This is a genomic window from Suttonella sp. R2A3 (genome assembly GCF_021513215.1).
Taxonomy (GTDB): Bacteria; Pseudomonadota; Gammaproteobacteria; order Cardiobacteriales; family Cardiobacteriaceae; genus JAHUUI01.
In genome coordinates this window covers 289,809-347,479 of the sequence record NZ_CP090975.1, presented here as the reverse complement: position 1 = coordinate 347,479, position 57,671 = coordinate 289,809, and the positions used below count along the sequence as shown (strand labels likewise).

General features: G+C 47.6%; 50 protein-coding genes and 1 tRNA gene (2 of these 51 cut by a window edge). 37 read left to right on the top strand and 14 right to left on the bottom strand.

Annotated features, from left to right (window positions below; all coding sequences use genetic code 11):
* On the bottom strand, positions 1-357 hold the 5' end (the start) of the coding sequence (gene ggt, locus L0B52_RS01700) for a gamma-glutamyltransferase (RefSeq protein WP_235064811.1). It extends 1,380 nt beyond the left edge of the window; only the first 357 of its 1,737 coding nucleotides appear in the window; its start codon is at positions 355-357; its stop codon lies beyond the left edge, outside the window.
* Positions 358-637: 280 nt separating this feature from the next.
* On the opposite strand from ggt, the gene L0B52_RS01695 reads away from it, so the two are divergent.
* On the top strand, positions 638-1,273 hold the full coding sequence (locus tag L0B52_RS01695; RefSeq protein WP_235064810.1) for a cytochrome c: 636 nt from the start codon (positions 638-640) through the stop codon (positions 1,271-1,273).
* An 11-nt stretch (positions 1,274-1,284) separates the two neighbouring features.
* Positions 1,285-2,277: a c-type cytochrome gene (locus tag L0B52_RS01690; RefSeq protein ID WP_235064809.1), complete on the top strand. Its 993-nt coding sequence runs from the start codon at positions 1,285-1,287 to the stop codon at positions 2,275-2,277.
* Positions 2,278-2,339: 62 nt separating this feature from the next.
* Here the strand turns inward: L0B52_RS01690 and L0B52_RS01685 are convergent, their stop codons facing one another.
* A complete protein-coding gene (locus tag L0B52_RS01685) occupies positions 2,340-3,356 on the bottom strand; it encodes an XAC2610-related protein (protein ID WP_235064808.1) in 1,017 nt (338 codons plus the stop codon).
* A gap of 771 nt (positions 3,357-4,127) precedes the next feature.
* On the opposite strand from L0B52_RS01685, the gene L0B52_RS01680 reads away from it, so the two are divergent.
* The 14 genes from L0B52_RS01680 (at position 4,128) to tadA (ending at position 20,217) form a co-directional block, all read left to right on the top strand.
* Entirely contained in the window at positions 4,128-6,134 is a 2,007-nt protein-coding gene (locus tag L0B52_RS01680; protein WP_235064807.1) for a VWA domain-containing protein, read from the top strand.
* A complete protein-coding gene (locus L0B52_RS01675; RefSeq protein WP_235064806.1) occupies positions 6,131-6,661 on the top strand; it encodes a DUF2799 domain-containing protein in 531 nt (176 codons plus the stop codon). Before L0B52_RS01680 ends, L0B52_RS01675 begins: the two co-directional genes overlap by 4 nt.
* 72 nt (positions 6,662-6,733) lie before the next feature.
* A complete protein-coding gene (locus L0B52_RS01670; protein ID WP_235064805.1) occupies positions 6,734-8,125 on the top strand; it encodes a hypothetical protein in 1,392 nt (463 codons plus the stop codon).
* A gap of 259 nt (positions 8,126-8,384) precedes the next feature.
* Positions 8,385-8,461, top strand: a tRNA-Met gene (locus L0B52_RS01665).
* A gap of 66 nt (positions 8,462-8,527) precedes the next feature.
* Positions 8,528-9,007: a ribosome maturation factor RimP gene (gene rimP / locus L0B52_RS01660; protein WP_235064804.1), complete on the top strand. Its 480-nt coding sequence runs from the start codon at positions 8,528-8,530 to the stop codon at positions 9,005-9,007.
* Between the two features lie 10 nt (positions 9,008-9,017).
* Positions 9,018-10,508: a transcription termination factor NusA gene (nusA, locus tag L0B52_RS01655; RefSeq protein ID WP_235064803.1), complete on the top strand. Its 1,491-nt coding sequence runs from the start codon at positions 9,018-9,020 to the stop codon at positions 10,506-10,508.
* 15 nt (positions 10,509-10,523) lie between these two features.
* Entirely contained in the window at positions 10,524-13,136 is a 2,613-nt protein-coding gene (infB, locus tag L0B52_RS01650; RefSeq protein ID WP_235064802.1) for a translation initiation factor IF-2, read from the top strand.
* On the top strand, positions 13,136-13,519 hold the full coding sequence (gene rbfA / locus L0B52_RS01645) for a 30S ribosome-binding factor RbfA (protein ID WP_235064801.1): 384 nt from the start codon (positions 13,136-13,138) through the stop codon (positions 13,517-13,519). Before infB ends, rbfA begins: the two co-directional genes overlap by 1 nt.
* Positions 13,520-13,521: 2 nt before the next feature.
* Complete coding sequence (gene truB / locus L0B52_RS01640) at positions 13,522-14,439, top strand: tRNA pseudouridine(55) synthase TruB (protein WP_235064800.1); 918 nt, start codon at positions 13,522-13,524, stop codon at positions 14,437-14,439.
* A gap of 59 nt (positions 14,440-14,498) precedes the next feature.
* On the top strand, positions 14,499-15,548 hold the full coding sequence (gene queA / locus L0B52_RS01635) for a tRNA preQ1(34) S-adenosylmethionine ribosyltransferase-isomerase QueA (RefSeq protein WP_409202306.1): 1,050 nt from the start codon (positions 14,499-14,501) through the stop codon (positions 15,546-15,548).
* A 54-nt stretch (positions 15,549-15,602) separates the two neighbouring features.
* Entirely contained in the window at positions 15,603-16,253 is a 651-nt protein-coding gene (locus L0B52_RS01630; RefSeq protein ID WP_235064798.1) for an OmpA family protein, read from the top strand.
* A gap of 121 nt (positions 16,254-16,374) precedes the next feature.
* A complete protein-coding gene (locus tag L0B52_RS01625) occupies positions 16,375-18,819 on the top strand; it encodes a glycogen/starch/alpha-glucan phosphorylase (RefSeq protein WP_235064797.1) in 2,445 nt (814 codons plus the stop codon).
* Positions 18,798-19,760 (top strand): DUF58 domain-containing protein, encoded by a 963-nt coding sequence (locus L0B52_RS01620; RefSeq protein WP_235064796.1) that lies wholly within the window; start codon positions 18,798-18,800, stop codon positions 19,758-19,760. The genes L0B52_RS01625 and L0B52_RS01620 overlap by 22 nt, the downstream gene beginning before the upstream one ends.
* Positions 19,761-19,785: 25 nt before the next feature.
* The gene (gene tadA, locus L0B52_RS01615; RefSeq protein ID WP_235064795.1) at positions 19,786-20,217 is read left to right on the top strand and encodes a tRNA adenosine(34) deaminase TadA; all 432 of its coding nucleotides are present in this window, start codon (positions 19,786-19,788) and stop codon (positions 20,215-20,217) included.
* On the opposite strand, the gene xth is transcribed toward tadA, so the two are convergent.
* Positions 20,214-20,990 (bottom strand): exodeoxyribonuclease III, encoded by a 777-nt coding sequence (gene xth, locus L0B52_RS01610; RefSeq protein ID WP_235064794.1) that lies wholly within the window; start codon positions 20,988-20,990, stop codon positions 20,214-20,216. The two genes, tadA and xth, sit on opposite strands and share 4 nt — an antisense overlap.
* 79 nt (positions 20,991-21,069) lie before the next feature.
* Between xth and L0B52_RS01605 the strand changes: the two genes are divergently transcribed.
* The 11 genes from L0B52_RS01605 to L0B52_RS01555 all read left to right on the top strand — a co-directional run bounded on the left by L0B52_RS01605 (position 21,070) and on the right by L0B52_RS01555 (position 32,194).
* Positions 21,070-21,813 carry a 16S rRNA (uracil(1498)-N(3))-methyltransferase gene (locus L0B52_RS01605; RefSeq protein WP_235064793.1) on the top strand — a complete coding sequence of 248 codons (744 nt, stop codon included), beginning with the start codon at positions 21,070-21,072 and terminating at the stop codon, positions 21,811-21,813.
* On the top strand, positions 21,800-23,575 hold the full coding sequence (locus tag L0B52_RS01600) for an ATP-binding protein (RefSeq protein WP_235064792.1): 1,776 nt from the start codon (positions 21,800-21,802) through the stop codon (positions 23,573-23,575). Before L0B52_RS01605 ends, L0B52_RS01600 begins: the two co-directional genes overlap by 14 nt.
* A gap of 60 nt (positions 23,576-23,635) precedes the next feature.
* On the top strand, positions 23,636-25,099 hold the full coding sequence (locus L0B52_RS01595) for a sigma-54 dependent transcriptional regulator (RefSeq protein ID WP_235064791.1): 1,464 nt from the start codon (positions 23,636-23,638) through the stop codon (positions 25,097-25,099).
* A 73-nt stretch (positions 25,100-25,172) separates the two neighbouring features.
* On the top strand, positions 25,173-26,168 hold the full coding sequence (murB, locus tag L0B52_RS01590) for a UDP-N-acetylmuramate dehydrogenase (RefSeq protein WP_235064790.1): 996 nt from the start codon (positions 25,173-25,175) through the stop codon (positions 26,166-26,168).
* Complete coding sequence (locus tag L0B52_RS01585) at positions 26,161-26,811, top strand: HAD family phosphatase (RefSeq protein WP_235064789.1); 651 nt, start codon at positions 26,161-26,163, stop codon at positions 26,809-26,811. Before murB ends, L0B52_RS01585 begins: the two co-directional genes overlap by 8 nt.
* Positions 26,802-27,152 carry a gamma-butyrobetaine hydroxylase-like domain-containing protein gene (locus L0B52_RS01580; protein WP_235064788.1) on the top strand — a complete coding sequence of 117 codons (351 nt, stop codon included), beginning with the start codon at positions 26,802-26,804 and terminating at the stop codon, positions 27,150-27,152. The genes L0B52_RS01585 and L0B52_RS01580 overlap by 10 nt, the downstream gene beginning before the upstream one ends.
* A gap of 22 nt (positions 27,153-27,174) precedes the next feature.
* Positions 27,175-27,939: a bifunctional demethylmenaquinone methyltransferase/2-methoxy-6-polyprenyl-1,4-benzoquinol methylase UbiE gene (gene ubiE / locus L0B52_RS01575; RefSeq protein ID WP_235064787.1), complete on the top strand. Its 765-nt coding sequence runs from the start codon at positions 27,175-27,177 to the stop codon at positions 27,937-27,939.
* Positions 27,936-28,541, top strand: a complete 606-nt coding sequence (locus tag L0B52_RS01570) for an SCP2 domain-containing protein (protein ID WP_235064786.1) — start codon at positions 27,936-27,938, stop codon at positions 28,539-28,541. The genes ubiE and L0B52_RS01570 overlap by 4 nt, the downstream gene beginning before the upstream one ends.
* A complete protein-coding gene (gene ubiB / locus L0B52_RS01565; protein WP_235064785.1) occupies positions 28,541-30,154 on the top strand; it encodes a ubiquinone biosynthesis regulatory protein kinase UbiB in 1,614 nt (537 codons plus the stop codon). The genes L0B52_RS01570 and ubiB overlap by 1 nt, the downstream gene beginning before the upstream one ends.
* The gene (locus L0B52_RS01560) at positions 30,151-31,281 is read left to right on the top strand and encodes a MalY/PatB family protein (protein ID WP_235064784.1); all 1,131 of its coding nucleotides are present in this window, start codon (positions 30,151-30,153) and stop codon (positions 31,279-31,281) included. Before ubiB ends, L0B52_RS01560 begins: the two co-directional genes overlap by 4 nt.
* Entirely contained in the window at positions 31,274-32,194 is a 921-nt protein-coding gene (locus tag L0B52_RS01555; RefSeq protein ID WP_235064783.1) for an ABC transporter ATP-binding protein, read from the top strand. The genes L0B52_RS01560 and L0B52_RS01555 overlap by 8 nt, the downstream gene beginning before the upstream one ends.
* 10 nt (positions 32,195-32,204) lie before the next feature.
* On the opposite strand, the gene ppk1 is transcribed toward L0B52_RS01555, so the two are convergent.
* On the bottom strand, positions 32,205-34,352 hold the full coding sequence (gene ppk1 / locus L0B52_RS01550) for a polyphosphate kinase 1 (RefSeq protein ID WP_235064782.1): 2,148 nt from the start codon (positions 34,350-34,352) through the stop codon (positions 32,205-32,207).
* 342 nt (positions 34,353-34,694) lie between these two features.
* On the opposite strand from ppk1, the gene L0B52_RS01545 reads away from it, so the two are divergent.
* From L0B52_RS01545 to panD, 3 genes are all read left to right on the top strand, one after another.
* Positions 34,695-36,464, top strand: coding sequence for a SulP family inorganic anion transporter (locus tag L0B52_RS01545; protein ID WP_235064781.1), 1,770 nt, complete (start codon positions 34,695-34,697; stop codon positions 36,462-36,464).
* 137 nt (positions 36,465-36,601) lie between these two features.
* A complete protein-coding gene (locus L0B52_RS01540) occupies positions 36,602-37,072 on the top strand; it encodes a copper resistance protein NlpE (RefSeq protein WP_235064780.1) in 471 nt (156 codons plus the stop codon).
* 23 nt (positions 37,073-37,095) lie between these two features.
* Positions 37,096-37,479: an aspartate 1-decarboxylase gene (gene panD / locus L0B52_RS01535; RefSeq protein WP_235064779.1), complete on the top strand. Its 384-nt coding sequence runs from the start codon at positions 37,096-37,098 to the stop codon at positions 37,477-37,479.
* Here panD and L0B52_RS01530 read toward each other — a convergent pair.
* The 6 genes from L0B52_RS01530 to xerD all read right to left on the bottom strand — a co-directional run bounded on the left by L0B52_RS01530 (position 37,414) and on the right by xerD (position 44,543).
* The gene (locus L0B52_RS01530; protein WP_235064778.1) at positions 37,414-38,388 is read right to left on the bottom strand and encodes a hypothetical protein; all 975 of its coding nucleotides are present in this window, start codon (positions 38,386-38,388) and stop codon (positions 37,414-37,416) included. The genes panD and L0B52_RS01530 overlap by 66 nt on opposite strands.
* Positions 38,389-39,984, bottom strand: a complete 1,596-nt coding sequence (gene msrAB / locus L0B52_RS01525) for a bifunctional peptide-methionine (S)-S-oxide reductase MsrA/peptide-methionine (R)-S-oxide reductase MsrB (protein ID WP_235064777.1) — start codon at positions 39,982-39,984, stop codon at positions 38,389-38,391.
* A 180-nt stretch (positions 39,985-40,164) separates the two neighbouring features.
* Complete coding sequence (gene pckA / locus L0B52_RS01520; RefSeq protein ID WP_235064776.1) at positions 40,165-41,760, bottom strand: phosphoenolpyruvate carboxykinase (ATP); 1,596 nt, start codon at positions 41,758-41,760, stop codon at positions 40,165-40,167.
* 118 nt (positions 41,761-41,878) lie between these two features.
* Positions 41,879-42,844: a tRNA dihydrouridine(20/20a) synthase DusA gene (dusA, locus tag L0B52_RS01515; RefSeq protein ID WP_235064775.1), complete on the bottom strand. Its 966-nt coding sequence runs from the start codon at positions 42,842-42,844 to the stop codon at positions 41,879-41,881.
* The gene (locus L0B52_RS01510; protein WP_235064774.1) at positions 42,844-43,557 is read right to left on the bottom strand and encodes a thioredoxin fold domain-containing protein; all 714 of its coding nucleotides are present in this window, start codon (positions 43,555-43,557) and stop codon (positions 42,844-42,846) included. The genes dusA and L0B52_RS01510 overlap by 1 nt, the downstream gene beginning before the upstream one ends.
* A 95-nt stretch (positions 43,558-43,652) precedes the next feature.
* Positions 43,653-44,543, bottom strand: a complete 891-nt coding sequence (xerD, locus tag L0B52_RS01505) for a site-specific tyrosine recombinase XerD (RefSeq protein WP_235064773.1) — start codon at positions 44,541-44,543, stop codon at positions 43,653-43,655.
* Between the two features lie 38 nt (positions 44,544-44,581).
* Between xerD and L0B52_RS01500 the strand changes: the two genes are divergently transcribed.
* The 6 genes from L0B52_RS01500 to recF all read left to right on the top strand — a co-directional run bounded on the left by L0B52_RS01500 (position 44,582) and on the right by recF (position 51,202).
* On the top strand, positions 44,582-45,910 hold the full coding sequence (locus L0B52_RS01500; RefSeq protein WP_235064772.1) for a Gldg family protein: 1,329 nt from the start codon (positions 44,582-44,584) through the stop codon (positions 45,908-45,910).
* A complete protein-coding gene (locus tag L0B52_RS01495; RefSeq protein WP_235064771.1) occupies positions 45,886-46,332 on the top strand; it encodes a hypothetical protein in 447 nt (148 codons plus the stop codon). Before L0B52_RS01500 ends, L0B52_RS01495 begins: the two co-directional genes overlap by 25 nt.
* A complete protein-coding gene (gene mutM, locus L0B52_RS01490; RefSeq protein ID WP_235064770.1) occupies positions 46,325-47,149 on the top strand; it encodes a bifunctional DNA-formamidopyrimidine glycosylase/DNA-(apurinic or apyrimidinic site) lyase in 825 nt (274 codons plus the stop codon). Before L0B52_RS01495 ends, mutM begins: the two co-directional genes overlap by 8 nt.
* Before the next feature lie 146 nt (positions 47,150-47,295).
* On the top strand, positions 47,296-48,582 hold the full coding sequence (locus L0B52_RS01485; RefSeq protein ID WP_235064769.1) for an NCS2 family permease: 1,287 nt from the start codon (positions 47,296-47,298) through the stop codon (positions 48,580-48,582).
* A gap of 47 nt (positions 48,583-48,629) precedes the next feature.
* Positions 48,630-50,132, top strand: coding sequence for a YifB family Mg chelatase-like AAA ATPase (locus L0B52_RS01480; RefSeq protein WP_235064768.1), 1,503 nt, complete (start codon positions 48,630-48,632; stop codon positions 50,130-50,132).
* Positions 50,129-51,202, top strand: coding sequence for a DNA replication/repair protein RecF (gene recF / locus L0B52_RS01475; protein WP_235064767.1), 1,074 nt, complete (start codon positions 50,129-50,131; stop codon positions 51,200-51,202). The genes L0B52_RS01480 and recF overlap by 4 nt, the downstream gene beginning before the upstream one ends.
* Here recF and L0B52_RS01470 read toward each other — a convergent pair.
* Genes L0B52_RS01470 through rpiA form a run of 3 tightly spaced genes read right to left on the bottom strand, consistent with a single transcriptional unit; the run spans position 51,199 to position 53,627 of the window.
* Positions 51,199-52,050 (bottom strand): alpha/beta fold hydrolase, encoded by an 852-nt coding sequence (locus L0B52_RS01470; RefSeq protein WP_235064766.1) that lies wholly within the window; start codon positions 52,048-52,050, stop codon positions 51,199-51,201. The genes recF and L0B52_RS01470 overlap by 4 nt on opposite strands.
* Positions 52,051-52,971 carry an L-lactate dehydrogenase gene (locus L0B52_RS01465; RefSeq protein ID WP_235064765.1) on the bottom strand — a complete coding sequence of 307 codons (921 nt, stop codon included), beginning with the start codon at positions 52,969-52,971 and terminating at the stop codon, positions 52,051-52,053.
* Positions 52,971-53,627: a ribose-5-phosphate isomerase RpiA gene (rpiA, locus tag L0B52_RS01460; RefSeq protein WP_235064764.1), complete on the bottom strand. Its 657-nt coding sequence runs from the start codon at positions 53,625-53,627 to the stop codon at positions 52,971-52,973. Before rpiA ends, L0B52_RS01465 begins: the two co-directional genes overlap by 1 nt.
* Before the next feature lie 19 nt (positions 53,628-53,646).
* On the opposite strand from rpiA, the gene ilvA reads away from it, so the two are divergent.
* Positions 53,647-55,173 (top strand): threonine ammonia-lyase, biosynthetic, encoded by a 1,527-nt coding sequence (ilvA, locus tag L0B52_RS01455; RefSeq protein WP_235065420.1) that lies wholly within the window; start codon positions 53,647-53,649, stop codon positions 55,171-55,173.
* Between the two features lie 60 nt (positions 55,174-55,233).
* Here the strand turns inward: ilvA and uvrA are convergent, their stop codons facing one another.
* Positions 55,234-57,671: the 3' portion of an excinuclease ABC subunit UvrA gene (gene uvrA, locus L0B52_RS01450; protein ID WP_235064763.1), read on the bottom strand. The gene runs 379 nt beyond the window's last position; 2,438 of the gene's 2,817 nt are visible here — the last part of the coding sequence; the start codon falls outside the window, past its right edge — the gene reads right to left on this strand; its stop codon occupies positions 55,234-55,236.

Sequence of the window (57,671 nt, the reverse complement as noted above, 5' to 3'; positions counted from 1 at the left end):
ATTCGCCGGGGCTTTTTCCCGATAATCGATAGCCACGCCTTTATCGTCGTCGTTATCGAAATAGAGCATAAAGCCACCGCCACCAAGGTTACCAGCGCGCGGTAGGGTAACTGCCAGAGTGAAGCCGACAGCAACCGCTGCATCAACTGCGTTGCCGCCTTTCTCGAGAATTTGCACGCCAACTTCGGTGGCGTATGCTTCTTGAGTGGCGACCATACCATTAGCTGCCCAAACAGGGTGGTGGCGATCAACGGATGAATAAATAGCGGTTTGCTGTAGCGCTAGCGACTGGGTGCTTACGCTCAGCATAATGCTGACGCTAATTACAGAGAGTGATTTTTTTAGTGGTAGATTCATACTATTCTCCTTGAGTGGTTTAGTTAAGGTCTTTAATAACTGTTATCTATAGCCCATGAATAATATCACTCAATCTGTGATTAGGGAATCTAAAGCAGCACTATAATTAAGCGGTTAAGGAAAGGGCTTATTTTGTACGAATAAAGCATAAAAAATACTGTATAAGCAATATTGGGTTTTAGTTATAGTCAGTATTGATTATTTTTCCAGTCTACAAAGTCATTTATTTGTGGTATAACATGACGCATAAATAATCTAAAAATCACATGAGGAATGAATTATGAAGCTTTCGCTTGCGATGAGCTGCCTCGGTATGAGCGTATTCTCATTAAACGCTTTAGCCTTAGAAGGCAATGCTGAAGAAGGACATAAATCGGCCATTGTCTGCTCGGCTTGTCACCACGAAGATGGTAGTGGGCAAAATATACCTGGCGGTGAGTCATGGCCAAAATTGGCTGGGATGAACGCTGAATATCTCTATAAACAGTTGCAGGATTTTAAAGAGGGTGCGCGCGAAAACCCCACTATGGCAGCGATTGTGCTGCCATTAAGCGATGAGCAAATGAAAAACCTCGCTGTTTATTATAGTGAATTACCAAAACTGCCGGGACAAGGTGGTGAAGAGGCGAGCGAAGAGCAGTTGGCGTTAGGTCAAAAATTGGCTGAGCGAGGCAACTGGGATAAATATATTGTTTCTTGTCAGAGCTGCCATGGGCCGGATAATCAAGGTGCTGGCACACATTTCCCTGCGATTGCTGGACAACATGCGGGCTATATTGAGCAAGAGCTCAAAGCCTTCCAAGAGGGTGTTCGCTATAATGATCCGCAAAATCTCATGAGCACGATTGCAAAGCGCATGAATGATGAAGAAATTCATGCTGTTGCTCTGTGGCTCTCAACGCAAAACTCGCACTAAGGAGAATAATTATGATGAAACAATCAATTTTTAGTGCGTTAGTGGTCGCATTCGGCTCTGTGTCATGGGCAAACGCCGCGGACTATACGAATCCGGTTGGTAATCTTGATCCGCAAGAGAATGAATTGGTGCATATTCCGCCAACGATGGAAGATTTGGAAGCAGCCAATATTAGACCTGAATTAAAGCAGGTTATCCGTCGTGGCTATGATTTATTTATGAACACCCAGCAGCTGCGTGGTGAATTTGTGTTTAACAGCATGAATTGTCAAAGCTGTCACATGGGCGAAGGTCGTATGCCGTTTGCTGGTCCTATCTGGCCTGCAGCGACTACGCTCCCTGATTACCGTGGTAAAAACAAACATGTAAATAGCTTAGAAGAGCGTATTGCGGGCTGTTTCGCATTTTCGATGAACGGCATTCCGCCAGAATACGGTAGCGATAACATGTTAGCGATTAGCAGCTATATTCAGTGGCTCGCCAAAGGCTCACCGGTTTATCCGGATCAAAAGATCTATGGACGCGGTTATCCTAAATTGCCAGATCCAGAGCAAACGCCTGACTACAAACGCGGCAAGCAGACCTTTATGGAAAACTGCAGCATTTGTCACGGTGATAATGGTGCTGGTTTGGTGCAAAATGAAGAAGTGGTCTTCCCAGCGCTATGGGGCGATACGTCTTATAACTGGGGCGCAGGGATTGTGCGTAAATATACGCTCGCAAGCTTTATCCGCCATAATATGCCGCTTGGGCAGCCGAACTCAATGTCTGTTCAGCAGTCTTGGGATTTGGCTGAATTTATCAATAGCCAGGAGCGCCCACAGGATCCACGCTTCCTAGGTGATGTGGCATCAACTCGCACTGAATTTGAATCATCATTCCATAAACACACCAATTATGGTTTAACGGTTAATGGTGTAGTGCTAGGTGATCATGAAAACTTTGGTGAAAAACCGATTAGGATGCCTGAAATGTTAGGACCTCGAACCTTTGGCGCGGAATAATCCGAAGCTAAAATAAACAAAGGCTAACCAGAACGGTTAGCCTTTGTTTATTCAGCATGGGCTTACCTAAATTCGAGATTTGCAAAATCATCTCGCATGGCTTTTAAGTAGGTTAAGTCAGCATCCTCTGATGGCAAGGCTTCCAGGCGTTGTTGTTCATTATTAGTGGTAACAAGAACAGTGTCTTTAAAGAGTTGATAATCTTTACCGTCCTGACTAAAAGTAATTACGTCTCGCTTCGTATCGTAAATAAAAGGGCCTGAGTAGGTTGTTATCACTTTACCGTCGGCCTCTGTATGAGTAAACATGATGTAATCCCTGCCGGAAAAGACCTTAATTAAGCGCATAACTCTGCCGTCTTTAAAGTTTAAAATATGTACGTCTTGTACATCAGCCCACTGGTTTATATAGGCGTAAGTTTCGATTTCAAAACCATCGCCTTTTTTGATTTTGGCGGTAAAATTGTTGATAACAAAGTCTTTATTTTGTGTGTATTCAATAAGTTTTAAGAGGATAAGCTTGTCGCCACTAACCTTGTACTCGGCAGATTTACCTTGGTAGCTGTACTCAGGTGTGGCTACTTTTATCGTTTGAGTATCGAAGTCTCGCTCAAACATCATGCAGTATTCTTTTGTGAGGTTTGAAAGTTCTTCATGGAGCTTAAGGCCGTTACCTGTTTCCAAATACACCAAATACGCTAATTTGTCGCTACATGCTGGGTCGCTTTGCATGATTGCTATATCTTTTTTGCCATCAAAGTTGAGGTCATCGTAGATAACAATGGGCTGATCTAAGTAATAATGCCATAACGAATGTAAATCAAACGTTCCTTCGTTGTTAGGTAGATATACCAAGCCATCAAATGGGGTGCTTATTATTTTTTGGTTAAACCGCTTTTCATAAATGTTGATAATACCTTGTTTAGCGTTCAAATCCGCGTAATCATCAGGGATGGTTAACTCACCTCTGTAAAGATCAGAGAAATCGCTAATCTGGTATACAACCTGACTAAAGGCGGCTGAGCTAAAGGCAGTTGAGAAAATGAAACTGACTAAAAGTGTAAGTTTTTTAACGTTCATAAGTGTCTAAGGCCTTGGTTAAATCATCAGAGCAGTTGAGCGTTATTTATCTGTAAGGAGTATTGTAAGTTATAAAAGAAGGCTAGGTGTCATTTGTAAGTAATACGTTTTCTCGTCATATTTGGATGGCTTCTGCGATAGACGATAGCCCGTCATTTGTAATGGCATAAAGCGCAATAATTAAAATGCCTAAGAGCTGCATCTTGAAAGGGCCTTTGGCGTCTTCCCAGTAAATAATCAAATGGATAATTCCTGCAGGCAAAATAAATAAGACTGCGAGGCCCCAAAGAATACCCACTTTAAAACCCGAAAATAGATGACCAATGCCACCAATGAGGTGATTTTATCCACGGAAAAATGCCTACAAATACCACTAGGCTAATAATAAGTAGTGCGGATGTGTAAAAAACGGGTGAGTTGATAGTGCTACGATTGTGTGATTGTTGCTCGGTATGCATAGAAGCTCTAAATGCGGATTTCCGCAGTGTTGTATTCAAAATAAAGTAGCGGACTATACACTGACTTAACCGTGAAAAGAGGGTGTTGCTCCTTGAAACATACAAAATAAAGACTACCAGCAACGGCTAATTGTATGAACAGCTCATATCAGTAAACGCAATACGTGTTCTTCCTTTGCCATATATACGCATTAGTATGTTAATATGGTAATAAGTAGAGTATATAATATAATTTTAATCAGGGGGTAAATGATCTCTGACTTTCCCAAATAAATACGAGTAATAACAAATAAATATGCACGAGGGATAGGATATGAAAAAACGCTTTCAACAAACTGGAACGCTATCTCTAACGCTTGCACTATGTTCATCACTATCTGCCGTGCAAGCTGCTGAGGATGTACTCATCGTTTACGATGCTTCAGGGTCCATGTGGGGACAGATCGATGGGGTCAACAAGATTGTTACCGCTCGTGAGGTTATGGCCGATCTGGTGCGAAGTTGGCCAGTAGAAACTAATCTAGGATTGATCGCCTATGGGCACCGTAGCGCTGGTGATTGCAGAGATATTGAAACGCTGATCACGCCGCAGCCGGTGGACCACGAGCAGTTTATCGCCACCGTCAACGCCATCAATCCAAAAGGCAAAACACCCATTGCTGATTCACTAAAGCATGCTGCTGATGTGCTTAAATATCGTGATAACAACGCTACCGTAGTGCTTATCTCCGACGGGTTGGAATCTTGTCAGGGTGACCCTTGTGCTGTGGCTGCAGAGCTGGAATCCAAAGGCGTTGATTTTACCGCACATGTGGTCGGATTTGATCTGGACGAAGTGAGCAACCAAGCGTTGGCGTGTATTGCAGATAACACTGGCGGCATCTTCGTGCCAGCCAGCAACGCGACAGAGCTCAAAGGTGCGTTGCAACAAGTGCAGGCAAAGGTTGAACAAAAAGTGCCCGAGCCAGAGCCCAAGGAAGTCACCAAAGCCGAGGTCACTCTGACGGCGACTGATCAGGATGGCGGCCCCATCATCAAGAGTGGATTGCACTGGACAGTACGCCATGGTGTGACTGGTGAAATCCTCTTTGAGGCTGATGAAGCTGGTGTTGCCTCTGCTAAGTTGTCACCTGGTGTTCATGATGTGACAGTGGAGCGCTATGTCGATGGTGCTGTCGCTGAGTCTGAACTGGTGATGAAATCTAACGACACTAAACTAACGATCCCCATAGTGGTTGAGCTGAAGGCATCTTTGGATGCGCCTAACAGCGCTGCTGCTGGGTCTCACGTGCGCGTTATCTGGAGTGGGCCCGATGAAAAGGATGACTACATTGGCGTGTTCAAGCCTAATAGCGACAACAAGGCCGACATCCATAACTTCTATACGCGGGTAGGTAACCCTGCCAACCTCAAATTACCTGCGGAAGCGGGCACGTATGAAATCCGCTATATTCTACACAACTCCCGCCGAGATCTTGCGACTCGCATGATAGAGGTGACTGGAGTTGAGGTGAACATCTCTGCTCCAACAGAGGTCACCATGGGTTCAGTATTCGATTTTGAATGGGATAATGTGGTCGACCCTCAGGATTTCATCACTATTGTCCCAGCCGATGCTAAAGAAGGCACGCGACATGCGTATATCCGCGTGTACGATAAACACCAGAGCAGTCTCAATGCCCCGGGCAATCCTGGGTTGTACGAGCTACGTTATGTACTCAATGAAGGGTTGCGCACGTTGGCTCGCGTACCAGTGGAGGTGGTCGATAGCGAGGTGACGCTCAAGGGCCCAGATCAGGTTGTTAATGGTGCCGTATTCGATTTTGAATGGGACGTTACGATCAACCCTCAGGATTTCATCACTATTGTCCCAGCCGATGCTAAAGAAGGCACGCGACATGCGTATATCCGCGTGTACGATAAACACCAGAGCAGTCTCAATGCTCCGGGCAATTCTGGGTTGTACGAGCTACGTTATGTACTCAATGAAGGGTTGCGCACGTTGGCTCACACACCAGTAGAAGTGGTTAATGCGGATGCTGCGCTAGATTCGGGTGCTGGGTTGAACGTTCCAACTCAGGGCAAGGTCGGTGAGAGTGTTTCCGTCAGCTGGAGCGTAAATTCAGAAGGCGCTAATCATCGCATTGCCATAGCAGAGGCCAGCGCAGCGGATTTTACCTGGTTAGAGGCACACCAAGTATCGGGCAATGCCTCCCAAGAATTCACATTACCAGATACACCAGGTCGCTATGAAGTTCGCTATTCAGACTTAGGTAATACCGCTGTGTTGGGGCGTTCCATCATCGAGGTGACACCATGAGTTATCGCCAATTAGGTGTGGCTATAGCTGCAGTACTAACTTTGGTTGGTTGCGCCAGTATGTCTGTTGAAGAGTGTATGGTGGCTAACTGGAACGAACAGGGCTATAAAGACGGCCGTAACGGCTACGCACCCACTCGCATCATAGAACACCGTAAAGCCTGCGCCAAGGCAGGCATGGCTCCTGATGCTATGCGCTATCGCCAAGGCTGGGATGCTGGTGTGCTGCAATATTGCACACCGGCCAATGGCGTGGCGCAAGGGCGTGCTGGCAGCCCCTACCGCAATGTCTGTCCACCGCAGCTAGAAGGCGATTTTGTTTACTGGTATCAACAGGGTAAGGCTGTGTATGACGCACAGCGTCGCGTGGATGATCTAAACCGCGAGGTTGAGCAACTCCAATATCAGCTTCACAATGAAAGTGATGATCGCGTAAGACGCCATTTGCGGCGTGAACTAGAGGACACTTGGTATCAGCTGCGCCGAGCCCGTGATGATTTGGCATGGGCTGAGCGGCGGTCGATGTAAGCACCAATGACAATGATATGACACTAAGAACCACGTTACGCTTGCGTGGCACTGTATAGAGATAACATAACTATGAGAATCAAGACAAATTTTGGTCGTAGACAGTATGACATTCTTACTGGTACAGCGCTTATATTGCTTTGTTCCAGTGCGTGGGCTGATCTAGACGGTCATGGTCCTGATGCTTGGCGTGTAAGTGGTGTTTCTGCAGATGATGTATTAAATGCCCGCATGGGACCCGGCACGAATTATTCTGTTATTAACACCTTTATGCCTAATGAGCGGGGCTTACAGCAAGTCACCTGCGTCCCTCTTGTCACTCAAGCCTACTGGATGCAAATGACCGAGCAGCAGCGTAGCGATTTACCTCAAAGCTGGTGCCTGATGCATAGCGCCGATTCATCCCGTACCGGCTGGGTGGCGCAGCGCTATTTGCGCGAGGATAGCAGTGGCGAGCATACAGCTTCTTCCATATCCACCGAAGTTACACCTGCATCAGCCACTACGGTTGCATCAGGCAGTTCCGAATGTGGTGTGATAACCATCAGTGGAGGAAAAGAAGCCACCTCTGATCAGCTTTATGATCAAGTTCAGCTTGATACCGACCAATTCACTGGTGCTCCAGGCTATCAGTCGCTGGATTTGGAGGCGGAAATGGACTGGGATCAGTTCTACACAACCGCACGTTTTCCTGGGGCAGGTCAGTCTGTCATGATGCCAGATGCTGATCTGGGCACGGTGACCAGAGCGATGTTGCTCTTCGACGCTATGGAAGGTGTGCTCCCACACGCACGATACTACATCACTTACTACCAGCGGCAGGTTTTTGATGCTTGCGATACCATTGACACCGCCTACGTTGAAATCACACGCTATAACCTAGGCAACGCACACTGGGAGGACGTCACCCAATACGTGGCGCGCGAAAACTGGCCACCGCGTGAGATTTTTGGTAGTGGTCCACACGTGAGCTGGCGTCTGGCTATGGGGCCGGTGCAGGGCAAGTACGCTGACGTACGCCAAGCCAGCCGTCGCGTCATCAGCGATGAAATGGCAGCAGCCGAGGATTGCTTTGGTCAGTCTTGCTTGGCGCTTGAAGAAGCTAATGGACCTAGCGGCAACTGGCAAGATATACTGGCTGCGCAGGCCTCAGAAGCCGTTTATCGCGAGCCCGATTATGACTGGGCACCTGGGCCTGCACGACTGGCTGACCTACTTTACACACAGGCGACCGGCTCATCAGAAAACCAACAAACGAGTGAATCTACATCATTCGAGCGCCCAGACATAACGATACTGATCTCGCGAGACGTGCAGGGACAGGACAGCAACATGTACGGACTGCTGCAAAGACAGGGACTAATGGACGACGCTATCTCTGAAACTTGGCTGCAGACTCAGATCATGCCTGATCTCACACCACAATGGCAGGAGTTGAATGTTTTTCGGCCGGGACGTCAATAAGAGAAAGCTTAACTCAAGTGCGGTTCACATCATCAACTGGCTGAAGTGGTATCTATTGGGCAAAAACTGTGGTCGAAAGTAAGGTTTTCGGGCTCTCAGTGCTCATATTTGATGGAAATCTGATTTTTTGCACACATTTATTGGGCAAAAACAGCGTATAATCAATAAGGTTTGTTGATAAGGCGAAGGTTAAATTTAAATTCATACGAAAAGAGCTTGCATTGTCAGCGAGAATCCCTATAATAAGCCACCTAGTTAGTGCGGGGTGGAGCAGTCTGGTAGCTCGTCGGGCTCATAACCCGAAGGTCGTTGGTTCAAATCCAGCCCCCGCTTCCAAATTTTGAAAGAGGCCCTTTTATAGGGCTTTTTTCTTGTCTGAAATATGGCTTGCGAGGAGGCAGTATGTCGCGTGAAGAGAAAGTGAGCGAATTGTGTCGTCCATTGGTGGAATCGATGGGCTACGAATGGGTGGGTGTTGAATATCATCACAACACACGCAATGCTATCCTGCGCATTTATGTGGACAAGCCTGAAGGTGGTATCGGGATTGACGATATTGTCGAGGTGACCGAACAGATTAATCCTTTGCTTGATGTGGAAGACCCGATTAGCGCGGAGTATACGCTGGAAGTGTCTTCGCCGGGTATGGATCGTCCGTTGTTTGAGTTGGCGCATTTTGCGCAGTTTGTCGGCGCTGAAGTGAAGCTGATGACGCGTCGCGCTGTGGGTAATCAGCGCAAATTTACTGGTGTGATTGAATCGGTAGATCAAGAGGCAGGGCAAGTGAGCTTATTATTGCCTGACAGCAAAGAGCAAACGGTTATCGTGTTGGATTACGAGAATATTGATAAGGCGCGTTTGGTGCCGATTTTTGAGGACTGAAGGAGTTATCATGGCTAAGGAACTTTTAGCAATTGTCGAAGTAGTAGCGAATGAGAAAGACGTTGATCGTTCGGTGATCTTTTCAGCCCTCGAGGCAGCGCTTGCTGCAGCAACGCGCAAACGCCACCATGATGAGGATATCGAAGCGCGCGTGAGCATCAACACCCGTACCGGTGAATACGAAACGTATCGTGTGTGGCAAATCGTTGATGATGAAGCGATTTTAGAAAACCCGGATGCTGAGATTCGCGAAAGTGTGGCTGAGATTGAATGGCCGGAAGAGAACTTAAAAGCCGGCGATGTGTATGAAATTAAAATCGATAATGAGCCGTTTGGGCGTATCAGCGCGATGCAGGCCAAGCAAATCATTATCCAGAAATTACGCGAAGCGGAGCGGGAAAAAGTCTATCAGCAGTTCATCGATAAAGAAGGTGAATTGGTGCATGGGATTGTGCGCCGTCATGAGCGTCGTAATGCGATTGTTGATATCGGCGGCGTGGAAGGGACGATTTTGCGTGAGGATATGATTCCTCGTGAGCCTCTGCGTAGCGGCGATCGTATTCGTGGTTATTTGGCGAAAGTAAACCGTGAGCTTAAAGGCCCACAGTTACAAATCAGCCGTGTTGCTCCAGAGCTGCTGACTGAACTCTTTACCCTTGAAGTGCCAGAAATCAATATGGGGAATATTGAGATTATGGGTGCGGCGCGTGCTCCAGGCATTCGTTCGAAAATCGCGGTGCGCACCTTTGATCCGCGTATCGATCCGGTTGGCGCTTGTGTGGGTATGCGTGGTTCACGTGTGCAGGCGGTGATGAATGAGCTCAACGGCGAAAGCATTGATATTGTGTTGTGGGACGAAGATCCGCAGACTTATGTCTGTAAAGCAATGGCGCCAGCAAATATCACCCATTCGCGGGTTGATATGGATAAGAAGATGATCGATATCGCGGTGGTCGAAGAAAAATTACCACAAGCAGTGGGCAAAGGCGGTCAAAACGTGCGTTTGGCGAGCGAGCTGACCGGCTGGCAGATCAATGTGCTCAGCGAAGAAGAGTTCCATGCACAGGTTGAGGCCGAGCAAGATGCTCAAGAAGCAGCGCTGGCTACCCAACTGGATATTGAAGAAGAAGTGGCGGTTGAGCTGAATGCGGCTGGATTTACCAGCGCCGATGCAGTGGCTTATGCTGACCGTGAGGATTTATTAGCGATTGAAGCCTTTGATGAGGATTTGGTTGACGCGTTACTAGAACGCGCGACCGATTTCTTGCTCACTCAGGCGTTTGTTGCTGATAATGATCCTGAAGAAGAAATGCAAACACCAATTGAAGAAATGGGCCTTGATGAGGCTTTGGTAGAGCAGTTAACCGCTGCTGGGTTAAGCATTCAAGAAGATGTTGCTGAATTAGCTGTTGATGAGCTGACCACGCTAAGTGGGCTCGATGAGAAACAAGCATCAGCGATTATTCTGCAAGCTCGCGAACCATGGTTCCGACAATCGTAATTAAGGGGGAAAATAATGACCGTAGCAGAACTAGCCAAACAATTAAAAATCCCAGTTAACCGCTTGTTGGACTTGATTAAAGAAGCGGAAATTAACGTTAGCAGCGCTGATGAGACGATGACTCCTGCGCAAAAAGTGGCGTTAACCAAGCACATGCAATCGCGTAAAAATTCTAAATTGGGTTTGTCGAAAACACGTAAGCCGGCGGCGAAGAAAAGCGAGCCAGCTTCTAAAAAGCCAGCGAAAGCTAAGAGTGAAAACGCAAAAGCGGCTGTTAAGAAGCCGAGCGCGCGTGAAATTGCCCAGCAAATGGCTGAGCAAAAGCGCCAAGAGCAAGGTGCCGCGCTGCGTGATAACGAAGAGCGCGAGCGTCGTGAAGCTGAAGAAAGTCAGCGTCAGCGCGTTGCTGATGAAGCTGAGCGTAAAAAGCGTAAGGCCGCAGAAGAAAAGCAGGCAAAAAAAGAAGAAGCTGAGCGTCAAAAAGCTGAAGAAAAACTGCAGGCACAACTTGCTGAGCAGGAAAAAGAGCGAGTGAAGCGTGAAGCTGAAGAGGCTAAAGCCAATGCTGAAGAGCAGCTGAAAAAGCAAAAAGAACGCGAAGCCAAGTCGAAAAAAGAAAAAGAGTTGCTCGAGCGTGAGCGTCAGGCCGCTATGGCGGATGTGCGCAAGCGTGAAGGCTATGAAGAAGAAGCGGAAAGTCGTTTCCATATTCAGTCTAAAGAGCGTCAATACCATGGCAAAAATGACCGTAGCGGTAAGCGTGCGGTAAAAAGTGGTGATGACGAGCGCCGTTCACGTGGTAGCAAGCGTGGCAATGAGCGCCATAGCGAGCGTAAAGGCGGTAAGTTTGAGAAGCCGGTAGCGCCAGTGAGTAAGGAAGTGCGTATTCCTGAAACGATCACTGTCGGTGAATTAGCGCAGAAAATGAGCGTTAAGGCCGGTGAGCTGATTAAAATCATGATGAAGATGGGTTCGATGGTGACCATCAACCAGATTCTCGATCAGGAAACCGCTGCGTTAGTTGCTGAAGAAATGGGCCATGAATATACTCTGACCAAAGAGAATGAGCTCGAAGAGCAGGTATTTGCCGAAGCTGATGAGAACATGGGCGAGATGCGTGAGCGTGCACCAGTGGTGACGATTATGGGTCACGTTGACCATGGTAAAACCTCATTGCTAGATTACATTCGTAAAACGAAAGTTACCGCTGGTGAGGCTGGTGGGATTACCCAGCATATCGGTGCGTATCGTGTGACTACCGATAATGGCCGTCAGATTACCTTCCTAGACACGCCAGGTCACGCGGCGTTTACTGCGATGCGTGCGCGTGGTGCGGATGTGACAGACGTGGTTATTTTGGTGGTGGCCGCTGATGATGGCGTGATGCCACAAACGGTTGAAGCGATCCAACATGCGAAAGCCGCTGGTGTGCCGCTGATTGTTGCGGTTAACAAAATGGATAAGCCAGAAGCTGATCCTGAGCGCGTGAAATCTGAGCTTTCACAACACGGCGTGATTTCTGAGGAATGGGGCGGCGAGCATCTCTTTGCCCATGTTTCTGCGAAAAGCGGCGATGGCATTGATGAGCTGCTTGAGCAAATATTGATTCAATCAGAAATGCTTGAACTTCAAGCACCTGCAACCGGGGTTGGTAAAGGTGTGGTCGTTGAATCACGCCTAGACCGCGGCCGAGGCAGCATCGCAACGGTACTCGTTCAAGCTGGGATGATGAAAAAAGGCGCGATCATGTTGGCTGGTATGGAATACGGCCGTATTCGTGCGATGCTGGATGAGCAAGGCAACGAGCTCACCGAAGCTGGTCCATCAACGCCAATTGAGGTGCTTGGTTTATCCGGTACGCCGAATGCTGGTGATGATGTGGTTATTGTTGAAAACGAACGTAAAGCACGTGAGATTGCGAATTTCCGTCAAGGTAAATTCAAAGAAATCAAGATTGCGCGTCAGCAAAAAGCGAAGCTCGAGAATCTCTTCAGCAACGTGGATAAAGATAAAGTGCATACCGTTAACTTGATGATTAAAGCGGACGTTCAAGGCTCGGTTGAAGCGTTATCTGAATCACTGATGAAGCTGTCGACTGATGAAGTTAAGGTCAATATCGTCTCAACTGGTATCGGTGGGATTTCCGAATCTGATGCGCAGTTAGCGATAGCCTCAGAAGCGATTATTATCGCCTTTAACGTGCGCGCGGAATCGAATGCAAAACGCTTGATTGAAGAAGAAGGCATTGATCTGCGCTATTACAGCATTATCTATGAAGCGATTGATCAGGTGCGCGATGCGATGCAAGGTATGCTCTCGCCAGAAATCCGTGAAGAGATTATTGGGGTTGCCATGGTGCGCGATGTGTTCCGCTCTTCAAAACTTGGCGCAATCGCTGGGTGTGTCGTTGAAGACGGTTTGCTCAAGCGCTCAAATCCGATCCGTGTTTTGCGCGAGAATGTGGTCATTTACGAAGGTGAGCTCGAATCGTTGCGTCGCTTTAAAGATGACGTCAATGAAGTGCGTGCTGGGACTGAATGTGGTCTTGGGGTTAAGAACTACAACGATGTCAAAGTGGGCGACCAGATCGAGTGCTACGAGCGCGTGAGCGTTGAGCGGAGCTTGTAATGCCAAAAGGAATTGATCGCACACGCCGCATCGGCGAACAGATGCGGCGCGAACTCTCCCAAGCGGTGAGCGAACTGCTCGATCATCCGCATGCGAGCATGCTGTCGTTTACCGATGTGCGTGTGACGCGCGATTTAGCGTTTGCCAAGGTCTATGTCACGCATGTGCTCGATAATCCGCATGAGCGTGCAGAATTGGTTGACGCGCTCAATGAGCATACTGGGCGTTTTCGCCATTATCTCGCTAAGCGCTTAACCATTCGCAAAGTGCCAGAGCTGACGTTTTATTACGATGAATCGGTCGAATATGGCGCGCGCATGGAGCATATGCTCGAAGATTTAGTCAAAGATATCGACGATTCTGACGAGGCTCAGGATAGCTAATCATGGCGCGTCGGCGAAAAGGGCGAGCGTTAGATGGCATTCTGCTGCTTGATAAACCGATAGGAATCAGTAGCAATCAGGCGTTGCAGCGGGTTCGCGGCATGTACCAAGCGCAAAAAGCCGGACATGGCGGTACGCTCGATCCTTTTGCCAGTGGGTTATTGCCGGTACTTTTTGGTGAAGCAACAAAATTTGGCAGCTATTTACTCGATGCTGATAAAAGCTATGAGGTGACGCTGCGCTTAGGCGCGCAAACCGACACCGACGATATCGAAGGCGCTGTGCTACATCGTGCAGCAATTCCTGAGCTTAATGGTGACAATTGGCAGGCGGTCTGTGACGCTTTCCTTGGCGAGCAACAGCAAATGCCACCGATCTATTCAGCGCTAAAAGTGGGTGGCCAGCGTGCTTATGATTTAGCACGCCGTGGTGAGCACCCTGAATTAGCCCCGCGTAGCATTAATGTTTCTGAGCTAAGCGTGTTGGATTTCGACCATGAGAGCGCACGATTGCGTGTGCGTTGTTCCAAGGGTACGTATATTCGCGCTTTAGTGCGTGATATTGGCGCTTATTTGGGTAGCGCTGCGCATGCAATAGCGCTTCGACGCGTGCAAATCGGGCATTTGCCTGAAGGCATGCACCCACTAGAACAAATCAGCGATCTTACCGATCAAAAAGCGTTTGAGACCTTGGACGAACTTTTGTTGCCTTTAACTGACTGCGTGTCCACGCTACCAAAACTGGTCGTCCCAGCGGAAAAGATACGTTTTATCCGTCATGGTAACGATATTGAATTATTGGCTGATTATCCAGCAGGCGAGTATGCGCTCTACGATGATGATGCTTTTTTTGGCGTCGGGCGCGTTGCAGCAGGGCGCGTTTATCCCGAGCGGCTGTGCCGGTTAAACGATAATCACTGATTACTCACTCACGAAAACTTTGGCAAGAGATTGTCACAACAGCAAGTAACCGCATGAAAATGTATAAAAAATCCGACTTCCATTTTGATCTTCCTGAAGGCCTGATCGCGCGTTATCCGCTGGATAATCGCAGTGATAGCCGTTTGTTGGTGGTTGAGCCACAAGCTGATGAACACGCAAAGCTTAGCGATCATGGCATGCGCGATTGGCTAGACACTATTGGCGATGATGATTTGTTGGTACTCAATAACACCCGTGTTTTGCCGGCACGGCTACACGGGCAAAAAGCCAGCGGTGGTAAGGTTGAGATCCTTATTGAGCGGCTTAAATCCGCCCATGAGGCGCGTGCGTATTTGCGCGCATCGAAATCACCAAAAGAAGGGAGTCAGCTTTTTATTGGTGATGATCGGATTACGGTTAGCGGGCGCGACAATACGTTATTTACGCTGACCAGCGAAAAACCATGGCAGGCGTTAATGGCCGCTCATGGGGAGATGCCGATTCCGCCGTATTTAGAACGCGACGCTGATGCGCTCGATAGTGAGCGCTATCAAACCGTTTATGCGCAACATCCGGGGGCGGTCGCCGCGCCAACGGCAGGCCTACACATTGATCAAACAATGCTCGAGACGATTGCCGCACGTGGTATTGCCTGCACACAAGTGACGTTACATGTCGGTGCGGGTACGTTTCAGCCGGTGCGTGAGGAAGATTTAAGCGCGCATGTGATGCATGAAGAATGGTTGAGCGTTGATCAGAGCGCGGTTGATGCCATTAAAGCGTGTCGTGCGCGTGGTGGGCGTGTCATTGCGGTTGGTACAACGAGTTTACGTGCGCTCGAAAGCGCCGCACGAGACGGTGAATTAGTGCCTTTTGAAGGTGATACCAATTTATTTATTACCCCAGGTTATTCGTTTAACTGCGTGGATGCTTTGCTCACTAATTTTCATCTGCCTGAGTCGACGTTATTGATGTTAGTCAGCGCTTTTGCCGGTTATAACGCGATAAGAGAGGCATATCAGCATGCGATCGACGCACAATACCGATTTTTTAGCTACGGTGATGCCATGTTTATCAATCATCGGTGCGATGTGGTTGCGAAAAGTTAATCGTTGTAGGCGTATGTTATGCTAGCCTAATATTTTTCACTGTAGGAGAAAATTATGCGTTATCCCATTTTAGTCGCAGGTGCGGCAGCATTAACGTTGGCAGGATGCCAAACGCTCTCACAAAACCAAAATGCCGCAATTGGCACAGGCATTGGCGCCTTAGTTGGCGGCGTTGCTGGTCATCAGGTTAATGATGATAATGGTCGTTACGTTGGTGCGGCTGTTGGCGCATTAGCTGGTGGTTTGATTGGTAATTATATGGATCGCCAGGAACAACAATTGCAGCAGCAAATGCAAGGCAGTGGTGTTGGTGTGAACCGTGTCGATCAGGGCACATTGCAGTTAAACATTCCTAGCGAAGTGTTGTTTGGTGTGGATCAAAGCCAAATCACCCAGGCGTTTTACCCAACGCTGAATCAAATTGCACAAACCTTGCAGCAATATCCGAATACTATCGTGCATGTTTATGGCTTTACCGATGGTAGCGGTAGCGAGCAGCATAACTTACAGCTCTCACAGAAGCGTGCGCAAAATGCTGCACAATATTTGGTCGCACAAGGGGTGAATTCACAGCGCTTTGTTGTCCAAGGCTACGGTGAACGCTTTGCGACGGCGCAAAATAACCCACAAGAGCGTCGTGTAGAAGTCTTTATCAAAGCGATTGATGAAGCGAACCCACAAGCCGCTTATAGTCCAGTTTATTAATCACTGGGACTAAAAAGACCGGGCTTTGCATTTGCAAGGCTCGGTTTTTTTTATGGTTTTTAATTAAGCCGGTGAATATTTTATCTCAGTGGTAGGATAAGGTTTTACATGAGGCAGCGTGATGAGTACATTCTTAAGCAAAGAATTTAATTATCGACAACCCTTAGCCAGCGTTGAAGCAATCAAGAATGCCTTGGTCTATAAGATGATTTTTATGCTTGGTTGTGACCCTCGTGAAGCCAGGCCTCAGAACTGGATGAGCGCTGCACAATACGTGGTCCGCGATTTACTCGCTGAGAACTGGTTACAAACCCGTCGCGAACAATTCGATGAGAAACAACGCTTTGTGTATTACTTATCGATGGAATATTTGATGGGTCGAACTTTATCGAATGCGCTGATCGCCTCACAAGTTTATGATTTAATGCGTGAAGCGTTTGCTGGCCTCGATTTGGATTTTGACCAAATTATCACCGAAGAACTTGATCCGGGATTGGGCAATGGTGGCTTAGGTCGATTGGCCGCGTGTTTTCTCGATTCGTTAGCAACGCTGAAAATTCCGGCGGTAGGCTATGGTATCCGCTATGAATACGGGATGTTTCGCCAAGAGATCGTTGATGGTCAGCAGGTGGAACAACCTGATACCTGGCTCGAACAAGGCACCCCTTGGGATTTCGTGCGCCCGAGCAAGCGCTACCGAATTCGCTTTGGTGGGCATGTGATTGAAGAGGGCGGGCAAAAGAAATGGCGTGAAGCCGAGGAAATCGTTGCCTTAGGCTATGATGAAATTATTCCTGGCTATGATAATGGCTATGCCAATACGCTGCGCCTATGGTCAACGCATGCCAGCGATATTTTTAATTTGGCGTCATTTAATAAAGGTGATTATTTTGCCGCGATTGAAAAGCAAAATAGCTCAGAAAATTTATCACGCGTGCTTTATCCCGATGATTCAACCGCGATTGGTCGTGAGCTGCGCTTAAAGCAAGAGTATTTTTTATGCTCAGCATCACTGCAAGACATTTTAGTGCGTCATCTGGCCAGCTATAAAACGCTCGATAATTTAGCCGATAAAGTGGCGATTCATTTAAATGATACCCATCCAGCTTTAGCGATTCCTGAACTATTACGTTTGCTAATTGATGAGCACGGCTACGCGTTTAAAGACGCGTGGTCGATGGCGCAAGCCATTTTCTCTTATACCAACCATACTTTGATGGGCGAAGCGCTGGAAACGTGGCCAGTCGACATGCTGGGCTATTTACTGCCGCGCCATCTCAATTTGATTTTCAAAATGAATAAAGCCTTTTTAGAGGAAGTTCGGCAGAAATTCCCCGACGATGAGGATTTGGTTCGCCGTGTGTCGTTAATTGAAGAGCACAATGGGCGTAATGTACGCATGGCGTGGGTGGCTGTGGTGGGTTCGCATAAAATCAATGGGGTGGCGAAAATTCATTCCCAGCTGATGGTGCAATCAATTTTTGCCGATTTCGCACGCATTTTTCCTGAACGCTTTACGAACGTTACCAACGGCGTCACGCCAAGACGCTGGATGGCGCTGGCTAATCGTGGCTTATCCGCATTGATAGATGAAAAGATCGGTCGTGGATGGCGTAAAAATCTCGCTGAGCTCAATGCACTGATGCAGTGGCAGCACGACGAGGCATTTCAGCAAGCGCTCGCTGAGATAAAGCTTGAGAATAAGCGAGAACTCGCAGCGTATATTGAACAATCGCTGGGGATTACAGTCAATCCTGAGGCGTTATTTGATGTGCAAATCAAACGCATCCACGAATACAAGCGGCAAACGATGAATGTTCTGCACATTATCTACCGCTACCAGCAGATTTTGAAAGATCCTGAAGCTGATTGGCAGCCGCGTGTGTTCCTGATTGCCGGCAAAGCCGCTTCTGCCTACCACACCGCTAAAGAAACCATTCATTTGATCAACGATGTAGCGGAAGTGATTAATAATGATTTGCGCATTCGGGATTTGATTAAGGTGGTGTTTTTGCCGAATTACAGCGTTAGCTTGGCGCAACTCATCATTCCCGCGGCCGACTTATCCGAGCAAATTTCTTTAGCCGGTACAGAAGCCTCTGGAACAAGCAATATGAAATTTGCGCTTAATGGCGCGCTGACCATTGGTACGCTCGATGGTGCGACTGTCGAGATGCGCGAAGTGATCGGTGATGAGCATCTCTTTATTTTTGGCCATACCGTGGAAGAAGTGAGCGCAATTCGCGAGCAGGGCTATTTCCCGCTTGATTATTTAGAACGCGATAGTGAACTGCGCGAAGTGGTGAAAAGCATCAATAAGGGCACGTTTAGCCCGAAAGAACCTGGGCGCTATGGTCATTTAATCCCGGCTCAAGGCGATTACTATCAGGCGCTGGCGGATTTCCGCAGCTATGTTGATACACAAGCATTGGTTGATCAGCATTATCGCGATCAAAGCGCTTGGCGTGCGTCGATGGTGGCAAACATTGCACAGATGGGCTATTTCTCGTCTGATCGATCGATCCGCGATTACGCGGATGATATTTGGCACGTTACGCCTCAGTAGTTATGTCTAACCGCTTGGTTAACAAGGTGCGCAACTTTTGGCTGCGGCGGAAGCAATCTGTTGTACTCGTGCGTCTGCCAACGGCGGCAAAAATGCCGATTGTACCAACGCGATTTGGTTTAGCCCTCGCGTTTGTCATGATATTGCTGTTTATCTGGTCGGCGAACCATCAGCTCAACCTGGGTTATGCGCTGACATTTTTGTTGAGCACTCTGGTGATGTTAAGCGCTGGGCTTAGTGTAGGGCAGTTGGCTAAATTGCAAGTTCGAAGTTTGCCTGCTGCGCCGAGCTTTGTGGGTGAGCGAGCAGTCTTTTCTTTTCTTATCAGCGAGAAAGACGGGCGTGAGCGTGGCGGATTTAAGATCAGCAATGATTGGCAGCAGCAGATGATTTCAGGACTAGCTGCTGGTGCGCAGACGCAAGTCAGTGTCGCCCAACCAACCTTTGCGCGCGGTGAGCTAAGCTGTGCGCCACTGACTGTGCTAACCACCCATCCTGCAGGTTGGTTTGTCTGTTGGCAATGGCTGAAGATGCGATCAACCGTACTGGTGTATCCTAAACCTGAAGGTTGCCAGCTGCTTCCTTATCAACACAGCGCACAACAGGGTGAGATCGCGAGCGGCGCGCGTGGCGAAGATGAATTTAATTATTTAGCACCTTATTATTATGGTGCGCCGTTATCAAGGATTGCTTGGAAACAGCTGGGCCGTGGGCAGATGTTAATCAAACAATTTAGTGGTCAAGCTAATGAGCGCGTCAGTCTGGATCTGGCAGATACGGCAGGTGAACTTGAAGTGCGTTTATCTCAACTTTGTCGCTGGGTGCTGGATGCAGAGGCGCAAGGTGTGCTTTATAGTTTACGCTTGAGAGAACAGTATTTTCCCCATAATCGAGGAGACGCGCATTACCACGCCTGTTTGCGGGCATTAGCGCTGTATTGATATGACAAAAAACCACGAATATTGGATGCGGCGAGCACTTGAAGAAGCGCAGCGCGCGGAATTGGCAGGTGAAGTACCGATTGGTGCCGTGGCGGTGAAAGACGATCAACTGTTAGCGTTGGGGTGTAATCAAACGATTACGGACCATGATCCCTCAGCACATGCTGAGATCGTCACACTACGCAGTTTAGGGGAAAATCTTGTAAACCATCGCATGAATGGGGTGAGTGTCTATGTCACTTTAGAACCCTGCATGATGTGCTTAGGAGCGCTCGTTCAGGCACGGGTCGCAAGGATTATTTTTGGTGCGTATGATCTGCGCGCGGGCGCGTGTGGCAGCGCTTTTGACCTCGCTTTTGCTCGTGAGCATAATCACCGCTTTAGTGAAGTGAAAGGCGGGGTGTTAGAAGCTGAATGTCGCGCGCTGTTACAAGCGTTTTTTCGTGCGCGACGTTAAGCTCTTGGCGTTACACTAACCCAGGCTGGCGCATGATCAGAAGGGCGTTCAAGACGGCGTGGTTCCATATCGATATCCGCAGCGTTGCAGCTTAACGTGTCACTACACAAATTAAGGTCAATACGCAGCCCAAGGTTGCGCCGCAAACCGCCCATGCGATAATCCCACCAGCTAAATTGTTCACGTTCGGGATGAATATGGCGGAATCCGTCATAAAACCCTAACGACAGCAGTTTATTCAGTGCGTCACGTTCGGGCTCAGAGCATAAAATCTTGCCTTCCCATGCTTTGGGGTCGTGGACATCAAGGTCAGCAGGCGCAATATTAAAATCGCCGATCACGACCACCTTGTCATAGGTTTGCAACGTTTCTTCAACATAGCTCTGCAAGCGCGCTAACCAGCTGAGTTTGTATTCGTATTTTTCATCACCGACTTTCTTGCCATTCGGCACATAGAGGTTAATCACCCGAATACCGTTAATCGTTGCGGCGATCGCACGCGCCTGTGGGTCATTATCGCCTGGAAAGCCATAAACGACATCTTCTTGAGCGGCTTTACTGATTAACGCGACCCCGTTATACGTTTTTTGTCCATAGACGCTAATTTGCCAACCTGCCTCATGAAACGCCGCACAATCAACGGCCTCGGTGGTTTGTTTGAGTTCTTGTAAGCCTAAAACATCGGGTGAGGCATCACGTAAATAATCTAAAACATGGCTTTGGCGAACTTTTAGGGAATTCACATTCCAGCTACAAATGGTGGTTGTGCTCATAATGATAAGAGAGGTAAAACAGGTTAGAATAGGCAGCAGTATGCCACTATGGCGATCAGTAATTCAACCCAAGGACCCTATGGCGCGTCGTATTCGAGTTTATACTCCACAACCGTTATCTGTTGGTGAACAGATCCAGTTGAGCGATGACGTGCACCGACATGTTGTCAAGGTGCTGCGTTTGCGTGTGGGTGATGCATTGATCGTTTTTAATGGCGAGGCAAAAGAGTATCAAACACGTATCACAGTAGCTGACAAAAACCAGCTTGAGGTGTGTGTGCTTGAAAGCCGGGCAGTTGAGAATGAATCACCCCTTAAGATCAGCTTGTATCTCGCTTTGCTCAAAGGTGAGGCGATGGACTTTGCGATCCAGAAATCGGTGGAGTTAGGGGTCTCACGTATTATCCCGATTGATAGTGAGCGTAGTGAACGACAGCTTAATGCGCAACGCTTGCCCAAACGCATGACCCATTGGCGCAATATTGTGATTGCTTCAGCGCAGCAGTGCGGACGTAGCCAGTTACCTGAGCTAAGCTCGCCGATGATGTTCGATGAGGCGGTTAACTCTAGTGAGGGCATGCGGATTATTATGAGTCCACATGACGCCTCACCGACTAAACTGAGTACCAAACTGGCGCCACAAGAAGCGAGTTTACTGGTAGGGCCTGAAGGGGGATTTAGTGAGGATGAAGTGGCACAAGCTTGTGCTGCCGGTTGGCAGCCACAGGTGTTAGGGCCGCGTATTTTACGTGCGGATACAGCTGTGGTGAGCGGTCTCACCTGGTTGCAATACATTTGGGGGGATTTACATGATCTATCATGAAAGCCTCATTCCCAACTTTAATCTTTCTTCCCCTGGGCGCGTGCGCAATATTGTTAAAGTGCAAAGTCTACAATACCGTGTCCGTATTGCACGTTTTAGCAACTATTTTCGCTTACTTGCTGTGGCGATGTTTATCGTGGCGATTAGTGTCAGCGCAGATCAGTCGTTTAATATTCGAGAAATAGCGGTTCATGCGCCGCAACCAGAGCATATTTTGAGCGTTATTTTTGCTTTTTGCTATGTTGCAATGCTCCTGGTGTGCAATACGGCATTAAAACGCGTGCATCCTCGCGCAATATTTTTGTTAATCAATGCGGTCCTCGATGTATTTTTTCTTTTATTGCTGTTGATTTCTTATCACAACACGCAATGGAGCCAAACGCTGATCGCGATCTATTTGTCCTCCATTCTCCTATCCGTGTTGAGCTTGTCGGTGCGCCAATCAGCGGTCTTTGCGATATTCAATGTATTGATGATTATGGGGCTGCTGTTGCTGGCGATGTTCTGTCAGCAAATTGACTCGGATATCATGCGGTTTTTTAACCAATTTCCTTCAACAGTTAGGCGAATCCTGGAATTAGATAATGGGTATGATTTGCTCTGGCCATTATTTCAAATCAGTATTTTTGCTCTGGTGCTGTTCTTAATCGGTTATTACTCAGCGCAGGCGCAAGATAACCGAATTCAAATAGAATTAAACCGTAATCTCCTTGAAAATCTTCATAAACTCAATAACTCTATCATTGAAGAAATGGATAGTGGATTGATTGTGGTTGATCCACGCAGCACGATCGTGATCATCAACAAAAAAGCGAAACATATTTTTCAGCATATTTATGAAGAACAAAATCTATCGCCGATTAAGCTGACAGAACTTTCCGAACGCCTAAATTTACGCTATCTGAAATGGATTCATTTGCAGCTGCTCGATTTTGAAATTCTTACGGTTGGCGCAAACAGCTATACCATCCATTTTGCCTCGATTGGGAGTGGCAACACATCAGGTTTGACGTTAATTACCTTGGAAGATGTTGAAGCCCATTACCGGCGCGTACGTGAAACGCGTTTAGCTTCACTTGGCCGTTTAACCGCAGGGATTGCTCATGAAATACGCAATCCGTTAGGCTCAGTACAAAATGCAGCTGATTTGTTGCTCGAGCAGCATAATGATTTACAAACCCGTTTTTTGATTGGAAAAATGCTGCGTAATACCAAACGTATCAACTCGATCATTTCCGAAATTATGCGTTTATTCCATAACAAGCCACATGAAACCAAGTTGTTCCATCTTAACCCCTTTATTTATCGCTTGATGTTGGACGCTAAAGAAAACGAAGAACTGCTTGGGGTAGAAATTATCGCCAATATCGCAGCAACCGTTGATTATGCCGTGTATTTTTCGCCAGGTTCGCTTAATGAGATTTTATATAATTTGATGTTGAATGCGGCAAAACATAACCCCGACCAGCTTGATTTAACGATAACCTTTAGAACCAGTATCAGCAAAAATGGCCACCATCTCTTCTTTGATGTGATTGATAATGGAACCGGGGTTGAGGCAGAAGATGAAGAAAAAATCTTCGAACCGTTTTTTTCAAAGCGCAGTGGTACCGGGCTTGGCCTTTATTTGGTGCGCGAAATGTGCATTGCCAATAATGCGCAAATTGTTTATTTACGTGGCGAAAAGGGAGCGCATTTCCGGATTACGATGGAACGCTATGCCAATAATGAAAATAACAACCAGCCCATGGAAAACAGGTAGGTATGATCCAGCAGACAATGGTAATATAGGTTTTTGATGAACAATAACCTACAGGTTTAAATGAACAGTAAAGCATTGATCATTGATGATGAGCGCGATATTTGCGAGTTGATTGAGATGAGCCTCATGGGGCAAAACATCCAGTGCGATAGCGCCTTTTCGGTGCGCCAAGCCCTGCGCAAACTCAAAAATAACGAGTATAGCTTTGTAATCTGCGATGTTAAATTGCCTGACGGCGACGGCCTGGATTTATTGAACTATATTCAAAAACAATATCCTGGGTTGCCGGTGAGTATGATTACGGCTCATGGCGATATGAATATGGCGATCACCGCGCTAAAACGCGGCGCGTTTGACTTTATTAACAAACCTTTTGAGCTGAAGCAGTTGCGCGATTTGTGCCAGGCAGCTGAAAAACAAGCCCGCAATGACCGCTCGGCGAAACAGCGCGCCGAAAAACCTAAAAAAGGCAAATCCACCACGACAATATCGTCTTCAGAAGCGGATGCTGATGATTTAAATGTCAAACTGGTTGGTTCCTCTGAGGGGATGCTACAAGTTAAGAAAATGATTGGCCGAGTTGCGCGCTCGCAAGCGCCAGTATTTATCCAAGGTGAATCTGGAACGGGGAAAGAGGTCGTTGCACGACTTATTCATCAAAAGAGTACACGTGCCGATGGCCCATTTATTGCGGTGAACTGCGGTGCGATTCCTGAAAATCTCGTTGAAAGTGAGTTTTTTGGTTATAAAAAGGGCGCGTTTACCGGTGCGAACTATGACCAAGACGGTTTATTTATCGCAGCGAATGGCGGCACACTCTTTCTGGACGAAATTGCAGACCTGCCGTTAAATATGCAAGTAAAATTGCTGCGTGCCATTCAAGAACGCAGCGTGCGTCCAATCGGTAGCGCAAAAGAAGAATTCTTCGATGTACGGATTCTTTCTGCGACCCATCAAGATTTAGCGCATTGCGTTCAGGAAAAGCAATTCCGTGAAGATTTATACTATCGCTTGAATGTCATCTCGTTAAACATTCCACCGTTGCGAGATCGCCAAGAAGATATTCCGGAGCTTTCCGCGTTCTTGCTGCAACATTTAGCAAAACGCCATGAATCTGATGCGCGTCAGTTAAGCGATAAAGCCTTAGATAAACTGCAAAGTTATGCGTTTCCTGGCAATGTGCGTGAATTAGAAAATATTCTTGAACGTGCGCTTACTTTTGCCGATAGCGATATCATTGAAGCTGATGAACTTTCTTTAGAACGCACATCCTCACCAACTGCTAACGCAAGAGAAAATTCTGAGCTGACTCATGAGGCTAAGGAAGGGCGAACAACCGATGAGTTGTTTTTGCTTGATGAAGACGTTCCAGATGATTTAGAAGGCTATATGCAGGACATTGAAAAGCAGGTGCTCTTAAAAGCCCTCGAAGACTGTGATTACAACAAAACCAAAGCTACCGAACGGTTGGGGATCAGCTTCCGAGCAATGCGCTATAAACTCAAAAAACTCGGGGTAGATTAAATGCCGCGAGTTACGCAAAATAGCCGCGCTTTGGCGCGGTACTTTTTTTTGACGATGTTAAATAGAGGTTTGCATGCAAATCCGTCATCATGAACCTCTATCAGGCTGGCATACCTTACAAGCCAGTGCACAGGCTCAATCTTTATATGTGATTGAACAAGCTGACGAGCTAGCGGCACTGCCCACAGATGTGTTTATGCTCGGTAGTGGCAGTAATGTAATTTTTTGTGGTGAAGTGGCGCGTCCTTTAGCGCATTTACAGTTAAAAGGGCGTCAAGTCATCGCTGAGGATGAGCAGTTTATTTATTACCGCGCTGAAGCGGGCGAGCTTTGGCATGATGTGGTAAAAGAAACCAGCGAACACGGGTGGTACGGATTAGAAAATTTAGCACTAATTCCCGGCACGGTGGGCGCCGCACCGGTGCAAAATATTGGTGCATATGGGTGTGAGGTTGGTGAAGTTATTGATTGTGTGCATGTTTATGATCGCCATGATGATTCACATCATAAGCTAAGCGCTGCCGCATGCAATTTTGCCTATCGCCATAGCCAATTTAAGGAAGGCTGGCGTGATCGTTATATTATTATTGCCGTCACCTTTCGTTTAGCGCGTCATGGCGAGCTACAGCTTAACTACCCTGATCTTGCGCAATATAAGAGACCACTCACTAATCCTGCACAGGTATGCGAGGCGGTGAGCACTATTCGGCAAAACAAGCTGCCTGATCCTCGCGAGCTGCCTAATGCCGGTAGTTTTTTTCATAACCCGGTCATTCGTGAGAACGAGCTAAAAGCCTTACAGAAACAATATCCTGATTTGCCTGCCTTTGCCGCGCATGCCGGCTTTGTTAAAGTATCAGCTGCCTGGTGTATTGAACAATGCGGCTTTAAAGGACAGAGCCAGAATGGGGTGGGGATGTACCATAAACATGCCTTGGTGCTGGTTAATCAAGGCGGTAGTGGCCAAGACATCCTGCGTTATGCGGCGAATGTACAGCGCGCCGTGCACGAGCGTTTTGCTTTAACGCTCAATATTGAACCGACTATAGTAGGAGAACGCTATGCTTGATATTCAAGCGATCGCTTTCGATAAAGATGGCACATTGTTTGATTCTGAACAGCTCTATGCGATGACGCTACGCGCGGCATTTGCCGACATGAACGTAGATTTTGATGAGGCGATGATTGGCGAGTTTACCGGTTTGGCTGCCGCCTATTCTCTTGCTAAATTGGAAACTTTTTTGGGCGATGCCAGCCAGGTGGCACGTTTTACCACGCTTTGGCAGGCTAACCGCGATCGCTTAATTGCTGAACAAGGTATTCCTTTGATTGATGGGGCAGCACAGACGATTCGTGCCTGCTATGAGAAAGGCTATCCACTCGCGCTCGTTACATCCGATGATTATGATGGCACACTGGAAGATTTCGCACGCGTAGACGCTGATTTATTGCCATGCTTTTCAGTGATTGTGACTGTTGATGATGTTGCACACGCTAAACCTGATCCGGAGCCTTATCAACGAGCCGCCGCTTATTTAGGGGTGCCGATAGAACATATGCTAACCGTTGAAGACTCCATTCACGGTGCACAAGCGGCGTTAGATGCGGGTGCGCCAATTGTGTTGCGTGGTGGTAGTGTGCGCGATAGCGAGATAGAATCGCGCGCGATCGGTCGTGTGGAGAATTTAAAGGAATTACTGCAATGGCTATGAATGAAGCACCTCAAGAATTAAGACTCAGTAAAAAAGGCGATACGTTAATGGTGGTCTTTGCCGACACCCCGTATCCTATGTCGGCCGAATATTTGCGCGTATGTTCACCATCGGCTGAAGTACGCGGTCACGGTGAGGATTGGAAGACCATTGGCGGCAAAAAGGAAGTGGTCATCCGTGCTATCATACCGGTTGGCCAATATGCGGTTCGCCTGATGTTCAGTGACGGCCACAACAGCGGGCTTTACAGCTGGCCTGTGCTGCATGATTTGGCAACCAATCAAGAACATTATTGGCAGCGCTATTTAACTGCGCTTAAAGAAAAGGGCGCGTCGCGCTAATTGCCCTAAACACGAGGAAACTATGAACGAAACCACCCATTTTGGTTATCAAACGATTGATTATGACGAAAAGAACGCTCGTGTTGGCGCAGTATTTGATTCGGTAGCGAGCCGCTATGACATTATGAACGACGTGATGTCGTTTGGCGTACACCGTTTGTGGAAAGACTGGTATGTGTGGCAAACAGACGTCAAACCCGGCGAAACGGTACTCGATTTGGCAGCCGGTACAGGCGATATCAGTGCACGTCTGGGCAAAAAGATGCGTGCTCCAGGTCATGGTGGCGATGTGTCAGGACAGTTAATCGTCTCTGATATTAATGCAGAAATGCTGGCGCGTGGACGTGAACGTTTGCTCAATGAAGGGTTTTTAGCCAATGTGGATTTTGTGCTAGCAAATGCCGAAGCGTTGCCATTTGCTGATAACAGCATCGATTTGATCACCATGGCCTTTGGTTTACGTAATGTCACCGATCAAGCGCAAGCGATCAAAGAAATGCATCGGGTATTGAAGCCGGGCGGTCGGGTATTGGTGCTGGAATTTTCCAAACCGACTTCATCGTTGCTCAGTAAAGCTTATGACTGGTATTCGTTTAATTTCTTACCGCAAATGGGGCAGTGGATTGCTGGTGATCGTGAGAGTTATCAATACTTAGCGGAATCGATTCGTATGCACCCCGATCAAGATACCTTGCAAACGATGTTCAGTGAAGCCGGTTTTGCCAAAGTGGCCTACCAAAATATCAATAAAGGTATTGTTGCGATTCATAAAGGAGTCAAAGCATGATTGAGCGGCTGTTCGATGGCGCGCTGTTAGAAAAGATGCTCAATCAAGCATTAAGCCTAGACTCAGAGCTCGCTGAAAAATTAGCACCACTTGAAGGTAAGACGATTTCTATACGACTTAATTTGCGTGAGCGTCCTTGGTATCTCCAAGTTAGTGGTGGACGCTTTTACCTCCTTGATGAAGCAACGGCTGATCAAGCCGATGTCCGCTTAAGCGGATCATTAAGCGGTTTTTTACGCCTGTTTCGGAGTAATGCTCAGGCACAAGGCGTTAACGACAAGCTTTATATCGAAGGCGATTTACACAGTGCGCAGCAATTTCAGCGGGTGATGGCACAAATCAGTCCGGATTTTGATGCTCTATTCAAACAGCGCTTTGGTGATCGTTTAGGCAGTTTGATTGCCGACGGTATGCATGAATTACGTCAGCAGGGCGATAAAGCTCGCGACGTATTAGAGCAAAAATTAGCGGATTATTTACATCATGAAACCGATGGCGTATTAACCCGTACGGATGCATTGGCGCATCAGCATCGTATCAGTGAATTGCGTCGCCGTTTAGACCGCTTAGAAGCACGTGTTAAACAATTGGGGCAAGCATAATGTGGCGAACACTCATGCGTACGCACGCTATTTATGCCGTCATGCTGCGCTTTGGACTCGATAATTATCTGCCACGGCAGGGGCTGTTTCGTCTATTTCGTCTAACCTCACGATTGCATCCAGCTTATTATCACAACGATCGTAACGTGGGGAGCGCTGCTGAGCGCTTGCGTTTGGCGTTAGAAACCTTAGGCCCTATTTTTGTCAAGCTCGGACAGACCCTTTCAACGCGTCCAGATTTGCTCCCACCAGAGATGGTGATTGAGCTGAGTCGTTTACAAGACCGTGTGCCGCCTTTTTCTGGCAGAGAAGCGCGCGAGATTATTGAAAAGACGCTCGGGCAATCGATTGATGCGGTGTTTTCACAGTTTGAAGATGAAGCGCTGGCTTCCGCCTCGGTAGCACAAGTCCATGCGGCGACGTTGCGCGATGGTTCAGATGTGGTAGTCAAAGTCTTACGGCCGGGCGTTGAGCGTTTGGTCGCTAAAGATATCGCTTTGATGTATGCGCTCGCACGTGTGGTCGCTAAAACGCGTGATGGACGCCGTTTACGCCCGGTAGAAGTGGTCCATGAATTCGAAAACACGATCAGCAATGAGCTGGATTTAATGTTTGAGGCTGCTAATGCCAGTCAATTACGGGTGAATTTTACCGATTCCGAACTGCTTTATGTGCCGGAAGTCTTTTGGCCGTACACCCGTAAACAAGTGATGGTCATGGAACGTATCCGTGCGATAAATATCAGCAATGATCAAACGATTGCTGAGAAAAATACCAATATGCAGGCGCTGGCGGAACGGGGTGTAGAAATCTTCTTCACCCAAGTCTTTCGCGACAGTTTTTTCCATGCCGATATGCATCCCGGTAATATTTTTGTTGATTTAGATGATCCAGAAAAACCCAAATATTGTGCGATTGATTTTGGCATCATGGGTTCACTGACCCCGGAAGACCAGCATTATCTGGCTGAAAACTTTTTAGCCTTTTTTAATCGCGATTATCGTCGGGTGGCGGAGCTACATGTTGAATCAGGCTGGGTGCCGCGTGATACACGGGTGACTGATTTTGAAGCAGCAATCCGTAAAGTTTCCGAACCTATCTTTGGCAAACCGATTAAAGATATTTCTTTTGGCAGCTTTTTGTTGAGCTTGTTTCAAACCGCGCGCCGCTTTGATATGGAAGTCCAGCCGCAATTGGTGCTACTGCAGAAAACGTTTTTTAACGTTGAAGGGTTAGGGCGCCGACTGTATCCAGACCTGGATTTATGGACAACCGCAAAACCTGTGCTTGAGGATTGGATGAAAGACCAGGTTGGCCCGAAAGCGATGCTCAAGCGTACGCGCTATAACGCCCATGATTATGCGAAAATCTTACCGCAACTGCCGTTATTGGGCGCTCGCGCACTGCAAGCGGTTGTTGACGGACAGAATCAATCACCAAGCGATCATCAACGCCATCGCCATAGCCGGCGGGGCGTGTCGGGCGCTGTGATGCTTTCCGCGAGTATTGCTTTGGCGGTATTACATAGCGACTACCAAAGCTGGCAATGGCTATTAATTGGGTTACTGGGCTTATTTGGCGGGTGGCAAATTTGGCGTAAGGAAAAAGAATGATTCAGAGCGTAGATAGAAAGGGCAGTGATTCGGTTAAATGGGCAAAATACGCGGAACAAGATATTATTCCGATGTGGATTGCCGATACGGATTATCGTGCGCCAGAAGCGGTACTCAACGCGTTACACCAGCGTATTGACCATGGCGTGTTAGGTTATGGCATGGCAACCGATGCGTTTATTGATGCGGTGGTTGATCATTGTCAGGCTCTTTATAATTGGACGATTGATCGCTCATGGGTTGTGCCAATTCCGGGGGTTGTCCCAGGCCTGAATATGTCGCGTGCGGTGAGCTTGGCGCGCGGTAAATCCGCAGCATTAACGATCTCGCCAACCTATCCCCATTTACGCAAAAACCCATCGCTAATGAATTTTCGCCAACAATTCGTTGATGCGGTGGATGCAGATGATCATTGGGCGATTGATTTTTCAGCCCTTGATCGCGCGGTGGATAAAGACAGTGGCTTATTATTGCTCTGCCATCCGCACAATCCTTTGGGTAAGACGTATAGCGTAGATGAGCTAGTCGCGTTTGCTGATTTTGCCAAACGTCACGACTTGCTGGTTTGTAGCGATGAAATTCACTGTGATCTGGTTATAGATGGCTCTAAACATACGCCTTTCGCCACCCTTAACGCCGATACACTCGCGCGTACGATCACCTTAATGGCGCCAAGTAAAACTTATAATATTGCCGGTTTAGCTTGCGCGTTTGCGATTATTGCTGATCCCGCGTTACGAACCTCATTCCGCACCTCGTGTGCGGGGCTAGCGGGGGACGTAAATATTCTTGGGATGACTGCTGCCACGGCCGCGTTAAACGAAGGCGAAGCTTGGCATCAGGCAATGATTGCCCATTTCCGTGATAATGCTGAACGGGTTTATGAAGCGATCAATGCGATGAAACATTTGCGCATGAAGCCGATGACGGCGACGTATTTGGCGTGGATTGATGCGCGTGAATTACCGGTTGAGCATCCGCAGCGCTTTTTTGAACAAGCCGGTGTTGGCTTAGCTGATGGCGCTGATTATGGCTCGCCAGGGTTCCTGCGTTTAAACTTTGGTTGTTCCCGTGAGCTGCTTGATGTAGCGTTACAACGGATGGCCAAGGCAATCGCTAGTGTCTGAACAACCACTGGCATTAGAAATCTCTCAACTTACTAAAACCTATCGTAATGGTTTTAGGGCGGTAAAGGGTATCGATTTACGCGTTGAGCAAGGCGATTTTTACGCCTTACTTGGGCCTAATGGTGCGGGTAAATCGACGACAATCAGTATGCTCACCTCATTGACGCGAAAAACCAGCGGCAGTATCCGGATTTTTGGCCATGATATTGATCAGGATTTTTCGCGTGCAAAGAAAAAGATTGGTTTGGTACCGCAGGAATTTAACCTCAATGTGTTTGAGCGCGCAGTCGATGTGGTGCGTAATCAGGCGGGATTTTATAATTTAGCGCCTGAAGTAGCGCTTGAGCGCGCTGAGTATTATCTCGATAAATTAGGATTGACAGATAAAAAAAACAGCCAAGTGCGTGAGCTTTCTGGCGGTATGAAACGTCGCCTGATGATTGCGCGCGCGATGGCGCACGAACCTTCGTTGCTGATTCTCGATGAACCCACCGCAGGAGTGGATATAGAAATTCGCCGCAGCATGTGGCAATTCCTGCAGCAGATTAATGCTGAAGGAACAACCATCATTCTCACCACACATTATTTAGAAGAAGCCGAACAGCTGTGTCGACGGATTGGCGTGATAAACCATGGTGAGATGGTCTATGAAGGCGCGATGGGGCAGTTGCTTTCACAAATGGATGAAGAAACGTTTGTGCTGAATATTGAGCCACAAACCTTGGATCCTAGAGTCTTTAGCGATTTTTCGCTACGCCAAATAGACCTTGAGACGATCGAAGTACGTGTGCATCGTGCAAATCAAACTATCAATACATTAATCGAACGCTTAAGCGCGCATAACGTGCGCGTACACTCAATGCGTAATAAGGTTAATCGCTTAGAAGAGCTCTTTATGCGCTTAGTAAATTGAGCAATTTCTTTTAAATCAATGACTTGGTTTTGCGCAATTTCAATCGATTTGCTTCCTTAAAGCGCGCCTGTGCTTCTTCGATAAACTGTTGCTGTGCGCTTGGTTTATCCTGTGGGTTTTGTCGGCGTTTATAACTGCCATCTGCTTGCATCCGCCAGGCGTTTTCCAAGTCATTTAGCTGCGTATTTAAGAAGTGATTGAGTTTATCTCGGATATCTTGCGCTTCAAGCGGCACAATCACTTCAACGCGGCTCTCAAGGTTGCGGTGCATCAAATCCGCCGAGCCAATGTAATATTCTTCCTCGCCATTATTGTAGAAATAATAAATACGCGTATGTTCTAAAAAGCGACCAACGATACTGGTGACACTAATGGATTCTGATAATCCCGGCACACCAGCAATGACACGGCAGGTATCACGAATGATGAGTTCCACCTTAACGCCAGCTTGAGAAGCACGATAAAGCGCAAGGGCAATATCAACATCTTCCAAGGCATTGGTTTTTAATCGGATATGGCCTTTTTTACCGGCTTTGGCGTGGTTGATTTCACGGTCAATAAACGCCATTAGTCCCGGTTTCATCTGTTTTGGTGCGGGTAACAGCTTATGGTATTTACGGTTTGGCGTGTAGCCTGTGGTGAGGTAGTTAAACAGTTCAGTTAAATCGGTGCCAATATCAGGGTCGGCTGTCAGAATACCTAGATCGCTATAAAGTCTGGCTGTACCGCTGTGGTAGTTCCCTGTACCGATATGTGCATAGCGCCGCAGACCATCATAATCTTGGCGAATCACATAGATCAATTTAGCGTGCGTTTTTAAGCCCACAATGCCGTAGGTCACATGGATCCCGGCTTCTTCAAGGTGATTAGCCCAGCGGATATTCGCTGATTCATCAAAACGGGCTTTAACTTCAACCACAACCGTCACTTGCTTGCCGTTACGTGAGGCGTCAATCAGATAATCGATAATTTTAGAATCTGATGAGGTGCGATATAAGGTCATTTTGATCCCGAGTACTTTAGGATCACGACTGGCATCGCGCAAAAAGCGCTCAACCGATGAATTAAACGACTCGTAGGGCAGTTGGATCAAAAAAGGGCCGTTACGGCGAATCGCATGGAAGATATTATCCTCGCCAACCAAACGCTCATGATCGACCGGTTGGTGTGGTGGATCTTTTAAATCTCCACGGTTAATCGCCATCAACTCCATCAAATCGCGTAAAGCTAAGAAGCCGTCGCTGGCAAAAGTATCCTTGTCTTCAACCAAAGACAGCTCAGCGGAAAGCATACCTTTGTGAATGGCGCTCATGCCGGATTCATATTGCATGCGCACAATCGGCGCAAGTCGGCGCTCACGAAGTTCACCTTCAATCAATTCCAATAAATCTTCAGCTTTTTCCTCGTCTTGCTCAGTGACCGCGTTGCGCGTGACGCGGAATATATCCACGGTATCAATGTTCATGCCCGGAAAGAGCATATCGAGATTATTGATGATCAAATCTTCTAAAGTGATGAATTTTTCAGCATTGGGATCATTAATGTTGATAAAGCGTTTGCTACCTTGTCCAACGGGCACTTTAATACGCGCCAGAGCGCTGCGCTTAGTCTGTGCATAGTGCATTTTTACCAACAAATTCAACGATAAATTAGAGACAAACGGGAAAGGGTGCGCAGGATCCATCGCCTGAGGGGTGATCAGAGGATAAATATTGGTGATAAAGAACTCACGCATCTGCGCCTGCTTGGTGCGTGAAAGCTGTTGATATTTAATAATTTCTATACCAGCTTTGCGTAATTCCGTTTGTAGTTGCTTCCAGCTTTTTTGCAGTGTTTGGTTCATTTGTCGGATCGCTGCATAGCATTCATCAATTTGTTCCTGAGGCGTGCGGCCATCCGGGCTCAAGCTGTCCATGCCAGCGCCAACTTGCTGTTTGAGACCACCAATACGTTTCATGAAGAACTCATCGGTATTACCGCTAACAATCGCGATAAATTTCAGTCGTTCAAGCAGTGGAATCTCAGCACGCGTCGATTCATGCAGCACACGTTCATTAAAAGCAATCCAAGTGAGCTCTCGATTGAGAAGAATCTCGCGTGGGTTAGCGTTGGCTAGATCAACGTCAGGTGTGTTCTCAATTGGCTTGGTTTGATTCATGATGGTTCCAATAAATGGGATATACGTTTATTCTAGCAAAAAATGTTACCGTTTTATGGCAGTGGGTCGCTTTTAACAAACACACATGAATCTTAAGGATAAGTTCAACATAAAGAATATGAGTCTATAAACATGGATACCGACTTGTTATCGATAATTTGTTGTTTGTAGGTATTAAAGAGCTCCGCTAACCTGGTATATCTAATATCGCAGAATGTATATTATGTTAAATAGAAGATATTCACTTATCTGCGTCCAGGCCTGAATTTTTGTTTCTGGTCCTCTATACCTCCTTTGTTTGCTACGCTATAATATTAAGCGAACTTAATAATAAGCCCTGTCATGTTTAGCACCGTCCGTGAGGTTGTTTTAACTTATCTCTGGCGCATCATCAGCTTGCTGTTTCCGATGCGTTTTTGGATTAATCGTGTCAATCCCAGCAACCTTCAGGCCGATTTTTGGGCAGGATTAACCGGTGCTGTGATGGTGTTACCGCAAGGTATTGCCTTTGCCCTTATTGCAGGTCTTCCCCCTGAATTTGGTTTATACAGTGCGATTGTTGTCCAGCTGCTTGCTGGATTTTTTGGTTCTTCGTGGCATATGGTCACAGGCCCTACAGTTGCGCTTTCGATCGTCATTCCAAGTATTGTCGCCCCGTATGCGGTGATTGGCAGTCCACAATATATCGGTATGACGCTAACACTCATGTTTATTGTTGGCATCATTCAATTAGGCTTTGGGATATTCCGTCTTGGTGGTTTGGTTAATTTTATTTCTCATACAGTAATTATCGGCTTTACCGCTGGCGCTGGAACATTGATTATCTCTAGCCAACTACCAACGATATTAGGGATTACCCTGCCAAGGGGTTTAAGCTTTTTTGAAAAATGGACGATTATTTTCGAGAAAAGCGCTGTTTTTCATACCCCAAGCATGATTATTGCCGCTGTGACGGTTATTACAGCCATTTGGGTGCGTCGTTATCGACGTAAATGGCCGCATATGTTGTTGGGTTTGATGGCTGGTATGCTCGCGGGACTGATTCTTAAAGCCCCGGAAAATGGCGTGGAGATGCTTGGTGCATTACCGGCCTCGATGCCGCAAATGGTATTCCCGGATATAAATTTTTACCTTTTTTCCGAGTTGCTCCCTTCTGCGTTTGCCCTAGCGCTGTTAGGCTTAATTGAAGCAGTCTCGATTGCGCGCTCTATTTCTGTACGTTCACACCAACGTATTGATGGTAATCAGGAATTCTTTGGTCAGGGCTTGGCTAATATGGTGGGAAGCTGTTTTTCATGCTATGTCGGCTCAGGTTCCTTTAGCCGCAGTGCGCTCAATTATGATAGTGGGGCAAAAACACCGCTTTCGCTGTTAGCGACTTCCTTAATCGTTATTTTGGTTTTGTTATTTATTCCTAAAGTAACCCACTACTTACCCCTACCAGCAATGGCTGGTGCGATTATTCTAGCCGGTTATAACCTGTTTGATTTCAAACATATCGGCTTGATTGCCAAAACTAGCCGAAATGAGCTGACCATCATTACAGTAACTTTTTTATCAACGTTATTGCTCGATCTGGAATTTGCTATTTATGCCGGGGTTATTTTGTCGCTAATTCTCTATCTACAGAAAACCTCACATCCAAAAGTCACCCTGGTGGATTTTTCATCGGTTTATGAACTTGAAGGTGAAGAAAAACAAACTGATGTGCACCGTAACCCCCCTGTTACGGTTATCCGCTTGGATGGTTCGTTATTTTTTGGCGCGGTTGATCATGTACAAACCCGTTTGGCAGAGTTATCAACCAATCAACGATGGCTCAATGTGGTGATCTTGGCTGAAGGGGTTAATATCATTGATATCGCAGGTATTGAGGCGCTACTTAACGAACGCAATAAACTGCAAAAACGCGGTGGTGATTTATATATCATTGGCTTGAAAACGCATGTGCGTAATAAATTACGTAAAAGCCCGTACTGGCAACGCCTAGGTGGAAAAAAACACCTACACGAAAGTACCTATATTGCGTTTCGTGAGATCTGTAAAGACTTGGAAATCGATAATTATCGGCAATATATGAAACATTTGTTTAAAGATTACAACAAGCTATAGACATAAGCCCGATAACCCATAAATCTTTTGAAAATCATCTCACTTCATGACCAATAAATAAACCGAGAAGCTTGCATTTTATGTGTCTAAACCGCAAAATAGCGCACGTTTCCAACGTCTTCAGACTGACAGAATTTATGAAATCAACACAAAAACTCGTGACCATCATCGCCCTGCCATTGATGCTGAGCGCCTGTATCAGCTTTGGTGGCAATAGCCAATCACAAGAGCGCGCACCGATTACACAAGCGAGAACACAAGTTCAATGGCCTGGTACGTACCAAGGCGTTTTACCTTGTGGTGCTAATTGCGATGGCGTAGCAACGATGCTGGTTTTATATCCGGATCAACGCTATGTTCTGCGCTCACGCCGCCTGGGACAAGATATTAAAGACGTCATCAAAGAAGGACGCTTCAGCTGGATGGAAGATAATAGCCATATCCGCCTCAGCCATAGCGATAAAACCGGTATTATCGATTACATTCGCGTGCAGCGTGATGCTCTGGAATTACTCACCCCAGAAGGTCAAGTGATTGCTAGCGACTCGCCTGATGCCTTCCGTTTGAAGCGCACCAGTGGCGTACCTGCCCCACTACCAACGATTTAAGAACAATCATAACCAAGCAAACTATGTTACTGACCATGATGAAAGGCAAGCTCCACCGCGCAACGGTGACGCAAGCCGACCTTCATTACGAAGGCTCTATTACTGTCGATCAAGATTTACTTGATGCGGCGGGCATTCTCGTACATGAACAAGTCGATGTGCTCGATATTGATAACGGCAACCGCCTGACCACCTATACCATTCCTGGTGAGCGAGGCAGCGGCGTGATCGGGATTAATGGTGCTGCGGCGCGATTAGTCAGTCCTGGCGATAAAGTGATTATTATTGCTTATGTGCAAATGGATGAACAAGCGGCGAAAGCGCACGAACCCAACGTCGTATTACTTGATGATGACAATCATCCGGTAACCATCAATCATCAATCTGGCGCGGCTTTTCCTTCCTGAGATTGACGCCACAGCCTTGCAATAATCGGCATCATATACGTGGGTAATTGCAGCGCACCAATCAGTGGCAAAAAAGACCGTGTCGAGATAGGTACCTGCAATGGTAAGGGTCAGCAAGACATTACGGCTGCCGCTCGCTATCGCTGCGGGAATCGCTTCATCCAGCCCTTCACGTCGATAGATAAAAAACCCTAAAATACAGGTACCAAAGCAGATCACTGAAGCAATGGCCAACAGGATCAAACCATATTGCCAGTCAGTGTTGACGGAGTGACGAAAACCAGCGACCAGTCCGAATGGAAAGGTAAACACCAGGATTACCGCAATCTGTGAGACTTTCGGGTAAATGCGTTCAAGGATATGTTCATTAACATACTGACGAATGAACCCAGCGAGAAGGATTGGCCCACCGATGAAAATCAATAACCGCTGCGTGTAAACCCCAAAATCAATGCGGCTATCGGGTGCGGCAAACAGCCAGAGCACGACTAACAGAATCACTGGCATGATAATCGTTGCTGCAATCGTATAGGCCATCGCTTGTAACGCGTCATACCCAATCGATTTGACCAAAGCACTGGTGGCAAAGAGCGGCGCGGTTGCGGTTGTTGCTGCAATTGCTAACAGTAATGCACCACGTGCGCCCAATAGATAGGCAAGCCCCGTACAAAAAACGCACATTAATCCCGTTTGCAGCAGCGCAAATAACCAAGGTCTGGGTGAAGCCATCCGTCTGAGTAATTGACGTTGATTGATGCCAAGTAAGGTAAAAAACATCAAGAAAAAGAGAAAATACGGCAGTGTTGGCAATAACATTTGCGATAAATCTGGGAATATAAAACCCAAGATACAGCATGCTACCATCACGATTGGCCCATGGTGGGCCAACCACTGGATCAGTTTTGACACTTAGTGTACGCCTTCACCGCGCACGACTGCGGCTTTCAAATGCCCATAGCCTTCTTGATCCATGTTTGCTAATGACACAAAACGCAAGCTTGCGCCATTAATGCAATAGCGTAAGCCACCGGCTTCTTGAGGACCATCGGTAAAGACATGTCCTAAATGCGCATCAGCCACCCGACTACGCACTTCAACGCGCTTCATATTATAAGAATTATCTTCATGTTCCGTGACCACTTCGCCGACGATTGGGCGACTGAAACTGGGCCAGCCACAGCCAGAATCATATTTATCGGCAGAGCTGAATAAAGGTTCACCACTCACGACATCGACATAAATACCCGGCTCAAACAGATCATCGTATTCATGGCTAAACGCACGTTCTGTGGCGCTATTTTGGGTGATATCAAAGGCCATCGCGCTTAAGCGTTGACGCAGTTCAGCCTCATCTGGTTTTTTATAACGCGTGGGATCAACATTCACTGACTGATTGTGATCTTGAGCCTTTTCAGCATGACTTTCTTCTTTGCTCAATGGAATATCGGCCTTACTGACATCGATATGACAATAGCCATTAGGGTTCTTTGCGAGATAATCTTGATGATAAGCTTCTGCTTCATAAAACCCATCTAGCTGCTCATTTTCAACCACAATCGGCTTTTCGTATTTACTTTGTTCTTGTTTAATCGCCTGTGCAATGATGGATTCATCACTCGCATCGGTGTAATAAACCCCTGTGCGGTATTGTGTGCCCCGATCATTCCCCTGCTTATTTAAGCTGGTCGGATCGATCACGCGGAAATAATATGCCAAAATTTCTGAAAGATTGAGGCGATCGGTATCGTAAGTTACCGCAACGGTTTCCGCATGGCCTGTATTGCGACGCACGACATCTTCGTAACTAGGGTTCTCCGTATCGCCGTTTGCATAGCCAGAAACGGCATCAACAACCCCAGGAATACGCTCAAAATAGGCTTCTAAACCCCAAAAACAGCCGCCGGCAAGATAGATGGTTTTGGTATTCATGACTTTTTGCTCTCCTTTGGGTTTGCTGGGCTGGTAGAACTCGTCTTTATAACCAATCTCAGCATTTGGGTCAATCAATAACACTTTTGCTTGAGTGTGGGTGATATTGCCTTTAACCACGCGCAACAAAACCCCATCAGCATCAAATAATGCCCAGCTAGGATACACACCAATACCAAGCTCACGCGCAATCGCCCCACCATCATCGATTAACACCGGCAAATCAGGATAAGACAAACCTTGATACCAAGTGCGAAACTCTGCGGGTGGCATTTCAGAGAGATAATCTGGGGAAGCTACACTGACAATATTCGCAGCACCAAGACTGCCATCTTGTCGCCAGGTTTGCGTTTCTTCTAACGTTGCTAAACACAGCGGACACCAGCTTGCCCAAAATTTAACTAAGGTAGGCTTGCGTTCATCCCAATAGCCTTGCATCTCGTTCGCTTCTGGCAAGGCTTGTAGCCGCGCTGCGGCATCATGCGGCAGCAATTCCTGTTTACCTGTAGCGGCCACCAGCTCTTTACCGAATAATAACCCGATACTCAGCATCAATACTAAACGTAGGATCCGCATAATGCACTCTCCGTCAAAAGGATTTTCCAGTGTAGCTTAATTAGTGGTCGAGTTAATAAAAAATTTTGTTAAGAAACGCATAATATCGCTAAAAAACAGGATCACTAATTGCTGATATATGGGTCTGTAGGCATAAAAAAAAGCGCTGCAAGCAGCGCTTTAAGGTTTTGATTTATATCATTACAAGATTTTTGGTGCAGCGGCTTTGATATCATCGGCAGCCTGCGCACTATATTTCTCAAAGTTCTGATTGAACATTTCAGCAAGCTGGTTGGCTTGCATCTCATAAGCCGCTTTATCAGCCCAGGCGTTATGCGGATCTAAAATCTCATCTGGCACATTGCTGCATTTCGTGACAATACTGAAGCCAAAGCGCGGGTCTTGTTGGGTTGGTGCATGCGCGAGCTCACCTTTGTTAATCGCATCAATAATCGCGCGCGAATATTTAAGCTTGATACGTGAGCCGACGCCATAAGCGCCACCAGACCAGCCGGTATTCACCAACCACACATTCACTTGATGTTGTTGGATTTTTTCAGCCAATAATTCCGCGTATTTGGTTGGATGCCAAACCATAAATGGTGCGCCAAAACACGCAGAGAATGTTGCTTGTGGTTCGGTAATGCCCACTTCTGTACCGGCCACTTTAGCGGTGTAACCAGAGATAAAGTGGAACATCGCCTGTGCTGGGGTGAGTTTAGCCACTGGTGGTAACACACCAAACGCGTCACAGGTGAGGAAAATCACATCGCTTGGCTGTCCGGCTACACAAGGAATACGCGCATTAGGAATATGCTCAATTGGATAACTGCCACGGGTGTTTTCGGTGATCGAAATATCGGTGTAGTCCACCACATGCTCTTCGTCATAAACCACATTTTCCAGCACGGCGTTAAATTTCAACGCGCGGAAAATATCCGGTTCTTTTTCTTCAGAGAGATCGATGACTTTAGCGTAACAGCCGCCTTCGATGTTAAATACGCCCTGGTTGGTCCAAACGTGTTCATCATCACCAATCAACTCACGATTAGGATCCGCTGATAAGGTGGTTTTACCCGTACCGGATAAACCAAAGAGGATGGCTGAGCGAGCCGCGCCCGTTTCAGCGGTCGCTGAACAGTGCATCGAAAGCTCACCTTTTAGCGGCATTAGATAATTCATGATCGTGAATACGCCTTTTTTCATCTCCCCGGCGTATTCTGTACCCAAAATAACCATTTCCTGATCTTCAAAAGACAATGAAACAGATGTTTCTGTGTTCACCCCTTCAACGCTGGTATCAGCTGGGCATTGCCCTGCGTTGTAGATCACATAATCAGGCTCGCCAAATTGATCAAGCTCTTCTGCGGTTGGGCGAATCAGCATATTGTGCATGAATAAGGCATGGTAGGCGCGGGTGGTGATCACACGAACTTTGATTCGATGAGCTTTATCCCAACCAGCAAAACCATCAAAGACATACATACGGTCTGATTGATCTAAGAATTTGACCGCAATCTCACGATTTCTCTGATGCGATGCTTGAGGGAAAGGTATGTTGATGTCGCCCCACCAGATATTGTCTTTAGAAGGCGCTAACTCAACCACACGTTTGTCATTCGGCGAACGCCCGGTTTTTTCACCAGAGAAGGCAATTAAAGCGCCAGTTGAAGAAATTACTGACTCACCACCACTGCGTAGCCCTTCTCTGTAAAGTTTTGCTGGAGGAAGGTTGCGCATCGCAATGGTGTTGATGCCATAAGGTGATAAGTCTATGGTGTGACGAGATAAGGTCATTTCATTCCCTTTTAATCGGAGTAAAGATGGAAACATTATCGTAACAAAAAAACCTTATCAGCGCAGCATCTTTAACTCAATCATGCGGGAATTTAGCCGGGTTTTATCATCATATTGCCTAATGATTGCGTATTGCAACTACCGCCCTATCCCATACCTCTATACCGGCATCGTGCGCTCGTGCTTCTTCGCTTAAAATTCTTCGGAATTGGCGTGCACCAGGTCGCCCAGAAAATAGACCAAGCATGTGGCGGGTGAAATAGGTTAATGGAAGTTGATTAGCCAGCCCTTCCACCATTTGTTTTCGCAGACGAGGCAAAACGTCTGATAATTGATGGGCATTTGCGCCATAAAGTGTATCAACATCGAGTAAAAGCTCAGGCTGTTGATAGGCTGCTCGACCAAGCATCACCCCATCTAAGTATTGCAGATGTTCTTTAGCGTCGGTGATTGAGTTGATACCGCCGTTGAGTATGATGGTCAGTTCGGGAAATCGCGCTTTCAATTCATACACCAACTCATAATTAAGCGGTGGTATATCACGGTTCGCTTTCGGGCTGAGTCCATCAAGCCAAGCTTTGCGTGCATGGATGATAAACACCCGACACGCACTTTCGCTAGCTACTTGATCAACAAATGCTAATACATCCCGCTCATCTTGCTCATCGATCGCTAAGCGATGCTTAACCGTAACAGGGACATCACTCTCTTGCTGCATGGCGCTTAAACAACGAGCGACCAACGCTGGATCGTCCATCAAACAAGCACCAATACGGTTATTTTGCACGCGATCGCTTGGACACCCGACATTGAGGTTGATTTCATCATAACCATAGGGTTGGGCCAAACTTACTGCTCGAGCTAAATCATTCGGATCACCACCACCAAGCTGCAACGCAACCGGGTGTTCGTCCTCATAAAAGCGTAAATGGCGCGCTTGATCCCCATAGATAATCGCACCTGTGGTGACCATTTCGGTGTAGAGTCGGGCATGCGCGCTGAACTGTCGATGTAATAAGCGACATTCACGCGTGGTCCAATCGAGCATTGGCGCCACGCAGAACGTCCATCGCTTGTCGCTCATTAATTTTGTTCGATCGCTTCAAGGTCACGCAACAAGAGTTCAGGCTTGACCAGCCCACCAACCAAGGCGCCATTTTCTAAAATAAAGGCCGGTGTGCCGCGCACACCCATTTCCACGCCAAGCTTATATTGCTTTTCTACTGGCGCATCACAGCTCTTGGTTTTAACTTCACCACCAGCCATCGCGTCGGTGATTGCTTTTTGACGGTCTTTATCACACCAAACGCTAACTGCTTTTCTGTGTGAATCAGAGCCAAGACCGCCGCCTGGAAAAGCTAAATAGCGGACTTCAATCCCTTGTTCGGTGTAATCACTGATGTTCTTATGTAATAAGCGGCAGTATGGGCAATCCACATCGGTAAACACATTGACCACATGTTTGCTTTCTCCTTGCGCAGGAAAAATAATCATATCTTTGGGATCAGCAGAATCAAGCAGTGCTTTTCGTGCCGATTCGCGGTGTGCTTCGCTTAAGTTTTTGCGCGCATTTAAATCAATCATTTCACCCTGGAATAAATAATTCCCGTCTTCGCTGAGATAATATACTTCAGTGCCGACGTTGAAGCGATATAAGCCATCAACTGGTGTGGTATTAACTTCGCCAATCTCATAACGACTAAACGCTTCTTTGACCTGGTTGAGATTAGGTTCTGCGTAAGTTAAACCCATTGCGCTTAGCAAACAAGCAGCAGCGCTCATACGAAAAAAATGCATGTGTCATATCCTTGTCTATCGTGTTGGTTACTCATGATACTAATTGCCGCCAGCTTTACCATGACAAACCGACAATGTGTGTAGAAAAATCACCATTAAGCTCGTGGATGGTGCGCCTGATGAATCGCAGCCAAACGGGCTTCTGCAATATGAGTATAAATCTGTGTGGTTGATAAATCTGCATGTCCAAGCAGTAATTGTACCACTCTTAAGTCAGCACCATGGTTGAGTAAATGGGTGGCAAAAGCGTGACGCAAGGTATGCGGCGAAATGTTCTGACTGATTCCGGCAAGCGATGCATAATGTTTAATCCGATACCAGAACGCCTGGCGGCTCATCGCTCGACCCCGTGCGCTAAGGAATAAATTGTGATGACGCTTGCCATTGAGTAGCCGTGGACGCGCCCGCTCAGAGTAGTCAATCACGCTTTGTATGGCCGCCTCTCCCATCGGTACTAAGCGTTCCTTTGAACCCTTCCCCCAAACCCGCACAACCCCATCACTCAGCGACAAACTGCCTAACTCCAAGCCGACCAATTCGCTCACGCGCAGCCCACAGGCATAAAGTAACTCCAGCATCGCTTGATCACGTAATCCAATATCACTCTCTGTGTCCGGAGCAGCCAGTAACGCACTAACGTCTTCTTCGCTTAAGGTACTCGGCACACTACGGTGTTGTTTGGCTTTGCCAAGGGTTGCGACAGGATTATTCTCGCGGACTTTGCTGGCGATCAAAAAGTGGTAAAAACGTTTTAGGCTGGTGCGCATACGTGCTAAAGAACTGTTAGCACGACCCTGTTCGAGCAGTTGTGCGAACAGGAATTGTAGGTCATCTGCTGTGGCTTGAATGAGTTGTCCATCTGACAAGCATTTGTCTGCCTGCTGTAGATCGCTTTGATAAGCCGCAATCGTTGCATCACTCAAGCCATCTTGTAACCACAACTGGGTTAAAAATGCCTCAACATGTTTTTGGGTTTCGCAATTCATGCGCTTATTTTACAATATTCTTTTTTGTGTTGTGGATTATGCGCGCCATTATCAGAATTAGTTTATGGGGCTTTATGGTGATCAGCATGCTGGCTGGTGCCTGGCTTGCATTGTCTGATAACACGTATTGGCAGTTGCGCGATCAGCCACGCTGGCATTTCTCGCCAACCCAGCAACAAGCGCTTAAGCTCATAGAATCCCCGGTGGTGATTGAAGCGTATATCAGTAATCAACCTCCGTTACGACGCAGCATCAAAAACCTTGTATCCCCTTTAGATCAGCACATCGATGATCTATCGCTTAAATTTATCAACCCGCAAACCCATCCTGTGGATGTACAAAAGCGCAATATCACCCGAGAAGGCCAGCTTTATATCAGCATCAATGAACGTGGTACACGTGTTGATATACCCTCACCTTCGACTATTCTTGAAGCAATCATTGGCTTATTACCCCAAGTCTCACAACAAGCCATTCATCTCCAAGGCCACGGAGAGCGCGCTTTTTTAACCGACGTTGCGGGCTCTTGGCAGGCGAGTTACCAGCAGTTGCAAGCGCGCGGTGTAGTATTAGCTGCCATTGACCCTAATAAACACGACATACCAGTTAATACGGATTTACTCGTTATCGCCGATCCTGACGCCGCTTCGCTCGATGCTGCCGATGAGGTACAAAGCTATTTACAACAAGGCGGTAACCTACTCTATACCACCGATCAACAGCAAGCCTATTTACCCACTTGGCTTGAAACGCTCAGTGGCTTAAGCGTTTTACCCGGTATTGTGGTCGATGCTAATGCCAAGCAGTATGGATTGGAAGATCCTTCCTGGTTGGTGATTGAATTACTCGGTGATCATCCCATGGTTAATCGTTTAGAACAGGCGCCTCTGTTACCCCAATCGGTGGCGTTCAGCGTGAATCATGAAGCCACAAACGGCTGGCAGCGCAGCGTCTTGCTCTATAGTTCCGAAAACAGCTGGAATGAAACTACGCTAGAAACAAATTCCTCACGATTAGATGATGATGAACAACGTGGGCCTTTGGCGGTAGGTTGGCTGTTAGAGCGTCCTTACGAAGAGCGCACACAATACATCGTGATTTTAGGTGATAGCGACAGTTTTCAAGCCCAATATCGAGGACTCGCCGGTAACAGGGCATTCCATGAACAGCTGTTTTCTGCGCTATTACCAAAAACGCTCGCACAACAAAGCACACTGCCCCCCTTATCTGATCAATTCATCACTTTGAGCCAACGCTATCTCTATATTATCGCTGGTCTGTTGCTATTTGCTCTGCCAGCTATTGGCACAATAGCTTATGTGTTTTATCGCCGGAGGATGCGTTGTCGCTATCATCACGCTGGCTAGTCGTGTGGTTTATTATCACCTTAATTTTAGGCTCAATCCTTTTTTGGCAATACCGACAGGCACAGCCAGGTTTTCCACGCGTTGTTGATTCATTGTCAATCAATGGTTTGCAATTAAAAAATAACCAGCAACGCTGGCAGGCTGCTTCTGCTGAAATCAGTGATGCCCAGCAGCAACTGATCAATACCTGGTTGCACGATTTACGCCAAGGTTGTCAGAAGCTCGCCACAAGCGAACAAATAGCTGATGATACGCTGCAGTTAACTTTTGCATTAAACCAACGTAATTATGCCTTTGGTGGCTATAACCCACTACTTAATGCACACTATCTTTATTACGATGGGCAGACTTATCTCTGCCAAGCCGGACTTAAACCCCGCTTAGAAAACGCCAACACACTTTGGATAACCCCCGATGCCTGAATTACCTGAGGTTGAAACTACCCGCCGTGGATTAATGCCCTTGCTCAACCAGCGCCGGATTAAAGCGATAGCCGTACGTCATACCGCGTTACGTCACCCTATCGACGAACCTGCCTTGCACGGCTTAGAAGGTTTATCTTTTTGCGAAATTGAACGTCGCGCTAAATATCTAATCATCCATACCACGGATAAAACGCGTAGTCTGCTGATCCATCTTGGTATGTCGGGGAGTTTACGGGTGAATCCCCTGGATGCACCGCTAAAAAAGCATGATCATATTATTATTGAGTTAGATAACGCGCATAGCTTGCGTTATCACGACCCTAGACGCTTTGGACAATTTAGCCTGATTAACCCCGAAAACCCACCTGCTTATCTTGAGCGCCTGGGTGTTGAACCTTTAGATGAGGCGTTTAACGCCGAGTATTTGTTTACACAATGTCAGCGCCGGCGTATCGCCATTAAAGCGTTAATCATGGATCAAAAAGTGGTCGTTGGCGTAGGCAATATCTATGCTAATGAAGCGCTCTTTTTCAGCAAAATACACCCGGCAAACCCTGCCCGATCTCTATCTAAACAGGCTATTGCGCGATTGTGTGCAGAGATCAAGCAGGTATTACTTGCCGCGATTGCCCAAGGCGGTACCACGTTACGTGATTTTTTACACAGCGATGGGCGTGGTGGCTATTTTCAACAAACCTTGGCAGTCTATGGCAAGCATGGCCAGCCTTGCCCGAACTGTCAACGCACACTTGAACATGCGGTTATTGGCGGGCGTAGCAGCTTCTTTTGTCTACACTGCCAACCAAAGTTATAACAACCGCAATATTGATTAAATAAGGCATTTTCTATCACGAGGAAATCTGACTTTTACACGTTTATTACTAAGCTCAGCTTATCAATAAAACCACCCCTTTTACTGGTTTTTGCGTATAATTATTAACTTTTTGCAAGGGGAAAACCATGCTTGAAAAGCTCTTCGGTCTGCGTGCGCACGGCACAACGCTGAAAACCGAACTCATCGCCGGCTTTACCACATTCCTAACCATGGCCTACATCATTTTCGTCAATCCTGACATCTTAAGCCAGGCAGGGATGGACTTTGGTGCGGTGTTTGTTGCGACGTGTCTCGCAGCAGCCATTGGTTGTTTCATTATGGGTTTTTATGCAAATTTACCGATAGCACTCGCGCCTGGCATGGGCTTGAATGCCTTTTTCACCTACTCTGTGGTGCTTGGCATGGGGCACACTTGGCAAGTGGCGCTTGGCTGCGTTTTTCTTTCCGGTGTAGCGTTTTTACTCATCAGTATTTTCAAAATCCGCGAATGGTTGATTAACGCGATCCCCCATACCTTAAAGAAAGCCATAGCGGCTGGTATTGGTGCATTCCTCGCCTTAATCGCTTTAAAAAATGCTGGAGTAATTGTCGCCAACCCAGCCACATTCGTTGCCCTTGGTGATATTGTGAGCTATGGGCCTGCAATGATGATCTTGTGCTTTTTCTTGATCATTGGTTTTGAGCGGCATCGCCTGCCCGGTGGTGTTATGCTCGCTATTTTGCTGGTTTCTCTCCTTGGTTTGCTCACTGGACACAGCGAATTCCATGGTGTGGTGTCTGCGCCACCATCCGTGATGCCCACTTTGATGCAACTTGATATTCTGGGCGCATTCGACGCAGCGATGATCAGTGTGATTTTCGCCTTTTTCTTTGTCGATTTGTTCGACACCACCGGTACCATTATTGGGGTAACCGAAAAAGCGGGCTTGAGTAAAGAAGGGAAAATTCCCAACCTCAAACAAGCTTTACTCGCCGATAGTGGCGCCACGTTAATTGGTGCAGGCTTAGGGACTTCTAATACCACCAGTTATATCGAAAGCACTTCTGGAGTTGCTGCTGGTGGACGTACCGGTCTCACCGCAGTCGTCGTTGGTGTGCTCTTTATTTTGTGTATCTTCTTTTCACCACTTGCCGGCATGGTGCCAGCCTACGCAACTGCTGGAGCGATTTTCTACGTCGCTATTTTGATGATGTATACCTTAGCCGACATTCACTGGGATGATTTAAGTGAAGCAGCACCTGTTGCGGTCACCTTTTTGATGATGCCGCTGACCTTTTCGATCGCTGAAGGAATTACGCTCGGCTTTATTACCTTTACGATTGCGAAATTAGTCACCGGCCGGTGGCGCGAACTCAATATCGCTGTGTGGGTATTGACCATTGTATTGCTTGCTCGGTTGGTGTTGATCTAGGCAAAACGTTATAATCAAGGCATGATTGTTACACTGCCTGATTTACCATGTCGTTAGCGAGTATCTATTCACGCGCACCGTTATCGCTTGATGCGCCATTGGTGCGTGTGGAAGTCCATCTTGCTAATGGCTTACCGCAGTTGGCATTAGTTGGCCTGCCGGAGAAAGCGGTCAAAGAAAGTAAAGACCGCGTACGCGCAGCGATCATCAACAGCGGTTTCGAATTTCCACAAAAACGCATCACCATATCGCTTGCCCCTGCTGATTTACCCAAAGACGGCGCCCGCTATGATTTAGCGATTGCTCTAGGTATTCTTGCCGCCTCAGGGCAAATCCCAACCGCAAATTTAGAGCACTATGAATGGCATGGGGAATTAGCCTTATCAGGCGCGTTGCGCAGTGTGCGGGGTGTCTTGCCTTGCGCACTAGCTGCTTATGATGCTCAGCGTTTGATTGTTGTACCAAAAGCTAATGCCCATGAAGCAGCACTGGTTGCCGAAGATCAGGTACGACCGGCACACAGCTTAGCGCATATCGCCGCCATTTTGCATGGTCAACAAGACTGGTTAAGTCAACCACAGCGCGGCCTCGAGGCGACAACACCTTATCCTGATTTCAGTGATGTTATTGGCCAGCAACAAGCCAAACGCGCGTTACTCATTGCTGCAGCCGGTGCGCATCATGTGTTACTTAGTGGTCCGCCCGGTACCGGTAAATCAATGCTTGCTCAACGCTTTCCCGGTATTTTACCAACCATGACGCGCGAAGAAGCGATCACCAGTGCAGCGATTCGTTCGATTTCTCAACAAGGTTTTGATGCTTCATGCTGGCAATTACGCCCCTATCGTGCGCCGCATCATAGCAGCTCGGCAACCGCGCTGGTTGGTGGCGGCAGTATGCCACAGCCAGGGGAAATTTCTTTAGCGCACAATGGGGTGTTATTTCTCGATGAGCTGCCGGAGTTTGAGCGTCGCGTATTAGAAATGCTACGCGAACCGCTGGAAAATGGACATATCACGATTTCACGTGCGTTGATGAAAAGCGATTTTCCCGCGCGTTTTCAGCTGATCGCCGCGATGAACCCCTGCCCTTGTGGCTATTATGGCGATCATGAACGCGCCTGCAGCGACACACCGGATCAAGTCGTGCGCTACCGCCAGCGCATTTCGGGGCCTCTGCTTGATCGTATTGATTTATTGATCCATGTTGCGCGCTACACCCCGGAACAGCTGCGTGCTGATACCGCGCCGCAGCAAAATAGCGCAACATTACGCACACAGGCTGAAGCAGCGCGAATGCGACAAATCGCGCGTCAAGGCTGCACCAATGCTCAGCTGACCGGCAAGGCGCTTGATGCACATTTACACGCCGCCCCCGCAGTCTTTAGTTTGATGGATCGGGCAGCCGCACAAATGCAGCTATCGATGCGCGCTTATCATCGCTTGCTCAAAGTCGCGCGCACGATTGCCGATTTAGAAGGATCAGCGCTTATCGCGCCAACTCACGCAGCAGAAGCGCTACAATATCGCGGTTGGAATGGATCTGCATGAGCCGAATTGACTCGTTGAAGATTGAAGGGTTGCGCAACCTTCGCCAAACAGAACTCACCGCTCATCCGCATATTAATCATATCTATGGGGATAATGGCGCGGGCAAAACAGCCTTACTCGAAGCTTTATATATTCTCGGGCGTGGTAAATCTTTTCGCAGCACACAAACGCGGCACTTAATCACCCACGATCATGAGTATTATCGCTTAATTGCGCGCCTGATCCGTGGTGAAGACAGCCATCTTTTGGGGATTGAAAAAGCGGCTAAATCGCACAGAATTCGCTTGGACGGTGAAGACGTACGCACCTTGAGTGCTCTTGCCAACCTGGTGCCGATTCAGATTGTGAACAGCGATCATTTTGCATTAATTGATCAAGGACCAGAATTTCGCCGACGTTTCCTGGATTTTGGGTTATTTTATGATGACGAAGCATTTTTACCAACCTGGCAACGCTACCAACACGCGCTAAAAAACCGTAACGCCGCGTTGCGCGATGACTGGGATGATACGCATATCCTGCCGTGGCATGGCCTGCTTGCCCAAGCGGCAGAAGCCATTGACATACAACGGAGCAATTATTTGCAGCGTTTAGAAGAAGCGCTCAATCTCTTTCACCAACAACTTGGTGGCTTGCAAACCATCCACATGACCTACCACCGTGGCTGGCATGCACAAACGCCACTAAAAACGTTATTAGATACCCATCTCATTCGAGACAGAATGCTCAAGCATACCCGAGATGGCATTCATCGCGCGGATATTCGCTTTTTTTGTGATGGTCATGATGTGGCGCATCATTTTTCGCGCGGGCAGCAGAAAACGCTGATCTGCGCACTCATTTTAGCGCAGGCAAAATTAATTGCTGAACGTGGCGGCACGCACCCAATTATGTTAATTGATGATATAGCAGCCGAACTCGATGAGCAGCGTCAACAATTGCTGCTAAGCTTTTTAATCGATAGTGGCGCGCAATTATTTATTACCTCAATCAACAATGAACCCATCTTTACGGATCATGATCACGCGCGTTTTCAACTGTGTGACGGTCAGATTATCACACAAGATTAATCCGCAGAATCTGCTGCGTTAATTAGTTGTGCACACGCGTGTGGCGCCTCCAACGGTAATAAATGACCAAAGTGTGGGTCAACGGTCCATTGATTGGGGAGCACAAATTGACCCCACCGCTTCCTCACTTTGTCGCTTAAAAACATCGACGGTTTGCCGCTGATAATATGATACGGCACGGTGAGGCTTTTTAAAGCGGATTCAATACACGGTGTGCCATGATAATTCGCAACCTCTTGCTCGGGTGGGAAACGCAGTGTGAAGCCGTCTTGAGTGGCGCACAACGAAGCATGGGCAAAATGGGCCAAATCTTCATCATTAAAGCGCCGGAAAGCGCGGTGGCTGCGTAGCTCTTTTTGATACGCTTCGATGCTTGGCCAAATGCTTTGCTTAGCCAGCGCCCCTTTAAACGGTTCAAAATGATTTTTAAACCAAACCGGTAGTGCTGGGATCCAGCGAGCCTGCCACGGAGTAAAACTCACCGGTTCAATGAGGATCAAGCGACTAAATAGGTCAGGACGTTGACTTGCGGCGATCACTGTCGCACTCGCACCTTGTGAATGCCCCATGCCCACTACCGGTTGATCAGTGGTTTGCTCTAAAAATGCGATCAATAACTCGGCATCTTCTTTTCTGGTAAATGCTCGCTTTGGCACTGGCGGCTTTGACCACAAACCTCGCATCGCCAAACTGATAAAATGATAATCGTGCTGTAAGGCATGAATTAACGGTAGATAAGCGGCAAAAAGAAAACCATTTCCACCATAGAAATGCGCTTTCTCGCCACTGCTGCCCCAGCTATGATAATGTGCTGATTGTGACTCAAGCGTGATTTGATGGGTGTGCAATTAGTGTCCCTCAATAGCCTCTTGCGTATTGCGTAATAACCGCGCACTTTCTTGTATTGCCTGGCGCTCTGTATCAGACAAGTCGGGGGTGACCGTATGTACGATACCATCTTCGCCTAACACACGTGGCAACGACAAACACACGCCATATTCGCTCGGGCCGCTCAGCGTGTATACCCCACGCCCATCACGCAATATACCATCAACAATCTTCATCACTGCCGCGCCAATACCATAATACGTCGCTTTTTTACCAGCGATGATCATTGCCGCTGCACTGCGCACTTTGTCCTCAATCACGCCGCGTTGTTGATGATTCCAGCTGACGCCCAGTGTTTTCATAAACTCAGCAATATTGGTTCCGGCTATTCGTGCACTATCCCAGCACAGCACCGAAGAATCGCCATGTTCACCAAGCACATTGGCGTGAATATAACGCGCGGCAACCCCGCATTCTCGTCCAATCAACTCACGCATTCGTGCGGTATCAAGCAGTGTACCTGTGCCCAAAACACGTTCTGGGTGAGGATGCAGATTACGCGTAATATCCGTCATGATATCGACAGGATTGGTCGCCACCACAACCACCGCCTGTGGCGCCACCCGGACAATCTCTGGCACAACGCGGGCAAAGATCGCCGCATTACGGGCAAGCAGCGCTAAACGCGATTCTCCCGGCTGCTGATTAACCCCTGCGGCAATCACCACCACTTTAGCGCCGCGCAAACCATCGTAATCACCAGAGCGAACCCGTGTTGTGCCGCTAAGCGCAGCAGCATGCGCGATATCAGCGGTTTCAGCGCGCGCACGCTCAGTATGAGCGTCAATCAGCAATAATTCATTACATATTCCCTGCAATGCTATAGCATAAGCAGAAGTCGCACCGACAAAGCCCGTACCAACAATACCTACTTCCGTCATTATTGCACGTCAATCTCGCCATTGGCACGCGATAAAATCAGCACATCAGCGGCTTGCCGGGCAAAAATACCATTGGTTACTACTCCAGCGATATTATTAATCTCAGCTTCTAAAGCATAAGGGTCACTAATACGCAGGTGATGCACATCGATAATCCAGTTGCCATTATCAGTGACCACCCCTTCACGCCAACGCGGTTCCCCACCAAGAGCAAGTAACGCACGACCCACTAAGCTCCGCGCCATCGGGATCACTTCCACTGGCAACGGAAAGCGCCCCAATACATCCACCGCTTTAGATTCATCAGCAATACAGATAAATTTTTTCGCCGCAGCGGCAACAATTTTCTCGCGGGTGAGCGCTGCGCCACCGCCTTTAATCATGTATTTATTGCCATCGATCTCATCGCAACCATCAACGTACACATCAACTGCGTCACAGGCGTTTAAATCGCGCACCTGATACCCTGCTGCCTTGAGCGCGGCCGTAGTTTCTTCAGAAGACGACACCACATCTTTAAATTGCAAACTGCTCTTGCCGAGTGCGGCGACAAATTTTAATACCGTTGAGCCGCTACCCACACCAAGCGTGATACCATCTTCTATCATTTCGAGTGCTTTATCGGCCGCTTTTTGTTTTAATAGATCCTGATTCATGTTTAAACTCCAACAACTTATGACGCAACAGTATATCGAGAAAATCCTTACCGCGCCTGTCTATGATGTGGCCATTGAAACGCCCTTAGATAACATGCCCCGCCTTTCCAAGCGTTTAGGGCAGCGAATTTTATGCAAACGTGAAGACTTACAGCCGGTATTTTCGTTTAAATGTCGTGGTGCGTACAATAAAATGTATCACTTAAACAGCGAAGAACGTGCACGCGGTGTGATCTGCTCTTCTGCCGGCAACCATGCCCAAGGCGTGGCGCTCTCGGCGAGTAAACTCGGAATTATGGCAACGATTGTTATGCCAGGAACCACGCCGGCGATTAAGGTTGATGCGGTACGTCGCTTAGGCGGGCAGTGGGTTAATGTCGTTCTGCACGGTGATTTTTACGACGAAGCCTCACAACACGCGCAAAACCTGCAAAAAGAAGGCGGGCTCACCTATATCCACCCATTTGATGACCCGGATACGATCGCCGGTCAGGGAACGATTGGCCTAGAGCTATTACGCCAATATCCACGTCCGATCGATGCCATTTTTGCGCCTATTGGTGGCGGTGGATTAATGGCGGGTATGGCGCTGTTAATCAAAGCACTGCGTCCGGATATTAAGCTCATTGGCGTTGAACCCGATGACGCCGCTTCTATGACCCACGCTGTACGCCATGGTGAGCGCACAACGCTGGATCATGTCGGCATTTTTGCTGACGGTGTCGCGGTCAAACAGCCGGGGGAGCATACCTACGAGATTATTCGTGAATTGGTTGATGATTTTGTTACCGTGAGCACCGATGAAACATGCGCGGCGATGAAAGACCTGTTCGATGATACCCGTGCAATCGCCGAACCTTCAGGCGCGCTGGCTACCGCAGGCTTAAAAAAATGGGCAGCCCAACAAGACAAAAAAGACCTGACTTTGATCAGCGTGGTATCGGGTGCGAATGTCAATTTTGATCGTCTGCGTTATGTAGCAGAACGTGCTGAAATTGGTGAGCAGCGTGAGGCCCTGCTCGCAGTTACCATCCCTGAACGCCCAGGGACATTTCTTAAATTCTGCCAACTGATTGGCGATTTACCGGTCACTGAATTTAATTATCGCTATCAGGATGCACAGCAGGCACAAATTTTTGTTGGTATTCAATTAAATGAAGGCAAACAACAACTCAACAGTATCTTAGAAACCTTGAGCGCTAATGGCTATGAGGCAGAAAACCTCACCGACAACGAACTCGCCAAATTACATTTACGCTATATGATTGGTGGTGCAGGCAATGGCATCGATAACGAACGTTTATTCCGCTTTGGCTTCCCAGAGCGTCCTGGCGCCCTGCTTTATTTCCTGCAAACACTCGGCGCACACTTTAATATCAGCCTGTTTCACTACCGCAATCACGGCTCAGATTATGGTCGTGTGCTGTGCGGGATTCAAAGTGACGATGCGGCTTCCTTAGAGCAGCATCTTGAGCGGATTGGTTATGAGTACGAGGAAGAAACGCAAAATCCTGCCTATCGCCGTTTTTTACAACCAAGCAGGTAATCAATCTCGGTGATTACTGTGACTCGTGAATCCTATTAATCCACGAGTCACAGGAGTTACCTAGAGCATCGGTTTGAGAAACTCTCCGGTATAGCTGTTTTTATTTTTAGCGACAGTTTCTGGTGTGCCGGTGGCAATGATGTGTCCACCGCCACTGCCACCTTCCGGGCCTAGATCCACTAGCCAGTCAGCGGTTTTAATCACATCGAGATTATGCTCAATCACGACAATCGTATTGCCATGATCACGCAGTCGGTGCAGAACAGCGAGTAGCTGCTTCACGTCATGAAAATGCAGCCCCGTCGTTGGTTCATCAAGAATATAAAGGGTTCGACCAGTATCGCGTTTTGACAGCTCGCGTGCTAATTTTACCCGCTGTGCCTCACCGCCTGATAATGTGACCGCATTTTGTCCAAGCTGAATATAACTTAAACCCACATCAAGCAACGTATGAAGCTTGCGCTCAACCGCTGGAATATGGATGAAGAATTCATGCGCTTCTTCAATGCTCATCGACAGCACTTCGTGGATATTTTTGCCTTTATAGGTAATATCCAAGGTTTCGCGGTTATAGCGTTTGCCCTGACAGACATCACAGGCAACAAACACATCCGGCAGGAAGTGCATTTCGACTTTGATCACCCCATCACCCTGACATGCCTCACAGCGTCCACCTTTGACGTTAAACGAAAAACGTCCTGGCTTATAACCGCGTGCGCGCGCTTCTTGGGTGCCGGCAAAGAGTTCGCGAACGCCGGTAAAAATGCCGGTATAAGTGGCGGGATTAGAGCGCGGTGTCCGCCCAATTGGGCTTTGATCAATATTGACCACTTTATCGAAATGATCGAGCCCGGTAACCTGATCAAAAGGCGCCGGATCATCGGTTGCCCGATTAAGCTGTTTAGCAATGACTTTATAAAACGTTTCGTTGATCAAGGTCGATTTACCCGATCCTGATACGCCGGTCACACACGTCAATAAGCCAACCGGCACAGATAAATTCACGTGCTGTAAATTGTGCCCATGCGCACCTTGGATTTCTACCCAACGATCGTCTGGCTGATGCCGCTCCTTAGGAACAGCTATCGATTCGCGACCTGATAGATAATTACCGGTAAGGGATTGTTTGTTGCGTTCGACCTGTTTTGGCGTGCCTTGGGCGATAATTTCCCCGCCATGCATACCCGCACCCGGACCAATATCGACCACATAATCCGCTGCACGAATTGCATCTTCATCATGCTCGACGACAATAATCGTGTTGCCCAAATCGCGCAACCGTAACAGCGAGCCTAATAAACGCTCGTTGTCGCGTTGATGCAACCCAATCGACGGTTCATCAAGTACATACATAACCCCAACTAACCCAGCTCCGATCTGTGAGGCCAATCGAATACGCTGCGCTTCACCACCAGACAGTGTTTCCGCACTGCGAGCCAGGGTGAGATAATTCAAGCCAACATTAACTAAAAAGCCCAGGCGCTCACGGATTTCTTTAAGGATTTTTTCAGCGATTTCACCTTTTGCACCATCCAAACTTAGTGCCGACGACCAATCAGCAGCCTCACCAATCGACCATTGATTGATCTCTGGCAAAGTCACTCCTGCGATAAATACATGACTCGCTGCACGGTTTAATCGTCCACCCTGACAGCTTGGACAGACGCGGTTATTTAAAAAACTACTGATTTCATCGCGCACACGTTCACGCTCAGTTTCATGATAGCGGCGTGTCATGGTGGTAATCACACCTTCAAACGTGCTCAAGCGCCAGCGTTTTTTACCGTAGCGTCCGATACTCGGCAAGTTGATTTTTTCTTTACCCGAACCATAGAGCAAAATATCTTGAATATTCTGCGGCAACTCCTCAAAAGGTGTCTCTTCTAGATCAAACTCATAATGGGCCGCCAGCGCTTCCATTTGGGGGAAGAAATAAGGCGTTTTCCGATCCCAGCCACGAATCGCACCGCTGGCAATCGGTAAATACGGATGCATCACCACCCGCTTGGGATCAATAAAGACATTCACCCCCAGACCGTCACAGTCTGGACACGCACCATGGGGGTTATTAAATGAGAACATCCTTGGCGCTAACTCTTTCAGCGAGTAACCACATTCCGGACAGGCATATTGCGCTGAAAAGAGCGTATCAGGCAGGCTGCCATCCATTGAGACTAACTGTGCAACGCCATCGCTGAGTTCAAGCACCGTTTCGAGCGATTCGGCTAAACGTTGTGCAATATCTTCGCGCACAACAAAACGATCGACCACAATCCCAATATCATGTTTACGTTTCGGATCAATCGTCGGTAATTCATCAAAATCATATACCTCACCGTCAATACGCACGCGCACAAAGCCTTGCTGCTGCATATCGGCAAGCAGTTTGACGTGCTCACCTTTGCGCCCCATCACCAACGGCGCGACCAACATCATTTTGCTCCCTTCAGGTAACGCCATAATTTGATCGACCATTTGCGTAATCGTTTGCGCGTTTA

What these genes read in the sequence shown, in the direction of transcription:
- panD (WP_235064779.1), top strand. Translation starts at nt 37,096, where the DNA reads ATGTTACTGACCATGATGAAAGGCAAGCTCCACCGCGCAACGGTGACG.
- L0B52_RS01690 (WP_235064809.1), top strand. Translation starts at nt 1,285, where the DNA reads ATGATGAAACAATCAATTTTTAGTGCGTTAGTGGTCGCATTCGGCTCT.
- recF (WP_235064767.1), top strand. Translation starts at nt 50,129, where the DNA reads ATGAGCCGAATTGACTCGTTGAAGATTGAAGGGTTGCGCAACCTTCGC.
- tadA (WP_235064795.1), top strand. Translation starts at nt 19,786, where the DNA reads ATGCGGCGAGCACTTGAAGAAGCGCAGCGCGCGGAATTGGCAGGTGAA.
- L0B52_RS01605 (WP_235064793.1), top strand. Translation starts at nt 21,070, where the DNA reads ATGGCGCGTCGTATTCGAGTTTATACTCCACAACCGTTATCTGTTGGT.
- rpiA (WP_235064764.1), bottom strand. Translation starts at nt 53,627, where the DNA reads ATGAATCAGGATCTATTAAAACAAAAAGCGGCCGATAAAGCACTCGAA.
- L0B52_RS01675 (WP_235064806.1), top strand. Translation starts at nt 6,131, where the DNA reads ATGAGTTATCGCCAATTAGGTGTGGCTATAGCTGCAGTACTAACTTTG.
- murB (WP_235064790.1), top strand. Translation starts at nt 25,173, where the DNA reads ATGCAAATCCGTCATCATGAACCTCTATCAGGCTGGCATACCTTACAA.
- L0B52_RS01625 (WP_235064797.1), top strand. Translation starts at nt 16,375, where the DNA reads ATGAGTACATTCTTAAGCAAAGAATTTAATTATCGACAACCCTTAGCC.
- xerD (WP_235064773.1), bottom strand. Translation starts at nt 44,543, where the DNA reads ATGAATTGCGAAACCCAAAAACATGTTGAGGCATTTTTAACCCAGTTG.
- L0B52_RS01680 (WP_235064807.1), top strand. Translation starts at nt 4,128, where the DNA reads ATGAAAAAACGCTTTCAACAAACTGGAACGCTATCTCTAACGCTTGCA.
- L0B52_RS01485 (WP_235064769.1), top strand. Translation starts at nt 47,296, where the DNA reads ATGCTTGAAAAGCTCTTCGGTCTGCGTGCGCACGGCACAACGCTGAAA.
- nusA (WP_235064803.1), top strand. Translation starts at nt 9,018, where the DNA reads ATGGCTAAGGAACTTTTAGCAATTGTCGAAGTAGTAGCGAATGAGAAA.
- msrAB (WP_235064777.1), bottom strand. Translation starts at nt 39,984, where the DNA reads ATGCGGATCCTACGTTTAGTATTGATGCTGAGTATCGGGTTATTATTC.
- L0B52_RS01560 (WP_235064784.1), top strand. Translation starts at nt 30,151, where the DNA reads ATGATTCAGAGCGTAGATAGAAAGGGCAGTGATTCGGTTAAATGGGCA.
- L0B52_RS01600 (WP_235064792.1), top strand. Translation starts at nt 21,800, where the DNA reads ATGATCTATCATGAAAGCCTCATTCCCAACTTTAATCTTTCTTCCCCT.
- L0B52_RS01580 (WP_235064788.1), top strand. Translation starts at nt 26,802, where the DNA reads ATGGCTATGAATGAAGCACCTCAAGAATTAAGACTCAGTAAAAAAGGC.
- rbfA (WP_235064801.1), top strand. Translation starts at nt 13,136, where the DNA reads ATGCCAAAAGGAATTGATCGCACACGCCGCATCGGCGAACAGATGCGG.
- L0B52_RS01695 (WP_235064810.1), top strand. Translation starts at nt 638, where the DNA reads ATGAAGCTTTCGCTTGCGATGAGCTGCCTCGGTATGAGCGTATTCTCA.
- ubiB (WP_235064785.1), top strand. Translation starts at nt 28,541, where the DNA reads ATGTGGCGAACACTCATGCGTACGCACGCTATTTATGCCGTCATGCTG.
- xth (WP_235064794.1), bottom strand. Translation starts at nt 20,990, where the DNA reads ATGAGCACAACCACCATTTGTAGCTGGAATGTGAATTCCCTAAAAGTT.
- ppk1 (WP_235064782.1), bottom strand. Translation starts at nt 34,352, where the DNA reads ATGAATCAAACCAAGCCAATTGAGAACACACCTGACGTTGATCTAGCC.
- queA (WP_409202306.1), top strand. Translation starts at nt 14,499, where the DNA reads ATGTATAAAAAATCCGACTTCCATTTTGATCTTCCTGAAGGCCTGATC.
- L0B52_RS01570 (WP_235064786.1), top strand. Translation starts at nt 27,936, where the DNA reads ATGATTGAGCGGCTGTTCGATGGCGCGCTGTTAGAAAAGATGCTCAAT.
- L0B52_RS01500 (WP_235064772.1), top strand. Translation starts at nt 44,582, where the DNA reads ATGCGCGCCATTATCAGAATTAGTTTATGGGGCTTTATGGTGATCAGC.
- L0B52_RS01540 (WP_235064780.1), top strand. Translation starts at nt 36,602, where the DNA reads ATGAAATCAACACAAAAACTCGTGACCATCATCGCCCTGCCATTGATG.
- mutM (WP_235064770.1), top strand. Translation starts at nt 46,325, where the DNA reads ATGCCTGAATTACCTGAGGTTGAAACTACCCGCCGTGGATTAATGCCC.
- L0B52_RS01510 (WP_235064774.1), bottom strand. Translation starts at nt 43,557, where the DNA reads ATGCATTTTTTTCGTATGAGCGCTGCTGCTTGTTTGCTAAGCGCAATG.
- L0B52_RS01670 (WP_235064805.1), top strand. Translation starts at nt 6,734, where the DNA reads ATGAGAATCAAGACAAATTTTGGTCGTAGACAGTATGACATTCTTACT.
- L0B52_RS01630 (WP_235064798.1), top strand. Translation starts at nt 15,603, where the DNA reads ATGCGTTATCCCATTTTAGTCGCAGGTGCGGCAGCATTAACGTTGGCA.
- L0B52_RS01595 (WP_235064791.1), top strand. Translation starts at nt 23,636, where the DNA reads ATGAACAGTAAAGCATTGATCATTGATGATGAGCGCGATATTTGCGAG.
- dusA (WP_235064775.1), bottom strand. Translation starts at nt 42,844, where the DNA reads ATGAGCGACAAGCGATGGACGTTCTGCGTGGCGCCAATGCTCGATTGG.
- pckA (WP_235064776.1), bottom strand. Translation starts at nt 41,760, where the DNA reads ATGACCTTATCTCGTCACACCATAGACTTATCACCTTATGGCATCAAC.
- L0B52_RS01685 (WP_235064808.1), bottom strand. Translation starts at nt 3,356, where the DNA reads ATGAACGTTAAAAAACTTACACTTTTAGTCAGTTTCATTTTCTCAACT.
- L0B52_RS01465 (WP_235064765.1), bottom strand. Translation starts at nt 52,971, where the DNA reads ATGACGGAAGTAGGTATTGTTGGTACGGGCTTTGTCGGTGCGACTTCT.
- ubiE (WP_235064787.1), top strand. Translation starts at nt 27,175, where the DNA reads ATGAACGAAACCACCCATTTTGGTTATCAAACGATTGATTATGACGAA.
- rimP (WP_235064804.1), top strand. Translation starts at nt 8,528, where the DNA reads ATGTCGCGTGAAGAGAAAGTGAGCGAATTGTGTCGTCCATTGGTGGAA.
- infB (WP_235064802.1), top strand. Translation starts at nt 10,524, where the DNA reads ATGACCGTAGCAGAACTAGCCAAACAATTAAAAATCCCAGTTAACCGC.
- truB (WP_235064800.1), top strand. Translation starts at nt 13,522, where the DNA reads ATGGCGCGTCGGCGAAAAGGGCGAGCGTTAGATGGCATTCTGCTGCTT.
- L0B52_RS01545 (WP_235064781.1), top strand. Translation starts at nt 34,695, where the DNA reads ATGTTTAGCACCGTCCGTGAGGTTGTTTTAACTTATCTCTGGCGCATC.
- L0B52_RS01585 (WP_235064789.1), top strand. Translation starts at nt 26,161, where the DNA reads ATGCTTGATATTCAAGCGATCGCTTTCGATAAAGATGGCACATTGTTT.
- L0B52_RS01480 (WP_235064768.1), top strand. Translation starts at nt 48,630, where the DNA reads ATGTCGTTAGCGAGTATCTATTCACGCGCACCGTTATCGCTTGATGCG.
- ilvA (WP_235065420.1), top strand. Translation starts at nt 53,647, where the DNA reads ATGACGCAACAGTATATCGAGAAAATCCTTACCGCGCCTGTCTATGAT.